Genomic DNA, 55,117 nt, shown 5'->3' on the forward strand with positions numbered 1-55,117 from the left:
CGTGCCGACCGGCATGGCCCTGCACCTCGCCGACCCCGGCCTCGCAGCGATGATCCTGCCGCGCTCGGGCCTCGGCCACAAACACGGCATCGTGCTCGGCAACCTCGTCGGCCTGATCGACTCGGACTACCAGGGCGAGATCATGGTTTCGGTGTGGAACCGCGGCAAGGACAGCTTCACCCTCAACCCGCTCGACCGCCTGGCGCAGCTCGTCGTCGTCCCGGTGGTGCAGGTGGCCTTCAACGTGGTCGACGAATTCGACGCCAGCCAGCGCGGCGCGGGCGGCTTCGGCAGCACCGGCAAGGGCTGAACGCCGATCGATGGCACATCAGGACGAATTCGTCGTCGAGACGCGCGGACGCGGCACGCAGGACATCACCCCGGAAGTGGCGCGCATCGTCCGCGCCACAGGCGTGCGCTGCGGCCTCGCTCACGTCTTCGTCCTGCACACCAGCGCCTCGCTGCTGCTCACCGAGAACGCCGACCCCGACGTGCGGCGCGACCTCGAAACGCTGGCCCGGCGCTGGGCGCCCGACGGCGACCCGGATTACCGGCACCGCGACGAAGGCGCCGACGACATGGCGGCGCATGCGCGCAGCGCCCTCACCGGCAGCGCGCTGAGCCTTCCGATCCGCGACGGCGCGTTGCGCCTCGGCACCTGGCAAGGCCTTTACCTCTGGGAACACCGCGGCACGCCGCACCGGCGGCGCCTCGTCGTCACCGTGCTCGGTGACTGAAACTCACTCGACCAGCGTCACCCGCATCAGGCCGCGCAGGGCATTGCCCAGATACACCGCCGGCGCGGTTCGCAACTCGGCCTCGGTGAGCACCGCTTCGACCGCCCGCCCACTCGCCAGCAACTCGGCGCGCAAGACCCCGGCCAGACAGCCACTCGCAAGCGGCGGCGTCAGCAGCACGCCCTCGCGCTCGACGAAAACCGTGCTGCGCGCGCCTTCGCACACTTCACCGCGCGCGTTGAGGAAAATCGCGTCGAAGACCTCCGCCGCGTCGGGCCTGGCGGCCAGCCCGGCGAGCGCCGCGTCGTAAAGACCGCGCACCGTGGTTTTGTGCCGGCGCAGGAAAGCTTCACCCGCACCGTCCGGAAGACGCTCGGGAGCGATCACCGCACGCCAGGCGCGCCCGCCCTCTTCGACCAGCGCGGCGTGCGTCACGGCAAGGCTGCCGTCGTGCGCCAAGGTCAGGCGCACGCGCCGCACGCCAGCGGAGTCCTGCCGCGCCACGCCAGCCAAGGCCGCACGCACCTGCGCCTCGGCATCAGCAAAGCCCAGGGCCCGCGCCGACGCGGCGAGGCGCGCGAGGTGCCCTTCAAGGCGCGGATAGACGCCGTTGTCCAGGCGCAGCGTTTCGATCAGCAGGAAACCGGGATCGAAGCCCGTCAGGAAACGCGCTTTCAACAGGCACTCGGCGTATTCGCGCGCCGGGTCGGCGTTGATCACGATGCCGCTGCCGACGCCCAGCTGCGCGCGCCCGTCGGCCTCGATCTCAAGCGTGCGGATGGCGACGTTAAAGCGGCAGTCGCCGCCCGGCGCGAGGTAGCCGATGGCGCCGGTATAGACGCCGCGCGGCCGCGCCTCCAGGCGGTCGATGAGCTGCATGGCACGGATTTTGGGCGCGCCGGTGATCGAGCCGCAGGGAAAGAGCGCGGCAAAAATCTCGGCCAGCGATACGCCCGGCAGCTCGGCCGCGACCGTCGACACCATCTGCCACAGCGTCGGGTAGGCCTCGCTCGCGCACAGCGCCTCGACGCGCACGCTGCCCGGCGCGGCGAGCCGCCCGAGGTCGTTGCGCAAGAGGTCGACGATCATCACGTTCTCGGCTCGCTCCTTGGGCGAAGCCTGCAAGGCCACGCGCCGCGCCTCGTCATCGACGGCATCGACGCCACGCGGCGCGGTCCCCTTCATCGGCCGGGTGACGACACGCGTGCCCTGGCGCTCGAAAAAGAGTTCGGGCGAGCGCGAAAGCAGCGTCGCCTGCCCCGCGCCCGCCGCGATGAAGGCGCCGTAGCGCACCGGCTGGCGAGTGCGCAAGGCGGCGTAGAGCGCCAGCGGATGGCCGTAAACCTTGAGGTCGAGCGGGAAGGTGAGGTTGATCTGGTAGCACTCGCCGTCGGCGATCCAGCGTTGCACCTGCTCGACGCGCGGCGTGTACTCAGGCTCAGAGAGCGCCGGCGTCAGCTCAGCGACGCCAGCGCAGCGCTCGGCTTCGGAGAGGGCCGCGAGGCGCGCGGCCAGCCAGGCGTCGAGCGCTTCGGCGGACAGCGCCTGCGCGTGGGCAAAACGCCAGGCACGCAAGCGGCGTGCGCCGTGCGCGACGTTCAACAAGGCCGGATCGCACGCCGCGCCAAGCGCGTAATCGGCGGCCAGCGCCACCCACTCGCCCTGCCTGGAGGCCGCTTCCAGACGGCCCAGCAGGCTGGCCAGAGCGCCCGCCGGATCGGCCTCGCCGGCGAGGTCCTCATCGAGCGCCGCCTGCAGGCCGCTCAGCAGCCAGGCGCCGCCGTCATCGCGCTCGAAGATGGCGAAGGGGGCGAAGGGGGCATCGGCGTAGGGATCGGGAAGCGGCATGGACTGCGGCAACGAAACGAAGTTAGGGCTGCCGACGCACTTCGGCGCGTCGGTAAACGAAAAACTCAGGAAACGGTTATTTACGACGGAAGACGAACTCGAAAACCGGGCCGTCTTCACGGCTCTCGACGAGCGCGTTGCCGGTCTGCTTGGCGAAGGCGTGAAAATCCTTCACCGCGCCCGGATCGGTAGCCAGCACGTGCAGCAGTTCGCCCGAGGCCATTTCGGCCAGCGCCTTCTTGGTGCGCAGGATGGGCAGCGGGCAGTTGAGACCCTGAACGTCGAGTTGGCGGTCTGCGTGCATGGTCGTTTTCATACTCCTCTCGAAAACGGAAATTCTACCGTCCCTGTCAAGCGCGCCCGCGCGAACGCGGGGCCGGAGGCTAGAGTCCGCCGCGCCGGAGCTTGGCCTCCTCGGCCTGCAGGCGGCGCAGTTCACGCAGGCGGGCATCGACCGCCGACTGCTCGTAAAAGTTGCCGTCGGTCGCCTGCTGCGCGTATTGCAACTGTTCGACGGCCTGCCCCAACTGCCCTTGCAGCATGTAGAACTCGGCCTGCGCGCGATGCTGCTGCAGGCGTTTGCCCTGCGCCGCGTAGTTGCGCGCCTGCAGGCCGTGCAGCTTGTAATCCGAGGGCCTCAGCTGCAGCTGATTGTCGAGAAAGAGCTGCGCCTTCTCGTACTGCTTGGCTGCGTACAGCGCCTCGGCATAGCCATACACCAGGGCCTTGGCCTGCGGATAGCGCTGCATGCCGTCCCGGTAGAGGCCTTGCGCGCCTTCGAAATCGCCCTGCGCGGCGCGCACTTCGGCGGCCAGCGCGTAAAGGATCGGCGAAGAGGACGCGGCCTTGAGCGTGCGCAGGGTGTCCACCTCGCGCTGCGCCGCCGCGACATCCTGGTTGCGCATGTGGGCCACCGCCAGCCCGTAATGCACCGCCGGCAGCGAGGCGTATTTCTTTTCCCGCAGCTGGTTGGAGAACTCGCGGATCGCTTCGCTCGGCGTCCCGCTCTGGGCCTTGAGCTTGGCGCGGATGAGATGGAAATCAAGGCTGCTGACCACCTGCCGGTAGGGCGCGTCCTGCGCCCGGCTTTGCATGTCCGACATCCGCTCCAGGGTCATCGGGTGCGAACGCAGGTAGACCGGCGCGTTGTAGTCGTAGAGCCGCCCGGCTTTCTGCAGACGGTCGAAGAAATCGCCCATGCCGCGCACGTCGAAGCCGGCCTTGTCGAGCGTCAGGTAGCCCATGCGGTCAGCCTCGCGCTCGAAGTCGCGGCTGTAGGCAAGGTAGGACTGGATGGCGCCGGCCTGGGTCGCGGCCACCGTCGCGGCGCCGACGTTGGCGTTGGAGCGCGCGGCGAGAATCCCCATCGCCATCGCCACCATCATCGGGATGGTGTTCTGCTTCTCGCGCGCGATCTGGCGGGCAAGATGGCTTTGGGTGATGTGCGCGATTTCATGCGCGATCACCCCGGCCAGTTCGGACTCCGACTGCGACGAGAGCAGGGTGCCGCTGTTGACGCCGATGTAGCCGCCGAACATGGCAAAGGCGTTGATCGAAGGGTCGCGCAGGGCGAAGAAATGAAAGTCGCCGGACGGGCTGGAGCTCGCTTCGACGAGTTTCCCGCCCAGACGGGCAAGGTAATCGTTGACGTCCGGATCGTCGATGTAGGTCGATTCGCGCAGGCGGATGTCGTTCATGATGCTCTCGCCGATCCGCCGTTCGAGCTGCTGCGGCATTTCGGCGCGCGCCGATTCACCCAGGTCGGGCAGGTCCTCGGCGCCGAAGGGCAGCGCCACGGACGGCAACAGCAAGGCCATCGCGGCACAGGCGCCGCAACGGCGAAGCCAGCGGGGAAGGTCGCGACAGCGACGGTTCGTCTTTTCGGTCACGGCACTCGGGAAGCGAAGATGGACACCGCCATGATACCGGAGCCGGAGCGCTCGCGTCCCGGGGCGAAGCGCCTAGGGCGCTGCGGGCGCTAGGTCGATCCAGTTGCGATATTCGGGCGAAATGGTCCCGGCCCGGGTCAGCGCCTCGACCAGCGCGTCGGGCCGGTGTGCCCGCCATTCGGCGAACGCCGCCTCGAACGCGCGCAGGAGATCCCGTCGATGCGTTCCAATATAGAAGGCGCGCTCGTCGGGCAGCCTCACCTTGAATCCGGGGATGCGCAACAGCTCGCCGCCAATGCGGGTCACCACCGGCTCGCTCAGGAAAGAGAAAGTGAAATCGCCGCGCCCGTTGGCAATGGCGGGGGCGATCATGTCGCGACGCGGCACAGTTACGATCCGATCGCCAACGATGCGTTGCATCAGGGCCAAATCTCCCGCCCAGCTGGCGACGGTCACCCCGCGCAAGGCTCGGAACGCCGCCGGATCTGTGATCGCCAAGACGGGCTGCCGTTCGGCAGTCGAGAAAACGCCCATCTCGAATTCGTTACGCCGGATCAGCGGCGGGCTGCGCAACATGCCGCTGATCCGTTGGTTTTTGTCGCGATTGAGCTCGACATCGCCGTCGGTCAAGGTCTGCCCGAGCAATTCGAGCCCTTGGGCCTGCAGCAGCACGATCCCGCGGCGAATGTTGGAAAGTGGCACGAGCACGATCCTGGCATCTGGATCCACCCGGCGCAGAACGGTGCCGATCACCAGCATTTCCAACAAGGTCCGCTGCCCGCCGACGACCAGCGGAGAGTCGAGCCCGGGCAGATCGTCCGCCGCGAATTCGCTGCGCAGCTCGGGGCTCGCAAAACCGATGCCGAGGCGCGGCTCGCGAAAGCCCTGGTCGACTCCGACCCGCCAATCCGCGGCCATGCACGGGCCGAGCAACAGCCCCTGCAACACCACGACCATCAGACACCATCCGCGCATCGCCCGCCCTCCTCCTTGCCACCGCCTTTTGCACACCAAGACTAGACAAGCACTTTCACCAGTGCAACGCGTGCCGCCCCCAAAAATACTGCCTCGCCCTCAGGGGGCATCCGATCAATATGCCTAATGGAATAGATTAAGACTTAACGATCAAACGCTTGACCGGACAAGCCTGCGCCTTAAAACCCTTTTGCATCAAGACGAAAATTTTGAGCTCGCGACCGGATCATTTTTCACTTCGCGGAACCGAATGATGACAATCGCCAAGTTTATTGCACGTTATTCCTCAGTTATGCAAAAATGCATCACCCAAAAACCTAAACAACACCATTAGACGACGACCGTCCGGAAACACACAAAAAACGACGCCGGATCATTCGCTTGCGTGCACCTTAATGCCCGCAGGACGAAGCCAGGACATCGTGGGACGAAACGCCGCCAACGCCTGCATACCACTTCTTGCCATGAAAACTGAAAAACCCATCGCCATCCAGATCGTCGACTACATCCGTACCGAGAAGCTCGACGCCGGCAGCCACCTGCCCGCCCAACGTCTCGCGGACTTCCTGCACGTCTCGCGTTCGCCGATCAACGAGGCGCTCAAGCTCCTGCACGAAAAGGGCATCCTGCGCCGCGAGCCGAACCGCGGCTACTTCGTCGCCCAGGCCCTGCAACACCCCACCTCGGTACTCACCGAGCAATTGGGCCTGTCGGAATCGAGCATCGTCACCCAGGCCTACCTCCGGATCGCCGACGACCTGCTCGACGGCAGCCTGCCGAACGAATTCTCGGAAACCCTGCTCAAGAACCGCTACGACCTGACCAACTCGCAGCTGCAAAGCGTCTTGAGCCGCATCCGCCAGGAAGGCTGGGCGATCAAGAAACCGGGCTACGGCTGGGTGTTCTCCAGCATGCTGACCACCCCCGACAGCCTGCTGCAATCGTATCGCCTGCGCCTCGTCGTCGAGCCGGCGGCACTGCTCGAGCCGGGTTACAAGCTCGACCCGATCACCCTCGAACGCTGCCGTGAAGCGGAAATGCGCCTCCTGCAAGGCGGCATCGAAACCGAAGCCACCGACCAGTTGCACGAGCGCGGCGTCGAATTCCACGAAGCCCTGGTCGAAGCCTCGGGCAACCCCTTCTTCATCGACACCATCCGCCGCGTCAACCGCGTCCGGCGCCTGCTTTCCTACCGCTCGATCAAGAACCGCGACCACTGCCGCGAACAGTGCCTGCAGCACCTGCACGTCCTCGAACTGCTGGAGAAAGGTCGCAACCGCGAGGCCGCGCGCGAGCTGCGCAAGCACCTCGTGACGACGCTCAACCGGATCAAGCGGATCAGTTCGACGCTCCGTTAAGACCGCCGCGGAAACGCCGTGGCGGCGAAAAAAACCGCCACGCGCACCCGCTTCGTAGTATCGTCGAAGGGTTGAATGACGGGTGCGTGCGCCTCGCCGCGACGCCCGCTTCGCGTACAGCCCCTCAGGAGCCGCCATGTCCGCCACTGCCGCCTGCGCCGACCTTGCCCCGCAAGGGATTCTGCGCGCCTCGATCAACCTCGGCAATCCGCTGCTCGCCCGACGCGACGGCAGCAGCGGCGAAGTTTTCGGCGTCTCGGTCGACCTGGCGCACGCCCTCGCCGAGCGCCTGGGCGTGCCGCTCGAACTGGTGGTCTTCGACACCGCCGGGCGCTCGGTCGAAGCCGTCAGCGAAGCGCGGGCCGACGTCGGCTTTTTCGCCATCGACCCGCAGCGCGGCCAGGACATCGCCTTTACTGCCCCGTACGTCCTGATCGAAGGCTGCTACCTCGTCCGCGAGGCTTCGCCGCTGACCTGCAACGAAGAAGTCGACCGCGCCGGCCACCGCATCGTGGTTGGCCAGGGCAGCGCCTACGACCTTTACCTCAGTCGCGCGATCACAGCGGCAGAACTCGTCCGTGCCCCCAACTCTCAGGTTGTCGTCGAACAGTTCCTCGAACGCGGGGCCGACGTCGCTGCCGGCGTCCGCCAACAGCTCGAAGGCGACACAGCCCGCCACCCGGGCCTGCGCCTGCTGCCCGGACGCTTCATGGTCATCCGCCAGGCGATGGGCCTGCCGCGCGCACGCGGCGAAGCCGCCGCCGCCCGGCTGCACGAATTCGTCGAAAGCATGAAAGCCAGCGGCTTCGTCGCCGAGGCTCTGGCCCGCCATCAGGTGGCCGGCGTGACCCTCGCGCCGCCGGCCGGCGAACGCCCCGTTTCCACGGAATGAAGCCACCGGACGCTCCGGCCGCTCACGCGGCGGACGACCACGTCCCGGACAAGGACGCATTTCGTCCCACGCCCATTTATTCAGCGCCGGCTTTACGGTATTCTGTCGCCCTTTTTTATACTCCGGGCCCGGATAATCCAGGTTCGGCTCGATGATCCAGCCGCGCATCATTAACCACTACTACGGGGAGCTGTCATGCGATTCATTGCCAAAGTGTTGAGTGCCGTCATTCCGTTGACCTTCATGCTGTCCGCTCCGGTTCAGGCGCGCGACTGGAACGCGATCAAGACCTCGGGCACCATCATTGCCGTCACCGAGGGCCAGTACGCGCCCTTCAACTATTACGAAGGCACCAAGCTCACCGGCTACGAAGTCGACGTCGCCGAAGCCGTCGCCAAGCAGCTCGGGCTCAAGCTCGAATGGCGCACTGCCCCGTTCGACGCGCAGGTCGCCGCCGTCGGCCAGGATCGTTTCGACTTCGCCATCGCCTCGCACGGCCACACCGAAGAGCGCGCCAAGGCCGTCGACTTCGCCGCGCCGCACTACTGCTCGGGCGCTCAGATCGCCGCCAAGCAGAACGGACCGCTGACCGCCGCCGCCCTCAAGGGCAAGACCGCCGGCGTGCAGATCGCCACCAGCTACTACGATGCCGCCAAGAAGATCGAGGGCATCAAGGACGTGAAGACCTACAAGGCCGACCCGGAAGCCTTCGCCGCACTGCGTGCCGGCAAGATCGACGCCTGGGTGTCGGACAAGTTCACGGTCATGGAAACCCTGAACAAGAACCCCAAGGCGGGCATCGTCACCGGCGAGCAACTGTTCGTCGAGCGCATCTCGATGATCCTGCGCAAGGGCAACAAGGAGCTGCTTGAGCAGGTCAACGGCGCCATGGCCGAACTGCAAAAGAACGGCACCCTGGCCAAGATCTCGCAGAAGTACTTCAAGACCGACATCACCTGCCGCTAAGCTACGTTAAACCTCTGCACCGATGAACTGGACGAAGCAACACCCGGGACTGACCATGGCCGGCGCCATGGTCGGCCTCCTGCTCTTTCTCTGGGGCATGGCCCTTCCGCTCTCCGCCCTGCCGGCGCCGATCGGCCCGGCGGCCCAGCTCTTTGCGGAAGGCTCCCGGGTGACCGTCCTGCTCACCCTGATTTCCGGCACCGCCGGCGTCGTGCTCGGCGTGGTCGCCGGCATGGGCAAGCTCTCCAAGCTCCCGCCGCTGCGCTGGCTGTGCGATTTCTACGTCTGGCTGATCCGCGGCACGCCGCTGCTCCTCCAGATTCTCTTCGTCTGGCTGGTCCTGCCGACGATGCTGCCCGAGAGCATTGTCCTCTCCGACTTCGCCTGCGCGGCGATCGCCCTGGCGCTCAACGTCGGCGCCTACAACACCGAATGCGTCCGCGCCGGCATCCTCGCCGTACCGCACGGCCAGATCGAAGCGGCCCGCGCCCTCGGCCTGACCCCGGGCCAGACCTTCATCGACATCATCCTGCCGCAAAGCCTGCGCGTCGCGCTACCCGCGCTGGCCAACAACCTGGCGTCGCTGGTCAAGGATTCGTCGCTGGCCTATGCGATCAGCGTCGTCGAACTGACCATGATCGGCTACCGGGTGCAGGCCGAAAGCTACCAGCCGATCCCTGTCTTCATGACGCTCGCCGCGATCTACCTGATCCTGACGACGGCCTTCACCACCCTGACCGCGGCGCTTGAGTCCAAGCTCGACGTCGGCCAGAAGCGCTAATCCGAGCATGAGCACCGCCTCCAAGCCCATCATCGTCGCGCGCAACGTCGCCAAGCGTTTCGGCGACTTCTACGCCCTGCGCGACGTCTCCGCCTCGTTCATCGAAGGCCAGGTCACCGCCATCATCGGCCCCTCGGGTTCAGGCAAGTCGACCTTCCTGCGCACCCTGAACCGGCTCGAGACGCACGATTCGGGCGAGATCGTCATCGACGGCATCACGCTCAACGACAACCTGAAGAACCTCGACGCCATCCGGCGCGAGGTCGGCATGGTCTTCCAGAGCTTCAACCTCTTCTCGCACCTCACGATCCTGCGCAATGTCTCGCTGGCGCCGATGCGCGTGCGCAACATGAAGAAGGAAGAAGCCGAAGCCCGGGCGCTGGCCCTGCTCGAACGCGTCGGGCTGAAGAACCAGGCGCACAAGTACCCCGTCCAGCTCTCCGGCGGGCAGCAGCAGCGCGTCGCCATCGCGCGTGCCCTGGCGATGGACCCCAAGGTGCTGCTCTTCGACGAGCCGACCTCGGCGCTCGACCCGGAGATGGTCAACGAAGTGCTCGCGGTCATGCGCGAACTGGCGCACACCGGCATCACCATGCTCGTCGTCACGCACGAGATGGGGTTTGCGCGCGAAGTCGCCGACCGCGTGATCTTCTTCGATGAGGGCTGCATCCTCGAAGACACCACGCCGCAAGCCTTCTTCACCAACCCCGATCACGAGCGCGCCCAAGCCTTCCTGTCGCAGGTCAGGCACGGGTTCTGAGGTTTTCCAAAGGGTTCTGAGTTGCGCCACGCAGTCGCCGGCACACGGCGAATCTGCGACAATTGCCCTTTCCACGCCGCCGGCCACCGACGCCCATGAACGGTGAACTCGTCTCCTTCGTTTTCCTGCTGCTGCTGATTCTCGACCCGCTCGGGAACATGCCGGTGGTCCTCTCGCTCCTGCGCAACGTCCCCGAGGAACGCCGTTCGCGCATCATCCTGCGTGAATGCAGCATCGCCATTCTGGTGATGATCGGCTTCCTGCTGATCGGCGACCACCTCCTCGCCCTGATGCGCCTGAGCGACCCGGCGCTGACCATCTCGGGCGGACTGATCCTCTTCCTGATCGCCCTGCGCATGGTCTTTCCGCAGCCTCACAAGAGCGCGACGGGCGAAGACGCGCCGGAAAGCGAGCCTTTCATCGTTCCCCTGGCCGTCCCGATGATCGCCGGACCGACGGCGCTGGCCACGGTGCTGCTCGCCTCGCGTCAAAGCGGCGACACGTTGCTGTGGATCGGCGCCATCGTCGTCGCCGGCACCATCAACACCGTCTGCCTGCTCACCTCGCGCTGGTTCGCCCGCATCTTCGGCAAAGCCGGGATGGAGGCCATGGAACGCCTGATGGGCCTGATCCTGATCACCATGGCCGTGCAGATGCTGATCAGCGGCATCCGCGTCGCCTTCGAGATCGGCAGCTGATCCTGCCCCTGCGCCCGATCTAACGCGCGCGGCGTAGCATAATGCGGCGCCCGCCGTCAGCCGCGTGCGCCGTCGGCCTGGACACGCGCCCCGACGAGCGGCGCCAGTTGCACGGCGATGATGCAGACGAAGATCAGCACGCAACCGGCCACGCCGGCGGCATTGAGCCGGTCGCCCATCATCAGGTATCCGAACAGCGCGGCGAAGAGCGTCTCGGACGAGAGAATGATCGCCGCGTCCGCTGCGCCGGCATAGCGCTGGGCGACGACCTGCCCGGTATAGGCGAAACCGACCGAGATGACCCCGGTGTACAGGATGGGCACCAGCGCTTCGCGTAACCCGTCGAGGGTAATCGTTTCATACCCGATCGCCCACGCCGTACACACCACGCCCACGACGAGGAACTGCCCCCAGGCGACCAGAAAGGCGCCGCCAACGCGCTCGGCGATGCGCCCGACGTAGAGGACGTGCAGCCCCCAGAACAGGCTGCTGAGAATGACCCACGCATCCCCCACGCCGACGTTCAAACCGTTCGCCCCCGACAACAACCAAGTCCCGAACAGGCAGCCGAGCGCGGTCGGCCAGGTCGACCAATGCGGGCGCAAACGCAGCAGCCCCCAGGAAAGCAAGGGCACCAGCGGCACGTAGAGCGCGGTCAGGAAACCGGCGTTGGTCACCGTCGTGTAGAGCATGCCGATCTGTTGAAAAACAGCCCCCAGCGCCAGCAAGGCCCCGAGCCCGACAACGCCGTAGAGCTCGGGCTTTCCAGGCCGGACTTCGCGCGCCTGCAGTTTTCGCCAGTCGCGCCAGGCGAACGGCGCAACAACGCAAACGCCCAGCAGGAAGCGCAGGCCGGTGAAGGTGAACGGGCCGACGCCGTCCATACCGCGGGCCTGGGCAACGAAGGCCGAGCCCCAGATCAAGGCCACCAGAACGAGAAGGATATTGGCTTGCGAACGATTCATGATGCTTTCAAAGCCCGGCCAAAGCAGCGGCCAGCGCAGCAGAACGCGAAATGCGGACTAGAGAAAAACGGCGGAGGGGACGCGCCGCACGGCAGTCGGCGCGAAAGAATGTGACAGAAGGGACCGTGTCGGAAATCTTACCCGATCCGCGCCCCTGCCGCCACGCCAGCCCCGGGAACGTTGCGCCCCCGGCCCGGGTTCAACACGCGCACAACCAGACGAAAAAGGCCGCGCCTTCATCCTCGGCGCTTTCCGCGAGATCGTGCAGGGCCAGGAGCAAGGACAGGATCTCCTCCTCCGCCCACGCCTCGTTCTCAAAGGCCTCGCTGCCCGCCAGCTCTTCCGCACAACGCGCCAGCATCTCCTCGTCGCACGCCACCAGGCGCTCACCAAGGGCATCGTCCAGACGCAGGACACTCGCCCCGCCCTCACCCCAGGCCAAGGGCTCGCACCGGTCGAGCGACTCGGACAGGGCGGCGCCGGTCAAGGTGCTCTCGATCTGTGCCAACATGGCCGGCGTCACCCCGGGAGCGTCGATGCCCCGCCACTCGTCGAGCGGACACTCCGAATCGGCCACGGCCTGCGCCTCATCCACCGGCGCGGCGACAATATTCACCACATACTCCATCAGCCTCACTCCTCATACGCCTGCGCGCACGACCGCGGCAGGACAGCGCGAACCTTGCCACAGGCCACTGCGCCCGTCCACCCGGCCGCAAGCCGCTTGTAGCCGCCCTCGCAGCCCCGTATCCTTATGCCTCCTGCTTGCGCATTCAATACGATGGACAACGAATCCTCTCCTGCCCCGTCGGGCAAGGTTTACCTCGTCGGCAGCGGCCCCGGTGCCCACGACCTGCTGACCCTGCGCGCCGCGCGCCTGATCGCCGACGCCGACGCAATCGTTTACGACCACCTGATCGCCGACGACGCCTTGGCACTCGCCCGCCCCGGATGCGAACGCATCTGCGCCGGAAAAAAAGCCTCGAACCACACCCTGCCGCAAGACGAACTCAATCTCCTGCTCGTCGAACTGGCGCGCGCCGGCAAACACGTCGTCCGCCTTAAAGGCGGCGACCCCTTCATCTTCGGCCGCGGCGGCGAGGAGATCGAAACCCTTGCCGCACACGGCATCCCCTTCGAAATCGTCCCCGGCGTCACCGCGGCCGCAGGCTGCGCCGCCTACGCCGGCATCCCGCTGACCCACCGCGACCACGCGCAGACCGTCGTCTTCGCCACCGGCCACCTCAAGGACGGTACGGTCAACCTCGACTGGCCGGCGCTGGCGCGCCCGGCACAGACGGTCGTCTTCTACATGGGCGTGGGCGGCTGCGCCGAAATCTGCCGCCAGATGATCGCCCACGGCCTGCCGCCCGAACACCCGGCCGCAGCCGTCGAAAACGGCACCCGCGCCGCGCAACGCGTCGTCGTCGGCGACCTCGCCACACTGGCGCAACGTGTCGCTGCCGAACACATCGCCTCCCCGGCGCTGATCATCGTCGGCAGCGTCGTCCAGTTGCAGCAGCAATTGGCGTGGTATCCCTGACGGATACGACTCCGGCCCTCCGCGTCACACGCGGCCAAGGTAAAAAACAAAAAAGCCGGCAACTTTCGTTGCCGGCTTTTTAAATCTTGCTCGACCAGGGCCAATGCCAAAAGCATTGAAAACACTATAATTCGAAGTGCGGCACTGGCTACCTACTGGGTCCCGGACGAATACATTCTAAAATCCAAGCATCCGCTCCTAATGGGGCGTAAAGTTCGCACGGCGATCATGACAGAATGGAGTCATCACGGGACCTCATGTTGATTTCCTTGCACCAGAACGCCACGACCACGCCTGCGATCCGCGCGGCGATCCAGAAAGCCACCGGCAGCGACTACGAACCAGCGCGGCAATTCAACGTTACGCGCGAGACGATCCGACGCTGGCGCAAGCGCGACACGGTCCAGGACGGCAGCCATACGGCGCATCGACTGCAGACCCCCCTGAACGCCGGACGGGAAGAACTGGTGATCTACCTTAACGTAAGGCCCAGCGCAAAGACACAGGAGCTTTTCGATGGAGGCGGCCCTTACCTCGAAATCTCGCCGAGTGGAGGTAAGTAGTGGCGCATGAAATATCGCTTTGGCGGCGAGGAGAAACGAATCCGCTTGGGTGTCTATCCGGACGGCCCACCAGAGCCTAGAAGGCCTCGGTCCGTGACCGGTGCCTTCGTCATTTCGGCCTTCGTCGGGCAACCACTGCATTTCGCCGCCGGCATAGTGGCGCGTCATTCCAGCCACTGCTACACTCTTCCGGCCTTTTGCCGCAAGACACGATCAGAACATGCCCGACATCGACGCCATGCCCGCTGCAGATGATTTACCCCACGGCTTCGAGCTGGAGCAGGCCGACGTCTACAGCAAATATCTGCTGCATTCGCGCGTCGAGATTCTGTCCATTCTGCGCCTGCTGATCCACAAAGGCGCGATGATCACCGTGCATTTCGACCAGGGACAGTCCTTCCTGCTCACCTCGATGCTCGCGCTCTCGCCCGATCTGCGCAGCTTCATCCTCGACATCGGCAGCAACGAGGAAATGAACGCGCGCGCGCTACGCGCCGATCGGCTGATCCTCACCACGGTCCTCGACAAGGTCAAGATTCAATTTAGCCTCAGCCGCCTGACCTCCGCGGTGCATGAAGGACGCGCGGCCTTTATCGGCGAATTGCCCGCCTCCCTGCTCCGCCTGCAGCGGCGCGAGTATTTCCGCTTGTCCACGCCGATTGCCCAGCCGATCCGCATGACCACTCACCTGCGCCTGCACGACGGTAGCCTCGCGGCCATCGAGTTGCCCTTGCTCGACATCAGTGGCGGTGGCGTCGGCCTGATGGTTCAGCCCGAACAGGCGCAGCTATTCCAACGCGGCGATCAACTCGACGACTGCCGGATGATGCTGCCTGAAGAGGGATTGCTGGTGGCGACCCTGTGCGTACGCAACATGTTCGATGTCGCAACGCGCAGCGGAGCACGCTTCGTCCGCGTCGGCTGTGAGTTCGTCGCCGTTCCGCCAGCGCGCCTGAGCATGGTGCAACGTTACATCTCACGCATTGAGCGCGAGCGTAAGGCGCGGCTTTCGGGTCTTGCCTAAGCGCGGCCAGGCCAACCTCAGGCGCTGCCCAAGGGATGGAACGCCGCGTCGACGACCGGCGTCAGGCCTCCGATTTCGGCAGGAATCTCCCGCGGAATGGCAAGCATGTTGAGCGAGCGCACGGCCCCGTAAACATTTTCGGCTACACCAGCGTAATTGTTCGGATTGAATAACGACGGGCGGTGCCACCACAGCGCGTAATCCAGCGCCCAAAGCGCTTCGATCAAGGCTCTGGACTTCTCGAGACGGTCGTTCTCAAGGTAAAGGAAGGGGCGACAGCGCCTGATCGTCTTCTCGGCGCCAGTGATCACTTTCTGTTCAAAGCCCTCGACGTCGATCTTGATCAGCCCGACGTCGAACTCGGCCGGAACAATGTCGTCCAGACGCACGCAGCGAACTACACGTCCGGCCTCGGCCGCTTCCAGCATCGCCACCCCGCCGAAATTCGCCGGCTGGCGGTAATCCGGTTCAACGAAGCGCAACTGGCCCGGTGCATCACTGCAGGCCACGTTCTCGGCGCTCACGTTGAGCAGCCCGTTCAGCGCCAGGTTGGCACACAGGCTCTGGAAGATGACCGGTTGCGGTTCGACGACCAAGAGACGCCGCCCGATCTCGCTCAGCTTCCTCGCCAGAGGAACCGAATGCGTGCCGATATTGGCCCCGACTTCGATGACATCCTTGTCGGAGAAAACCATACGTTCGAGCAGATGCCATTCAAGCTCGCTGTACTCGCCGTACATGAGCAGGGCGGCACCGATGTAAGCGTCGTGACGGTTGGCCAAAAACCATCCGTGCCGCCCTCGAACGACGCTGAGCAGGTCATCGCAACGTAAGGTTTGCAGTCCGGAAAAGCTGTGTTCCCCCACCCCAACCTCCTGAGTTCTGGCGCACACCGAGATCCGGTGCGATCGTTAGCGGCAAAACCAAACCTGCAAATGACGATGGCGCCTTCCGGCGCCATCGTTCTCCAACCCGTGATCGAGCGACACCGCGCTCAGACCTGCATGTTCATCATGTCGTTGTAAGCCGTGACCAGTTTGTTGCGCACCTGGACCATTTCCTGGAACGAGAGGTTGGCTTTCTGCAGCGAGATCATCACCTCGTGCAGGTTGGCATCGCTGTCACCGGCGGCAAATTTTGCCGCCATGTTTTCCGCTTGCCGCTGCGTCTGGCTAACCTGATCGATCGAATTCTGCAGCACTTGGGCAAAATCAACCCCACCCGCCGCTGTCGGCGCCTCGGCCGGACGGCCGCTGGCCTGTGCCGCGGTCGCGCGCAGGACGCTCAACATCTGATCAATTCCTTTGGTATCCATCTGCCTCTCCACATTCTCTTGCCTAACCTTCAGCAAGAATCAGGCCAAGTTACGCGACATCCACGCCCCAGGCAACGGGTTCAGCCTTCGAACAAACCGGCTTCGCGGTACTGTTTGAGTTTATGCCGCAAAGTTCGTTCCGACATCCCCAGTCGCTCACCGGCAAGTTTGCGCGAACCGCCTGCAGCGGCCAGCGTTTCGAGGATGTGCTCGCGTTCCAGATCTCGGATGTTGTCACTGCGTGCCTGAGCCGGCACCTCGACCGGAGTTGTCGGAACGCTGAGCGGTGCCGCCGGAACGCCGGCCGAAACCAGGTGCAGATCGCCGGTTTCAACGCTGTCGCTGGCGGCCAGGATCACCGCCCGCTGCATGACGTTCTCCAACTCGCGCACGTTGCCCGGCCAGACATGGCGGCACAGCGCCGTCTCCGCGTCACGGGAAAGGCGCAACCCTGCCCGACCGGAGCGCCCTCCGTGCTCGGCAAGAAAATGGCGCGCCAGAGGCACGATGTCGCCCACCCGCTGGCGCAGCGCCGGAATCAACAAGGGGAAAACATTGAGCCGGTAATACACGTCCTCGCGCAAAACACCGCGCGCCACGGCATCGGCCATGTCGCGGTTGGAGGTGGCGATGATGCGGATGTCGAGCGGCACCGGTTTCTTTCCTCCCACCCGCTCGACCTCGCGCTCCTGCAGGACGCGCAACAGCTTGGCCTGTAGCGCCAGTGGCATCTCGGTCACTTCGTCGAGCAGCAGGGTGCCGTTCTGCGCCTGTTCGAATTTTCCGGCCTGCGCCTGTTGCGCGCCGGTAAACGCGCCTTTTTCGTAGCCGAACAGGGTGGCCTCGAGCAGGCTGTCGGGAATCGCCGCACAGTTGATCGCCACGAAAGGCCCGGCGCGGCGCGCCGAATGATTGTGGATGTAGCGCGCGACGACTTCTTTACCAACGCCGCTTTCTCCTGTCAGCAGCACCGTCGTATCGGTCTGCGCCACGCGCATCGCCAGCGCAAAGAGCTGGCGGCTCGCCGCATCCTCGGCCACCACACCTTCGGCGTCGAGCGCTTCGGGCAAACGGTAGCGCGTCACGTGTTCGAGTAAGGCCTGCGGCTCGAAGGGTTTGAGCAAAAAGTCGCACGCCCCGGAACGCATCGCCTCGACCGCGCGATCGACGTCGGCGAAAGCCGTCATCAACACCACGGGCAGGTGCGGATAACGCTTGCGAATTTCCTTGAGCAGCGCGATTCCGTCCATCGGCAGCATGCGCACATCGCTCACCACCAGAGCCACGGCGTGCGCGGAGAGCACCTCGAGCGCCGCTACGCCGCCATCGGCGGAGAGCACCGCGTGCCCGGCAAGCTCAAGGGTGTCGCAAACGGCCTCGCGCAAGTTGGGGTCGTCTTCGACGACCAGGATCGGTAAGCTTTGCGTCATGTTGCGTCCAATGTGGTCCCCGGCGACGCCACGGGCAACGCCAGGATGAATTCCGAACCGGCCCCGGGCCGTGACTGGACGCTGATGCGCCCGCCATGCGCGCGCGCCACGCCAAGCGCAATCGCCAACCCCAGGCCAGTGCCCTGCCCGCGTGTGGTGAAGAAGGGCTCGAAGATCCGGGCCTGGGTTTCGGCACTCATGCCCACCCCTGAATCCCGGACGCTCACGCTCACCAGCCCCTGATCGACCTGCGCGGCGAGCGTTACTTGCCCGTCACCGGGAGGGCTAGCCTCACAGGCTTGCAAGGCGTTCTCGAGCAGGTTGATCAAAGCCCCGGCCAGCGCCTTGCGGCTGCCCGTCATTATAAAGTCGCCGACCTCCAGCGTCGGGACGAAACGCACGCCGCGTTCGGCACACAGGGGCGCAATGGTCTGCGCCGCCTCGTCAAGCAAGCTGCGCAGTTCGATCCGATCGCGCCCGAGGCTTTCTCCGCGGGTGAAGAGCAGAACGTCCTGGATCAAGCGTTCGAGCCGCCGGAGTTGCTCGGCGGCCTTGCCGGCAAAGCGCGTCCGCGCTGTTTCCGAAAGGTCCGGTTGCGCCAGGTTGGCACTGTAAAGCAAGGCGGTCGCCAAAGGCGTGCGGAGCTGATGCGCCAGCGAGGCTGCCATTTCGCCCATCGCAGCCAGGCGCTGATTGCGTTCTGCATTGGCTTTCAGGGCATGGGCGGCGGTGATGTCATGCACCAGCAGCAACCTGCCGCCGGCCGAATCAAGCGGACTCTCGGCGATCGACACGCGGCGCGCGCCCAGCAGCCATTCGTCCGGCGCCTCGGTGGCGATCAGTTCGGCCTGAACCCGCGACCACTCGCCGCCGAGCACGGTGTCGCCGAACATCTGTCGTGCTGCAGGATTGGCCTCGCCGACCCGGGCCGCGCTATCGAGAACCACGACCCCCGCCGGCAAAGCGTTGAGCAGCAGCGAGAGGCGCTCGGACAGCGCTTCTTTTTCCTGATATTGACGGCGCAACTCGCCGTTGGCAACGGCCAGTTCGGAGGTCAGGGATTCGACACGCGCCTGCAAAGCCATGTAGGCCTGCGTCAGTTCGTGCGAAACCTGATTGAAAACGGCAAAGGCGCGTTGCAACTCTTCCGCTTTGCTCTCGTTGGCCGATGTTTGCGGCGCCTCGCTCATTCGTTGGATAATCCCATGCAATTCACAGCTACAATAGTAGAATAATTCTTAGCACTTTTCGCTTCCTGCTTGATTCGACGCGATGTTCACCGCAGCAGGAAAGCGAGCGAAGACCAAGTTTCATTGACGTTGTACTTTTACTGGCGCAGGCATGGCGGCAACCGGAACCGAAAGCATGGCAACTGGCGCGGACAATCTCGGCGATCGTCTGCGCTACGCCCTCTCGCGCCTCACCAACCAGCAGAAGATCCTGCTCATGGTCGCCATCGCGGCGATCATCGCCATCGGCGTCGCCGCCAGCACCTGGCTCAAGCAGGCCGACTACCGCATCCTTTTTTCCAACATCGGCGAACGCGACGGCGGCGCCATCATCGCCGCGCTCGACCAGATGAACGTGCCGTACAAGTTCAATGACAGCGGCGGCGCCATCCTGATCCCCGGCAGCAAGGTGCATGAAGTCCGCCTGCGCCTGGCGTCGCAAGGCCTGCCCAAGAGCGGCGGCGTCGGCTTCGAACTGCTCGAAAACCAGAAATTCGGGATTAGCCAGTTCGCTGAACAAATCAATTACCAGCGCGGCCTTGAAGGCGAGTTGGCGCGCACCATCCAGTCGATCGGCGCGGTGCAGGCGGCGCGGGTTCACCTTGCGATTCCCAAGCCCACTGTCTTCGTGCGCGAGGAGCTCAAACCCTCGGCCTCGGTGCTGCTCAACCTCTACCCCGGGCGTTCGCTTGAGCCGTCGCAGATTGCCGGCATTCAGAACCTCGTTGCGGCCAGCGTCCCCAACCTCGCCACCGCGAGCGTGACGCTGATCGACCAGAGCGGTGCGATGCTCTCTCAACTGAAGAGCAAGCTCACCGAAGCCGGACTCGACCCGATCCAGCTGCGCTACGTGCAGGAGATCGAATCGAGCGCCATCAAGCGCATCGAAGCCATTCTCGAACCCATCGTCGGCAAGGGTAACGCCCGCGTCCAGGTTGCTGCCGACGTCGATTTCTCGCAAAGCGAACAGACCGCAGAAACGCACCGCCCGAACGCCACACCGCCTGAGGTCAGCATCCGTAGCCAGCAGACCAGCGAATCGGCGAGCACCACGCCCTCGGCCCAAGGCGTCCCGGGCGCGTTGACCAACCAGCCGCCGGTTCCCGCCACGGCCCCGCTGACCCAGCCGCCGGTGGCCGGCGCGGGAGCTCCGCCTGCAGCACCTGGACAGCCGGTCCCGGGCCAGCTCAACGCCGCCGGCGTGCAGGCCTCGATCAACAGCGTTGCGCAACCGATCAACACGCGCAAGGATTCGACGATCAACTACGAGGTCGACAAGACCATCCGCCACACCAAGCAGTCGGTCGGTGCAGTCAAGCGCCTCTCGGCAGCAGTGGTGATCAACCATCGCAAGGATGCCAAGGGCGCCGTCAAGCCGCTGCCCGATGCCGACATCAAGCAGATCAACGACCTCGTGCGCGAGGCGATGGGCTACAACAAGGAACGCGGCGACACCGTCTCGGTCGCCAACGCGCCTTTCACCGCGATCGAATCGAGCACCGTCGACATCCCGCTGTGGAAGGACCCCGAAATTCTGGCCCTGGCCAAGGAACTGTTCAAGTACGCGGCAATCGCCGGCATCCTCGCCTACCTGATGCTCAAGATCGTCCTGCCGCTCGTCAAGACCATGCTCGAGCCGCCGCCGCAAGCGCGACAGAAGCTCGGAAGCAACGTCGACATCGTCGACGAGGAAGGGGCGCCCGCAGAACAAAAGGCGGTAAACAGCTTCGAGCAAAGGATCACGCAGGCGCGCGACATGGCGCAGCAGGATCCCAAGGTCGTCGCCAACATCATCAAGGACTGGACGGGCGCCAATGCCAGCTGACGACGGCATCGAGAAGAGCGCCATCCTGCTCATCGCCCTGGGCGAGGACTACGCCTCCGAAGTCCTCAAACACCTCGGGCCGAAGGAAGTCCAGAAGCTCGGCCACGCCATGGCCAGCATGAAGACCGTTCCCCGGGCCAAGGTCGAGGAAGTGCTCGCCGATTTTCAACGCACGGCAACCGAATCGGCGGCCGTGCACATCGACAGCGACGCTTACGTGCGCTCGGTGCTGACCAAGGCGCTCGGCGACGACAAGGCGGCCAACCTGATCTCGCGCATCCTGCAGGGTGGCGACACCAACGGCATCGAAGGCTTGAAGTGGATGGACGCGCCGACGGTCGCCGACCTGATCCGCAACGAGCATCCGCAGATCATCGCCACCATCCTCGTGCATCTGGAACACGACCACGCCAGCGACATCCTCAACCATTTCTCCGAGCGCCTGCGCAACGACGTGGTGCTGCGCATCGCCACCCTTGAAGGTATCCAGCCCGAGGCACTCAAGGAACTCAACGACGTCATGCTGCGCCTGCTTTCGGGCTCGGCCAACATCAAGAAATCGGCCATGGGCGGCGTACGCGCGGTGGCCGAGATCCTCAACTTCATGGGCACCGCGAACGAGACGACGGTGGTCGACGCGATCCGCGAATACGATCCCGACCTCGCCCAGAAGATCCTCGACGAGATGTTCGTCTTCGAAAACCTGCTCGACCTCGAGGACCGCGCGATCCAGCTCCTGCTGCGCGAAATTCAGTCCGACTCGCTGATCCTGGCCATGAAGGGCGCCTCCGAGCCCTTGCGCGAAAAGATCTTCAAAAACATGTCGCAACGTGCCGCCGAAATGTTGCGCGAAGACCTCGAATCGCGTGGCCCGGTGCGTCTCTCGGAAGTCGAGGCCGAACAGAAGGAAATCCTCAAGATCGTCCGCCGTCTGGCCGACGAAGGTCAGATCGTCCTCGGCGGCGCCGGCGGCGAGCAGATGGTCTAAGCGACGCAGGCTTCCGCCATGACCGGTTTCCTGCCCAAGGAAAAGCTCACCGCCTACCAACGCTGGGAGGTCGCCGCCTTCGACGAGGCCGAGCAGGCCGCCGCACGCGCCGCCAAGGCCGCCGAGAGCACGCCGGAAACGCCGCCGGACGCGCCGGACGCCCCCGATGCGGAAAGCGTTTCCGCCCTCGCCTTACCCACCGCAGCCGACATCGAACGCATCCACCAGGAAGCCCACCAACAGGGCTTCGACGCCGGCTTTTCCGAAGGTCAGGCGGCCGCACGGGCCCTCGCTGACCAGATGTCGGCGCTTCTCACCCACCTGCCCGCAGCGCTCAAGGACGTCGACCAGCAGATCGCCGAGCAGCTGCTGGCCACCGCCACCGAAATCGCCCACCAAGTCGTCCGTCAGACCCTGCAGATCAAGCCCGAGATGATCCTGCCGGTGGTCCGCGAGGCAGTCGCCAGCCCCAACGTCCTCAACGGCCACCCGGCGCTCTTTCTACACCCGGATGATGCCCGCCTTGTGCGCCAGAAAATCGGCGAGCAACTGACCCACAACAACTGGCGCATCATCGAGGACGCTGGGCTGACGCGCGGCGGCTGCCGAGTCGAGATGGGCGCCAGCGAGGTCGACGCGACCGTCGAGACCCGCTGGCGGCGCGTGATCGAGGCCATGGGGATCAGCACCGAATGGCTGGCCGGGCAGGCCGAAAAGCCCTGAGGACGGGCATGAGCGACACGCCCGCGAACCCGCACCACGCCGCCTGGCGAGCCCTGCTCGAAGGCTGCCGTGAAGCTGCTGCCCAGGCCAATCCCTTGCTTCCCAGCGGGCACCTGACGCGCATCAACGGCCTCGTCATGGAGGCCGCCGGCCTCAAACTGCCGCTCGGCAGCTCCTGCCGCATCCTGCCGCACGGCGGCTCGCCGATCGAGGCCGAGGTTGTCGGCTTCAACGGCGAACGCCTGTTCCTGATGCCCTCGGAAGACGTCTACGGTCTTTCGCCCGGCGCCCGCGTGGTGGCCATCGATCCGCCCGCCCAACCGCCGCGCATCGGCCAGCCGCGCCAAGCCCGCCGGCGCGCGGTCGATCGTGCCAAGCTGCTCCCCGTCGGCCCTTCCCTGCTCGGACGCGTCGTCGACGGCGCCGGTCGGCCGCTCGACCGGCACGGCCCCTTACAGGCGGAAAGTTTGCGCCCCTTGCAGGGCCGCCCCTTCAATCCAATGGCGCGCGCACCGATCGATCATTCGCTCGACGTCGGCGTGCGCGCCATCAACGCCTTGCTCACCGTCGGTCGCGGCCAGCGCATGGGCCTCTTCGCCGGCTCGGGCGTTGGCAAGAGCGTTTTGCTGGGGATGATGGCCCGCTACACCTCGGCCGAAATCATCGTCGTCGGGCTGATCGGCGAACGCGGACGTGAGGTCAAGGAGTTCATCGAACAGATCCTCGGCGAGGAAGGACTCAAGCGCGCCGTCGTCGTCGCCGCACCGGCCGACGTCAGCCCTTTGATGCGGCTGCAGGGCGCCGCCTACGCCACGGCGATCGCCGAGCATTTCCGCGACCAGGGACGGCACGTCCTGCTGATCATGGACTCGCTCACCCGCTACGCCATGGCGCAGCGCGAAATCGCCCTGGCCATCGGCGAACCGCCGGTCACCCGTGGTTATCCGCCGTCGGTCTTCGCCCGCCTGCCGCAGTTGGTCGAACGCGCCGGCAACGGTCCCGAGGGCGGCGGCTCGATCACCGCGTTCTACACCGTGCTCGCGGAAGGGGACGACCAGCAAGACCCGATCGCCGACGCGGCACGCGCCATTCTCGACGGCCACATCGTGCTCACGCGGGCACTTGCCGACGCCGGCCACTACCCGGCGATCGACATCGAGCAGTCGATCTCGCGCGCCATGGTAAACCTCATCACCCCCGACCATTTCGAGCAGATCCGCCGCTTCAAGCAGCTCTACTCGCGTTACCAACGCTCGCGTGACCTGATCAACGTCGGCGCCTACGCCAGCGGTTCCGACCCAGCGCTCGACGAAGCGATCCGGCTTTACCCGGCGTTCGAACGCTTCCTGCAGCAGTCGCTGGGCATCCGCGCCGACTACGGTAGCAGCCTGGAAAACCTGTACACCCTTTTCGCCGGCTCACGCTAGACTGAAGAACGCCGTTCCGGGCCTTGCCGGCCGCTTTTCGCGCCATGACCAAGCCGTTTTCCCTGCAAACCGTCCTCGAACTGATGCAAGTGCGCAGCGACGAGGCAACCCTCCAATTGGCCCGTTTGATCGCCAGCGAGCGCGACGCGAAGACCAAGCTCGACCTGCTGCGCAACTACCGCGACGACTACGCCCATCGCTTCCGTAGTGCGGCCCAGAACGGCATCGGCCAGCGCGAGTGGCATAATTTCCAGGAATTCCTTAACCGTCTCGACGAAGCCATCGAACTGCAGGCGCAAGCCGTGGCTCAGCACGAGCGCCACACCGCGCTCGGCCAGAGGAACTGGCAGGAACAGCGCAAGAAGCTGCGGGCCTTCGACACCCTGGCCGAACGCCACGCCCGCAGTGAGGCGCTGCGCGAGCAAAAAAGCGAGCAGAAACAGCAAGACGAGATCGCCGCCCGACGACGCCGCGAGGACAGCTGAATCGGACCCGCGCGACAGCGGTCGCGCAGGAACTGGCACAGAGCTTGCTCAGAAGAGCCCGGACCGTTTTTTCGTACACCGCCATGGCCATAACCCTGCTCACGCCCGCCGCAAAACCCGCGCCCCAAACCGCCGGAACGAACGCCGATCCTGGCGGCGACGGCGCAAGCGCTGTGGGCGGCGATTTCGCCAGCCTCCTGCTCGGCCAATTGGCTGCGGGCACGACGCCACAAGCCTTGGTGGCCGGCACGGGAAACGAATCGACCGCGGATCAGGCGCCACCGGGAAGCGACGGTGTCACGCTCAGCGCAAGCGACTCCGCCGAAGCCAGCGCAGCCCAGCTCATGGCGGCGCTCGCGCTCGTCCCACCCGTCGAAACGCGCATCACGCCGCCCTCAGCGCCGGTACCGGCATCAGGCGACGCTTTGCCGGGCCTCGCCCAGGGACTCTCGACGCCCGCTACGACGACACACGATGCGGGCCAGCCTCCCCTGGAAACTGATGCTGCCGCCAGTAAGACTGACGGCGAAGCCATCCCGCTTGCCGCTGCAGGCAACGATAAGTCACCGGCAAAATTTGCCGAAACCCTGGCCCACGCCAGTGATCGCCTGCCGCAGTTCCAGGCTGCCTCAGAAACTTCGGCCAACACCCCCGCCCTGCCGCTGCACGCCCAGACCACGGCACAGACGTCCCCCCTTCGCCACGAAGCCACACTCGCGGTGCAGACCCCGGTCCGCGATGCCAACTGGAACCAGGACTTCGGCCAAAAAATCGTCTGGCTGGCGGGCAATGGCAAACAATCGGCTGAACTAACCCTCAACCCGCCGCAAATGGGGCCGATAGAAATCTCATTGAACATTGATAAGGGAAGCGCGACGGCAAGCTTCGTCTCGGCCAATGCGGATGTGCGCCAGAGCATCGAAAGCGCTCTGCCCAAACTGCGCGAGATGCTGGCCGGTGCGGGCATCGAACTCGGTCAGGCCAACGTCAGCGCCGAATCGTTCCGTCAGGCGAATTCGGGGGCGAACGGTGAAGGACAAGCACGTGGCGACGGGCAATGGCGGGGCGAGCCGGCTATACTAGGCGCCGACGCGGCATCGACCGTCGCGCCCCGGAGCACGCTCAGCGTCCGCGGCAGCAGCCTGGTCGACATTTTTGCCTGAGTCTTTGCACGGAAACACCAGAACAGACTGTCATAGAGAGGGTTGTCAATGGCCAAGGATGCCAAAGCGGCCGAGGGCGGCGAAGCCGCTCCGCCCAAAAAGAGCAAAAAACTGCTGATCATCATCGCCGCTGTGCTCGTGGTGCTGCTCATCGCTGGCGGCGCTGGCGCCTTCCTGCTGATGAAGAAGAACGCCGACGAAGAACACGAGGATGGCGAAGTCGCGACCCAGAAAGCCAAGGACACGAAAAAGAAGGACGCTAAGGAAACAGCACCGGTCTACGTCGCCCTCGACACTTTCACCGTCAACCTCGCCCCCGAGTCGCCCGACAGCGCAGGACAGTACCTGCAACTGATCCTTTCGGTCGAAGTCGCCGACGTGCATGTCGGCGACCGGATCAAGATGTACACGCCCAAGATTCGCAACAACGTGATGCTCCTACTTTCGGGCAAGAAAGCATCCGAGTTGCTGACGCGCGAAGGCAAGGAAGGCCTTGCCGCCGACATCCGCAACCTGATCAACAAGATCCTCGAACCGTCGGCGAAACCCGGCGAAGGCCCGGTCAAGGACATCCTGTTTACTTCCTTCATCATCCAGTAGAACGGCGATGAGTTCCGACTTCCTTTCCCAGGACGAGGTCGACGCCCTACTCAAGGGCGTCACCGGGGAATCGGACGAACCCGAGGGCGAAGACTCGAGTTCGGGAGGGATTCGCGCCTACAACATCGGCACGCAAGAGCGCATCGTGCGCGGCCGCATGCCGACGCTCGAACTGATCAACGAACGCTTCGCCCGCTACCTGCGCATCGGTCTGTTCAACTACATGCACCGCACGGCCGAGATTTCGGTCGGGCCGATCCGCGTCCAGAAATACAGCGAGTTCATCCGCAACCTGGTCGTCCCGACCAACCTCAACCTGGTCATGGCTAAGCCGCTGCGCGGCACCTCGCTGTTCGTCTTCGACCCCAACCTGGTTTTCCTGGTGGTCGACAACATGTTCGGCGGCGACGGCCGCTTCCACACCCGGGTTGAAGGGCGGGATTTCACGGCCACCGAACAACGCATCATCCAGGGCATGCTGAACGTCGTGTTCACCGAATACTCGCGTTCATGGAAGCCGGTTTACGACATTCACTTCGAGTACATCCGCTCGGAGATGAACTCGCAGTTCGCGAACATCGCAACGCCCTCCGAGATCGTCGTATCGACGAGTTTCTCGCTCGAGTTTGGCGGCACGGCCGCGGACATGCACATCTGCTTCCCCTACTCGATGCTCGAACCCATCCGCGACCTGCTCTACAGCTCGATGCAAAGCGACCAGCTGTCAACCGACCAGCGCTGGATCGTAATGCTGCGCAAGCAGCTCAAGGATGCCGAAGTCGAGATCAAAGCCCAACTGGCGACCACCACCGTCACGCTGGGCGACATCCAGAAAATGCGGGTCGGTGACATCATTCCCCTGCAGATTCCAGAAGTCATCACCGCCATGATCGACGAAGTGCCGCTGATGGAGTGCCGTTACGGTCAGCAAGGCGGGCAGTTCGCGATCAAGATCGAACGTTTCATCACCTCGGAGCAGCCCGATTTTGCTGCCGGAGAAAAACATGGCTGACGACAACCAGGACAACGCCACCTCAGCGGAAGACGATTGGGCCGCCGCAATGGCCGAACAGGCCCAGGCCGATGCCGCAATGGCCGAACAAGCACCCAACGCCTCGGCCCAGCCGGCCCAGATCTTCCCATCTTTCGGCGATGCGGGCGGCAAGGCGTCGATGATGAACGAACTGGACATGATCCTCGACATCCCGGTTCAGATCGCCGTCGAGCTCGGGCGCACCAAGATCACGATCAAAAACCTGCTGCAGCTCGCGCACGGCTCGGTCGTCGAGCTTGACGCCATGGCCGGCGAACCGATGGGCGTATTCGTCAACGGCACGCTGATCGCGCAAGGCGAAGTCGTGGTGGTCAACGACAAGTTCGGTATTCGCCTGACCGACATCATCACCCCCTCCGAGCGCATGCGAAAACTCGGCCGCTGAACTGCAGCCCGGCTCACGCAGGACCGCCCGGAAGGGAAGCACAGCCCCTGTCCGGGTTTTGGCCGGGGTTTTGGTTTAAGATAGCGGCCACCATGACTCCGCCGCGCTTCGATTCCCCCCGCATACGGCGCCACGCGCTTGTTGCCTCGCTCTTGGCGTGGCCGTTCGCCGCCATCGCCCAAGGCAGCAGTGAATCGCCCGGCGTTTCAAGTGGCGCCATCGCCCAGATGCTGCTGAGCCTGCTGCTCGTCATCGCCCTTTTGTTCCTCGGTGCCTGGCTTCTGCGCCGCCTCAACGGCGGAAGGAGCTTCGGCCACGGCGGCCCCCTGCGCGTCGTCGGCGGCCTGATGATCAGCCCGCGCGAACGCATCGTCGTGCTTGAAGTCGAGGACACCTGGCTCGTCGTCGGCATCGTCCCGGGACAGATCAAGACCCTGCATACCCTGCCCAAGGGCGAACTCCCTCTCCCCGCCGCCGGCGACGGCGCCTTTGGCCAATGGCTCAAGCAATTCGCCGAACGCAAGAATGAACACTAAACACCTTCGCCTCGCCACGCTGGCCCTGCTGCTTCTGCCGCTCGCGGCCTACGCACAGAGCGCGCTGCCGGCGCTGACCAGCACTCCGGGCCCGGGCGGCAGCCAGACCTACACGCTGTCGATCCAGACCCTGCTCACTCTCACCGCGCTGACCTTCATCCCGGCCGCGATGTTGATGATGACCAGCTTCACCCGCATCGTCATCGTCCTCTCCCTGCTGCGTCACGCGCTCGGCACTCAGACTTCGCCCCCCCAATCAGGTGATCGTCGGGATGTCGCTGTTCCTGACCTTCTTCGTCATGTCGCCGGTATTCGAAAAGGTTTATGACGACGCCTACCGGCCGCTCTCGGAAAACCGCATCACCTTCCAACAGGCCGTCGACCGCGGCGCAGAGCCCTTGCGCGCCTTCATGCTCAAGCAGACGCGGGAGTCCGACCTGGGTCTGTTCGCACGCCTGGCCAACGCCCCCAAGCTTGAATCGGCGAAAGACGTACCGATGCGCGTGCTGATCCCGGCCTTCGTGACCAGCGAGCTGAAAACCGCGTTCCAGATCGGGTTCATCATTTTCATCCCCTTCCTGATCATCGACATGGTCGTCGCCAGCGTGCTGATGTCGATGGGCATGATGATGATGTCGCCAATCATGGTCTCCCTGCCCTTCAAGCTGATGCTCTTCGTCCTCGTGGACGGCTGGCACCTGATGATGGGCTCCCTGGTGATGAGCTTCGCCACATGACCCCGGAAATCGTCATGAACATCGGCCGTCAGGCCATCGAGGTCACCCTGATGCTCTCCGGACCTTTGCTCTTGTCGACGCTGGTGATCGGGCTGATCGTGAGCATTTTCCAGGCCGCGACGCAGATCAACGAGGCCACGCTCTCCTTCATCCCGAAGCTGGTCGCCGCCTTCCTCATCCTGCTCCTCGCCGGCCCCTGGATGCTGCAACTGCTGGTCGACTACATCCGCCGCCTGTTCGAAAGCATCCCGCAGCTCATCGGCTGAACGGCGCGGGCGATGATCAGCTTCACTTCGGCCGAGTTCAACGCCCTGCTTGCGGCCTACCTCTATCCGCTGGCGCGCATCCTCGCCCTGCTCGCCAGCGCGCCGCCGTTCAGCAACGCCGCCCTGCCGCGGCGAATTCGGCTGGCCGTCGGACTGGCCGTCGCCCTCGCCCTCGCGCCGGCCCTGCCCAAGGCGCCCGCGATCGACCCGGCGTCCGGCCTGGGTCTGCTCGTCCTGGCCCAGCAAATGCTGATCGGTTATGCCATGGGAACGGTAATGCGCCTGGCCTCGAGCGCCGTGGATTTCATGGGAACGACGATCAGCACGCAGATGGGCCTCGGTTTCGCCACCGCCTACGATCCCCAGAATACTTCGCAGACGCCGGTCGTTTCCGAATTTCTCGGCATCCTTGCGCTGCTCGTCTTCCTGGTCAGCAACGGGCACCTGATGCTCATCGCCACGTTAATGAAAAGCTTCGCTCTCCTTCCGGTCGGGCATTGGCCGGTCGCCCCGAGCACCTGGCTCAACGTCGCGCGCGCGGGGGGAATCGTCTTTTCTTCCGGCTTGTTGCTGGCCCTGCCCATCGTCGTCGCGCTGCTCATCACCAACGTCGCGCTCGGCGTGCTCGGGCGCGTCGCTCCGCAGCTCAACCTGATTGCCATCGGCTTTCCGGTCACCATCCTGCTCGGGTTTTCCGGCCTGCTCTTCGGCCTCTCGCTGCTCGCCACGCCGCTTTTGCAGCTCTACGAGTACAGCCTGCAGTCGATGCTCGGAATTTTCGTCCTGCGCTGAGGCCGAACGGCGGCGCCGCTACTTGCGCCCGCTGGTGTCCGCCTGGACGAGTTCGATCGTTCCCGCCGAAACCCGGTAGGAAAACGGCGTCGCCGACTCAATGCCCTCGCTGTACTCAAGGATGCGATAAGCTGCGTAGCCCTGTTCGCGCTGCAGCTTCAAGGCCCGGCGCTTCAAGACCTGAATCGCTTCGCCGTCGCCGCCGGTGCGGAAATTCTTGGCCCGCAAAGCCAGCTGGAAGGTCGTCGCGTCCAAGCGGCGCTCCTCGATGCGCCAATTGGGCGCCAGCGGATCGTAGATCACATAGAACAGCGCCGCTTGCGGCGCCGTCAACGGCGCATGCCCGAAGAGCGACACCGGCGGCGAAAGCGCCAAAGCCCCGGCCACCACCGCCGTATCGACGCCGACGGCGACGCTGCCGACCTCGACCGGCGGTTCCGCCTGCACCTTGCCGACGGCGTCGTTGATCGCCGTCGTCGTCCCGCAGGCTGCGACAACGGTCAGCAGCGGCAAGAGCGAAAGCAGACGGCTGCGCATGATCAGAGGTAGTTGAACAGGGACATGCCGCTGACCTTGGAAAACGACTGCTGTGCTGCCTGCAGTTGCATCTGCTGGGTCATGAAGCGTGAAATCGCTTCGGCGTAGTCGATGTCCTGAAGCCCGGAAATCTGCTTGGCGTATTGCACTTCCTGATCCGCCGCGACCCCGGAGAGCGACTGCATTTCAGCCATGCGCGAGCCGATCGAGGCCTGCACGCGTGAGACGTTGGTCAGGGCCTGGTCGAGGTTGGCCATGTTGGCGTTGATCGTGTTGCGCACCGCCGCGCCGGCCACCGCATTGCCCTGGATCGGAGTGCTGAAGGCCGTAATCAGGTCCTGCAGGGTATTGAAGAGGCTGCGCTCGCTGCTCGGCTGGACGCTGAAAGTGTCGCCCGCCGCAGGCGCCCCCTGAATGGTGAACGCCACCCCGGGAACGCTGGTGATCGCGGTGTTGCTGGTGTAGCTCACGCCGGTTGCCACCGTCGTCGAGGTCGTCGTATCGGTCACGTCGAAGGTCGTCGCCGAGGTGAAGGTCAGGGTGTAGTTGTGTCCCGTCCAGTTCTGAGGCGTCACCACCGAGCCCGGATCGACGATTCCGGTGCCCGTGTTGGCAGCCGCCGCACCGGTCACGAAGCTGCCATTGCCGGCACTGTTGCGCAGGAAGATGTCACGCCCCGAATCATTGACCGCGATCTGCCGCGAGCCACTCACCTGCAACAGGCGCTGGCCGTCGTCGCCGACATAATTGACATTGATCGTTCCAGCCACGTTCTGCTGCTGGAACGGCTGCGTCTCGCCCTGATAGCCCGAGAAAAGATAGTGGCCGCTTGCATCGAGACTGTTCGCCACCCCGAAGAGCAGGTCGAACTGCCCCTGGAGCGACTTGGCGATGTACATCCGCTGAGCATCCGAATACGAGGCATTGCCGCCGGCCACAACTTCTTCCTGGATGAACTGAATGGAATCGACCACCGATTTGAGCCGATCCTCGGCCAGTGCCAACTGGCTCGAGGCGTTTTTCTGGTTGTCGGCGTACATCGCATTCACGTCGCGCGCTTGCGAGGTCAGCAAGACCTGCGCCGCGGCCACCGGATCGTCGTCCGGCGTCAGCACCCGGCGTCCAGTCGACAACTGGTTCTGCGTCTTGTACAAGGCGCTTTGCCCGTCGATCAGGTTACGCGTGCCGGCGTCGAAGATTTGGCTGGTACTGACTCGCATGGTGACGTCCTTGTTTCGGCTTAACGGATGGCGAGAATGGTATCGAGGAGCTTGGAGCCGATGTCGATCATCTTCGCCGCGGCCTGGTAGGCCTGTTGATATCGCAGCAGGTTTGCCGCCTCCTCGTCGAGATTGACCCCGGAGAGCGAATCGTTCGCGGTCTGAGCCTGCTTGAGCAGCGCTTTCTGCGCATCAAGCGTCACCTGGACTTCGCGCCCCTTGTTGCCGGCGTCGCTGACGAGCTGTGAATAGCTGCCCTGATAGGTTGCTTTGCCGCCGGCCATCGTGTTCTGCGTTTGCAGCTTGCCGAGCAGCAGGGCATTGCGGTTGTCGGACACGCCGTTGCTGTTGCGTGCAATGCTGAACGTGTCGCCGTTCTTCGGCGTGCCGCTGATCTGCACGCTGATTCCCGAAAAGGTGATCGTCGCGCCGTTGGTGTAGGGGATTGCGGCGTCCGGCACTGGATAGGTGTAGTTGGTGGTCGTACCGTTGCTGGTCACGCTCACCGGCCCGCTCGGAAAACCCGTAAGGTTGCCGCCGCTGTAGCTCAGACTGATCGGCGAGCCCGCCGCCGGAGCGGCATAGCCGGTCGACACCGCACCGGAGGAAATGATGGCGTTACCGGTGTTTGCCGTTCCCGCCTCGGCGCGGATCGGCGCGGCGGCAGCAATCTGGCGCAGATCGGCAGCGATCACCGGGTTGATGGCGATGTTCCGCGCCAGCTCGCGAGTCGGCTGGATAAGGTAGCTCGATCCGGCCGCCGGCGTCCCGCTGACGGCCACGGTGAATCCCTGCGAACCCTCGCTGCTGGCGTTTACCGCCGCGTTCAAGGCGCCGACGCTGGCTGCCGACCACGACACTTGGTCGCTCAAACGGGTCAGCGTGTAGTTGGTGCCGTCGTAAGCCAGCTGGTAGTCGCTGTTGGTCAGGTCGGTGTAGAAGTTGCCGTTGTTCGGCGGCGGCGAAATGAAGCTGGCGGTCACGTTCGCCGCACTGGCCGGGTTGAGCGCGTTGGCGAGAACCTTGGGCCCGGAAATGGTGAAGAAATTGCCGGCGAAAGTCGGATCGCCGGCAATATTGCCGTTCAGGTCCTGCCCCAGCGCGTGCTGGGCGTTGAAGGTCAGCGCCATCGAGGCCGCGACACGCCCCATCTCGTTGGCCGCACGGTCCAGGAACTGGCTGCGGAAAGCCAGCAGACCGCTGATGCTGCCGCCCGAGAGCAGCGATTCGGGCATTTCCTGGCTGCCCGTGGCGTTGCGCAGGCCGACGGTCAGACGCGAAGGATCCGAGGACGAGGCCACAGCCACCAACTGCGATACCTGCGTCCGGGTCACCAGTTGCTGGCCATTGCCGATATAGACGTTGTACGAACCGTCGGTATTCATCGTCGTGTTGACGCCGATCAGCTTGTTCAGGTCGGCGACCAGTTGGTCGCGCTGATCGTAGAGGTCGTTCGGCGGCTGACTCGTCGCCGCCTGAGCATTGATGATCTGTTCGTTGAGGTGGGCGATCTGCTCGGCATACGAGTTGATCGAGCCGACGTAACCCTGAATCTGCCCATTGACGCCAGAATACAGCTCGGAGAGGCGGTCCTCGATCCCCTGGTAGCGAGCGACCATGGCCTGCGCCGCCGAAAGCATCGACTGACGGGCAGCGAGCGAACTCGGGTCGGCCGCGACCTGTTGCACCCCTTTGAAGAAATCGCTCAAGGCCGGCGACAGCCCGGAATTGGGGTCGGCGAGCATGTTGTTGATCTGGGCCAACTGGGCCGAATACGCCTCAAGGCTGCTGGCCGTCGTCTGCGCCTGATTGACCTGCGCACCGAGGAAATTGCTGTACATGCGCTCGATCGTCGCCACGTGCGCGCCCTGGCCGACGTAACCGGATCCGGTCAGCACCGCGATGTTCGAGGCCATGATCACCCGCTGACGGTTGTAACCGTCGGTGTTCACGTTGCTGATGTTGTGACCGGTCGTCATCAGGCCGAACTGAGCGTTTTGCAGTGCGCCGACGCCGATACCGAAAATCGAAGACATGCTTTTCTCCTCTACTTGACCCTTAACGGCGGATCAGCCGAAAAATTGAGTCCGCCCCCTGCCGCCCTACTCGGCCAGCGCCTGGCGCAAGGTCATACCGTTGATGATCCTGCCGAGCTTGTCGGCGTACTGCGGATCGGTGGCATAACCGCCCTGTTGCAGGGAACGTGCAAACTGCGTGCCATCCTGTTGCCCGAGCACCGCGGCATAGCGCGGGTTGCCGCGCAGCAGGCCGGCGTAATCGCGGAAGGCGTCGCCGTAGGAGCCATAGACCCGAAAACGCTCGCGCACCGACTGCGCCTCGCCGTTCACATACTCGGTCGTCTGCGCCTCCACCGCCGCACCGCCCCAACCTTTTCCAGCCTTGATCCCGAACAGGTTGTGGCTCGGCGCGCCATTCCCGGCGCGAATCTCGCTCTTGCCCCAGCCCGTTTCCAGCGCCGCGTGCGCGACCAGGAAATGCGGCGGCACCCCCAGCGAGCGCGCCGCATCGACGGCATGCGGCCAAACGCGATTGACGAATTCGCTGGCGCCGGCGGGCACCGGCACCCCCGTGGCCTGAGTTTCACCCACTGCAGCAGGCGTCGCCGCGCTGCTGCGCCAGCGCCCGGCGCCGCCGCTCAAGGCTTGCATCTGCGCAGCGTGCAACTGGCGTTCGAGCGAAGAGGCGACCACGGATTCGACCCCACTCGCAGCCCCCACCGTCCCTGATTTTCCACCGAGCTGCTGTTCGATCAGCTTGGCAAAACCCAGACGTCCTGCCAGGTTCTGCGCCAACTGCTGATCGTGCAGCGAGCTAAAGAAGCGCGTCTGGTCGCTGTTCAACAGGCCGTCCTGCGGCGTTGCGTCGCGCATGCTCTTGAGCACCATGTTCAGCAGCATGCCTTCGAACTGACGCGCCGCCTCCTTCAGGCCCGCCTGCGGGTCCTGCTTGAGTCGGTACTTGAGTTCGCCTGCGGCCTGACCGTCCAGAACGAAGCGCGGCTTGATGTCGTCGGCTTTCATGGCCCGACATCAAGCAATAATCGAGCCTACTAGATGATCTCCAGATCGGCACGCAGGGCACCGGCGGCTTTCATCGCCTGCAGGATGGACAACAGATCCTGCGGATTGGCGCCCAAGGCATTGATCGCCTTGACCACGTCGGCCAGATTGGCACCTGCCTTGAGCTGCATCAGCGCCCCGCCCGACTGGTTAATGGCGATGTCGGTCTGCGCCGTGGTCACCGTCTGTCCGCCCGAGAGCGCGTTCGGCTGGCTGACTTGCTGGTCGCTGGTCACCACCACCGACAACGCGCCGTGCGCCACTGCACAGGCGTCGATCGTCACTTTCTGGTTCATCACCACCGAGCCCGTGCGCGGATTGACGATCACCTTCGCTATGCCGGCCATCGGCCGCACTTCGAGGTTCTCGACCCGCCCCAAGAAGGCGACTCGGGCGTTGGCTTCCTCGGGCGCGAAGACCCGGATCAGCCGCCCGTCAACCGCCTGCGCGACGCCGCCGCCCATTTCCCGGTTGATCACCTCGACAACGCGCTGCGCCGTCCCGAAATCGGTATTGCCCAATTCGTAATGCACGAAGGGCCCCTGCCCGAGACTGGTCGGCACCTCGCGCTCGACCGTCGCGCCGGCAGCGATGCGCCCGGCAAGCAGGTGATTGATGACCGCCTTGTTGTTGCCGACCGAGGCGCCGATGCCGCCGATCAGCAGGTTGCCCTGTGCCTGGGCGTAAATCTGCCCGTCGGCGCCTTTGAGCGGCGTCATGATCAGCGTACCGCCGCGCAGGCTCTTGGCGTTACCCATCGAGGAGACGGTGACGTCGATCTGCTGCCCGATGCGCGCGAAAGGCGGCAGGTTGGCGGTCACCATCACCGCGGCGACGTTCTTGAGCTGCAACGACTGCGTCGTCGGCAACGTGGTGCCGAGCTGGGCCAGCATGTTGATGATGCTTTGCGTAGTGAACGGCGTTTGCGTCGTCTGGTCGCCGGTACCGTCGAGACCGACGACCAGGCCGTAGCCGACCAACTGGTTGGTACGCACGCCCTGGACACTGGCCAGGTCCTTGATCCGGTCGGCCCATGCCGGAGCGCTCGCAAGCGGCAAGGCGGCACAGGCAAAAATTGCCACGCGAATGGCCGAGTGGCGCAGGATTTTGCCGAGGATCGAATGCATGCGGACTCTCCCTGAACCTTAGAACGGCAGCACGTTGAGGAAGAAGCGGGCCAGCCAGGCCATGGCCTGCGCCTCGCCGATCGCGCCGCTTTCCTTGTATTCGATGCGGGCATCGGCCAACTGCGAGGAGCTGATCGAGTTGGCCGCGTTGATGAAGTACGGATTGACGATACCCGAAACCCGGATGTACTCGGTGCCGTGGCCGATCGCCACCTGTTTTTCGCCGGAAACGAGCAGATTGCCGTTGCCGAGCACTTCGATCACGGTCACCGTGATCGTGCCGCTGAAGACGTTGTTGGCCGCCGCTTCGCCCTTGCCGTCGAGGTTGTTGCCGCTGCTCCCGGCCAGTTCCATGCCCTGGAAGGATTTGCCGGGCAGCCCGGTGATCGGGCCGGCCGAGGCACTGATGCTGCTCGAGCGATTGATCTTGGTGTTCGACTTGGTCGACGCCGAGTTGGTCTCGGTGATGTTGATGGTCAGCGTGTCGCCGATATAGCGCGCACGCCGGTCTTCGAACAGGGTGCGCGAAACGCCAGGTTGATAGATGCTTCCGGTCGTCGCCTGGTTGTCGACACGGGGCGCCGGCCGGGCAGTCATCGGCTGATGCACATTGGTCGGCGGCACCGTGTTGCACCCGGCCAGGGCCAACACCGTCGCCGAAACCAGCAGCGTCATTCTCATGAGCGACTCCTTACAGTTGCGTCAGGCGTGCCAACATTTGATCGGACGTCGACACCACCTTGGAATTGAGCTCGTAGGCACGCTGCGTCTGGATCATGCTGACCAACTCCTCGGCCACGTTGACGTTCGAGGTTTCGACGTAGCGCTGGTTGAGTACCCCGGCACCGTTACTCCCGGGCGTGTTGGGTGTCGGCGCGCCGCTCGAGGCGGTCTCGAGGAAGAGGTTTTCGCCGATCGCCTGCAGGCCGCCGACGTTAACGAAAGTCGCCAGCTGCAGGGTACCGACCTGAGTCGTCGCGCTCGTTCCCGGCTGCGTCACGCTGACCACACCGTCCTTGGAGATGGTCACCGTCAGGGCGTTGGAAGGGATCGTCACGCTCGGCTGAACCGGGTAACCGCTCGAAGTCACGAGCTGGCCCTGATTGTCCTTCTGGAAGGATCCGTCGCGGGTGTAAGCCGTCGTTCCGTCGGGCAGCAGCACTTGGAAGAAACCGGCGCCGTCGACACCGATGTCGAGGTCGTTGCCGGTCTGCTGCAAGCTCCCCTGAGTGTGGATACGCACCACCGCCACCGGCCGCACCCCACTGCCGAGCTGCAAGCCGCTCGGAATCTGCGTCTGCTGCGAGGACTGGGCGCCGGGCTGGCGCAGGGTCTGGTAGAGCAGGTCTTCGAACACCGGGCGCGCACGCTTGAAGCCGTTGGTGCTGACGTTGGCCAGATTGTTCGAAATCACGTCGAGGCTCGTCTGCTGCGCATCGAGCCCGGTACGGGCCACCCAAAGGGAACGGATCATTTTATTGAAATCCTATCGTTGATCGTTATCGGCTCATCGAAAGCAATTGCGTCGCCCGCCCAGCGTTGGCGTCGGCCATCTGCAGCATCTTGATCTGCATCTCGAACTGGCGCGCCAGACTGATCATGTTGACCATCGCGTCGACCGGATTGACGTTGCTGCCTTCGAGCGCTTCGGAGGCCAGTTTCACGTTCTCATCGAGCGGCGCCGGCTCGCGGTTGCGGGTCCGAAACAGGCCGTCGTCGCCGCGGACCAGCTCGTTCTCCGCCGGATTGACGAGCTTGATCCGGCCGACCACATTCACGTTGTTCGGCGTGCCGTAACGCGGCACCGCCGACACCGTGCCGTCGGGCGCAATACTGATGGTGTTGTCGGGCGGAATGGCGATCGGCCCGCCGTCGCCGAGCACGTTGCGCCCGGCCGCCGTTTGCAACTGACCGTTGGCGTTGACCTGCAAGTTGCCCGCACGGGTGTAGGCCTCGCCGCCATCGGGCGTCTCGACGGCAATCCAGCCAGCACCAAGCACCGCCACGTCAAGCGGGCGCCCGGTCGACTGCAACGGCCCTTGGTCGAACACGTCGGCGACCGAGGCGTCGGCGACGAAGGCACGCGTCGGCGCCCCTTCGCCCTGCACCGGGACGGCACGGAACTTGTGCTCCATCGCCCGATAGCCGGTGGTCGCTGCGTTGGCTAGGTTGTGCGCCACGCCGGCTTGCTGGATGAAGGTCTGCTTGGCCCCCGTCATCGCCGTGTAGATCAGACGATCCATTTTTTTCGCTACCCCCGCCTGTTTCCTGGTTGCCTACGCTTTAACGCAGGTTGACCAGCGTCTGCAGGATCTGGTCCTGTGTCTTGATCGACTGCGCGTTCGACTGGTAGTTGCGCTGCAGGGTGATCATGTTGACCAGCTCGGCAGTCAGGTCGACGTTCGACTCCTCGATCGCGGTGGCCTGCAACATCCCGCGCGACCCCGCGCCCGGCGCGCCATCAAGCCCATCGCCCGACGCCGAGGTGCCCTGCCACTGGTTATTGCCCATGCTGACCAACCCGTTCGGGTTGGGGAAGTCGGTGAGTGTGACCTGCCCAAGGCTCTTGGTCTGGCCGTTACTGTAGTTGCCCTTGATGATCCCGTCCGCCGAAACGCTGATCCCCGACAAGGCGCCCTGCGCGTAGCCGCCCTGGGTCGTCGAATTCACCGTGCTCACCCCGCCGTAGCTGGTCGTTCCGGTGAAATCAATCATCCAGTTGGGCAGACCGCTGCCCATCGGGGTTGTTGCGCCGTTGGTCAGCGCCCAGGTCGTCGGCAGCGTCGTCGGCACGGGTGATGTCAGCTGACCGTTGCTGTTGAACGTCAAGTTAGCCATCGCCACTGGATTGGCGCCGTCGAGCGTCGCATGGACGTTCCAGGTCGCGGGCGACACCGTCGCGGTCTTGACGAAGTAAAGCGTCATCGCGTGGTCGTTGCCCAGAGTGTCGTAGACGGTCATCGCCGTCGAGTAGTTGTAGCTCAGCGGATTTTGGAAATTGAAGGGCGTGATCGTCGGCGGCGTGGCGCGCGAATCAAGGTTGAGCACCGCCGTGGCGTTACCGCCAAGCGCCGCGCCGGTGGGCTGCGGCGCGAGGTTGGACTTATCGATGTGGATCGGCACCGGCGTCGAGGCAACGATGGTCCCCGTCGGCGTCGCCGAATAGCCCATCAGCTGGAAACCTTGATCGTTCACGATGTAGCCGCTCTTGTCGGTGTGGAACTGGCCGTTGCGCGTGTAGGTAACGATGTTGTCGCGGTTCATCTTGAAGAAGCCGCCACCGTTGATCGCGATGTCGAGCGGATTGCTCGTCGAGGTGATGTTGCCTTGCGTGAATTGCTGCTGGATGCCGCCGATCGACACGCCGATCCCGACCTGGGAGGCGCCACCGCCGCTCAGCGAGGCGGCGTAGACGTCGGCGAAGTGGGCGTTGGCCGATTTGAAGCCGACCGTGCTGCTGTTGGCGACGTTATTGCTCACCACGTCGAGTGCCTTCGATGCCGAGTTGAGTCCGCTCAAGCCTTGCTGGAATGCCATGATCTGTCTCCTGATCCCGTGGGATCGTTAAAGAATTTCCTGCACTTTCGAGAAATCCACACTGCCGAGCGGTCCAAGGTCAAGCTGGAAACCGCTGCTCGTACGCACCACAGCAGAAACCGTGCCAATGTTGAGCGCCTCGACCTTCACCCCGGCGCCGTTACGCACCGCGTCGACCTTGAAGGTGTAGTTGCCATCGGGTGCAGTGGCCCCGCTTTCGGTCTTGCCGTCCCAGCCGAAATCGAGCACCCCGGCCGCCTGCGGACCGAGCTTCTGGCTCTGTACGACCTTGCCATTGACGTCGAGCACGCTCACCGTCACCTCGTCGGCCGGGGAAGCGAGACTGATCCCGCCGATCGCCATACCGCCGGCCAGCAGCATCTTGTTGCCGGGCACCAGGACTTTTTTGCCGATCATCGCCGAGGCCTGCATGGTCTGCGAATTACCCAGGCTGTCGACCAGTCCGCTCAGCGTCGAGTTGAGCTTCTCGATTCCCGAGACCGTGCTCATCTGCGCCAACTGGCTGGTCATCTGCGCGTTGTCGAGCGGATTAAGCGGGTCCTGATTCTTCAACTGCGTCACCAGAAGCTTCAGGAAGCGGTTCTGCGCATCCTCGGCGGTGTTGACCTCGTTGCTGCCGGTGTTACGGCTGGTCGAACCGTATTTGTACAGGGGATCGGTCGCCCCGGTCGATTGCACATTCGTGGCCATCGTTATCTCCTCGTAACTTTACTGGCCAAGCGTCAGCGTCCGTAGCAGGAGCTGCTTGGCGGTGTTCATCACTTCGACGTTGGTCTGGTAGGAGCGCGACGCCGAGATCATGTTGACCATTTCGTCCACCGGACTCACGTTGGGCATGGTCACGTAGCCTTGTTCATTGGCGGCAGGATTGCGCGGATCATAGAGCAGGCGCCCCGGGCTCGAATCCTCGACCACCTGCTTGACGCGCACGCCTTGCGCTGCGGTTCCAGCCAGGGGCGCCGCTTCGAAAACCACCTGCTTGACGCGGTAAGGCTTGCCGTCCGGGCCGGCAATGCTCTCGGCGTTGGCAAGGTTGCTGGCGACGGCGTTCAGGCGTAAGGACTGCGCGCTCAAGGCGCTGCCGGCGACGTGATAAACATTGAACATGCTCATGCGGATTGCCCCTGGATGGCGGTCAGCAAGGTCTTGATCCGACCGCTGATGAAGGTGAGGCCAGCCTCGTAGCGCACCGCGTTCTCAGCGAACTGGGCTCGCTCGAGGTCCATTTCAACGGTGTTGCCGTCGGCGCTGCTCTGCACCGGTTGGCGGTATTTGAGTTCGGCTGGCGCCATCCCGCCACTGCCCGAGAAGTGCCCGGACGCCGTCTTCGCCAGCGTCAGCCCGCCTGCACTCCGTCCGGCCATGGCCGCGTCGAGCGCAGTCTTGAACTCGAAGTCACGCGCTTTGTAATTCGGCGTGTCGGCATTGGCAATGTTCTCGGCCAGCACTTGTTGCCGGTAGGCTCGCAAGCCCAGGGCTTTGGCCTGAAAAGCGATGGCATCGTCGAATTTGCTGAGCACGGTCACTCCTGTGACTTGGAAGCGGATGCCATTCCACTGCAATTAGCATGCCAGCCGTCTGTTCTCAGGACCGCTCCCCAACCAAGAGGCCCGATGGCCAGCCCATCGCACGGGAAACGCACACCCAAGCACGCGCCGACGGCAAGATTTGCCGCCCTCCGGCCTTGCCGCACAGGCGCAAACGCCCCACCTCTCCCTGCCTTGAGGCACAATAGACGGATGATCAGAACCGCACCGCCTGTCGGCCGACGCTCCGGTCGGCGCTTCCTGTTCCTGCTCGGCAGCCTGATGACGGCCGGCGCCTTGGCGCAGACCCCGACCCTGCAAAGCGCTCTCGACGACTACCTGCGCACCCAAACGCAAGGCCTGCCGGGCAAGGTTAGCTACCAAATCTCACCGCTCGACGCCAACGCCCAACTCGCCCCATGCAGTGTCTTCGAGCCCTTTCTACCCTCCGGAACACGCCTCTGGGGCCGCGCCACGGTCGGCGTCCGCTGCCTTGGCCCCGCCACCTGGACGATCTACGTTCCCGTTCAGATCAGTGTTCAAGGGCATTACCTCGTCACCGCACGCACACTCAGCGCCGGCCAGCGCATCGGCCCACAGGACTACGTCGTCCGCAACGGCGACCTGGGCCGGCTACCGGCCAGCGTGGTTAGCGAACCTGCACAGGCGCTCGGCAAAACCCTGAAAAACGGTCTGGCCGCCGGCCAGCCGTTGCGCAACGACCAACTCACCGCGCCCTGGGTCGTGCAACAGGGCCAAAGTGTTCGCACCGTTTCACAAGGCCCCGGCTTCAGCGTCAGTAGCGAAGGGCGGGCGCTCAACAATGCATCGGAAGGCCAGGTGGTCCAGGTGCGCACCCCGAACGGCCAAACCTTAAGCGGCATTGCCCGCGCGGGCGGAATCGTCGAAATCGCGCACTGATCCGGAACGCGCAGGCAGAAACGGAAAAAATGCACGCAGCATCGCCAAAAGCGCTGCATTCGGATGTAAAGCCCGGGCAAAGAATGCTAAAGTTGCCGCCGAGACTGCCGTAAGAGCCCCTAGGAAGGATAAACCGAGGTTCCGCCATGAAAATCGAAAGCTCGACCAAGCCGCTCAACGCGCAGCCTGTCAAGGAGTCGCGTACTGCTGGCGCACGCCAGGCCCGCGCCCCACAAGGCGAGGACGACGTCAGGCTGAGCGGGCTTGCCGCCCAACTGCGCACCTCGGACGATTCCACCGCCTTTGACGCCGCACGCGTCGCCGAGATCAAACAGGCCATTGTTGATGGACGCTTCTCGATCAACGCCGGGGCCATTGCTGATCGGCTGATCGCTTCGGCCCGCGAACTCGTGGATGCCAAACGGCGCGCTTAAGCACAGAGGAAGATGCACGCAGAAACGACTCTCGCCCAACTTATCGGCGAAGAAAACCAAACCGTCGAAGCTTTCGCCGCGCTTTTGCGCGAGGAACAGACTTTGTTGAGTGACGGCGAGGCCGTCGACCTCGATCGCTTACCCGCACTGATTGCGCGCAAAGACGCCGTCGCTGAAACGCTCAACCGTATTGCTGAGCGCCGCAATGCCGCCCTCGCCGGGCTGGGCTTGAGTCCTGACCGCAACGGCATCGAAAACTGGATCACAAGCCGTCCGAAAGACTCGGGCTTGCTCCAAGTTTGGCAAAAAACCCTGAACCTCGCTGCTGAAGCGCGCGAACTCAACCGCCTGAACGGCGAACTGATCGCCCTGCGCCTGCAGCACAACGGCCGGGCGCTCGAAATCCTGCAGAGCGGAGGCCGCGCGCCCGACCTCTACGGTCCGGACGGGCAGTATTCTGCCGCCGGAATGCGGCGCATCAACGACGCCGTCTGAGCCACACGTGCAGCACGTTCTTACGGCGTCGCGGCACCGCTGCCCAAGCCGACCTCTTTACCCTTCTCCGGTTGCATCGAATCGATCAGGATGCTGACCCGCCGGTTGCGTGCGCGCCCATCCGCCAGCAAGTTTGATTCGACGGGACGAGTATCGGCGTAACCGATCGCCGTCAGTCTGTCACCGCCCACGCCAGCATCGGCGAACAGCCGCAACACCGTCGTCGCGCGAACCGCAGACAACTCCCAGTTGGACGGAAACTGCGGGGTACGGATCGGCACGTTGTCGGTGTGCCCTTCGATGGTGACCGGAAACTCAGTTGGCGCCAAAACTTCACCGATCGCCTTCAGCGCCCGGCTCACCGTTGGCTGCAGTTGCGCCTGGCCGGGCGAAAAAAGCACGCTGTCGTTGATTTCAATGGTTACGCCACGGCTGGTCTCGATGACCCGGACTTTCCCCGCCTCGATGAGCGGCGCCATCACTTCAAGGATGTCCTTGGCAACCGAACGCATGGTGTCGCGCTGTTTCTGGCGCACGGCGTCCTGCTTGCCCGCCTCGGCGGGCCGCGGCGGCAACTGCACCGCCGGACGTTGCAGCGCGGGGAGTGGCGGCGGCAGGACCACGGCGACCGGAGTCGGGGTATTGACCTGGATGTTGCGGAACGCCGCGACCATCGAATCGCTGAGAATGCGGTACTTGCCTTCGTTAACCGTCGACAACGCATACATCACCACGAAGAAGGCAAAGAGCAAGGTGATGAAATCCGCATAGGAGACGAGCCAGCGCTCGTGGTTGTCGTGCTCCTCCTCGCGTTTGCGCCGGGCCATGATCAGACGATGTAGCCCTGCAGGCGACTTTCGATGATGCGCGGATTATCGCCGTTGGCGATCCCGACCAAGCCATCGACCAGCATTTCGCGGTGCACGATGAGGCGCTGGATGTGCGCCTTGAGTTTGTTCGACATGGGCAGAAAAACGAGGTTGGCCAGGCCGACGCCGTAGATGGTGGCGACAAAGGCCACGGCGATGCCGGCACCGAGCTTGGACGGCTCGCTCAGGTTTTCCATGACGTGGATCAGCCCAAGGACGGCGCCGAGAATGCCGATCGTCGGTGAATAGCCGCCGGCGGCCTCCCAGATGCGCGCCGCGGCGCGCTGCTGTTGTTCGAAAGCATCGATCTCGACTTCGAGCACCTCGCGCAGGCGCTCCGGTTCTGCGCCATCGACCAGGAGCTGCAATCCCTTGCGAGCAAAGGGATCCTTCAGTTGGTTGAGCGAATTCTCCAAGGCCAGCAGGCCTTCGCGGCGTGACAACTGACTCCAGACGGTGATCTGGCGGATCAGCGCCTGCGGATCAATCACCGGCGGATACCAGACCCAGCGCACCATCCGCATGCCGCGCACGAAAGTCGCGTAGGGGCTCTGCAACATGACGGCGCCCATCGTCCCGCCAAGCACGATGACCAGTGCAGTGGGCTGACTCAAGGAACCGACGCTGCCGCCTTCGAGAATCTGGCCGCCGACGATCGCGGCGATGCCGATGAGCAGGCCGAGGACGCTGATCTTATCCATTGCGCCGCGCCCGTTTCTTGATCCCGCCTTCGCCAAAGAGACGCGTCCGCAGACGGGCCACGGCCTGGCTGTGCAACTGACAGACACGTGATTCGGTGACGCCCATCACTTCGCCGATCTCGCGCAGATTGAGGTCCTGCTCGTAATAGAGTGCCATCATCATTTTTTCCCGCTCCGGGAGGGCCTCGATCGCCTGGACGAGCAACTGACGCAGGCTGGCATCCTCGAAAATTCGCGCCGGGTCGCCGGCATCGTCGACCAGATGACGTTCGAGATAATCCTCGTCGCCTTCCTCGATCATATCCTCGAACGAGATCAGCTGGTGACCGCGCGCATCCTGAAGCATCTTCTGGTAGTCGCCCAGGCTCATCCCCAGGGCATTAGCCAGTTCCTTCTCAGAGGGCACCCGCCCATGCGCTTGTTCGAGTTGAGCGATGGCTTCTTCGATACGCCGGAAATCGCGGCGCAGACTGCGCGGGAGCCAGTCGTTCTCACGCAGACCGTCGAGCATCGCCCCGCGGATACGTTGCGCGGCGTAGGTCTCGAACTGCGCCCCCATTCCGGCTTCGAATTTTCCCAGTGCGTCGAGCAGGCCCAGCATACCGTTCTGCACCAGATCGTCGATCTGGACGCTGGACGGCAGCTTGACCATCAGGTGGTAGGCGATGCGTTTGACCAAAGGCGCAAAGCGCTGCACCAGCTGATCCTTGTCGATCTGACCAGCAGCGTTGTACATGGCGGGGAGAATCACGCGTAAATGGCGACGGGATCGTAGCGTTGGCTCAAGTGTAGCAGCTGTTGCAGGAATTGTTCGAGGCCGCCGACCTCTGCATCAGCGCCAGGCCAATCAATCAGATTCCCAGCCAGGGTGCGCAACACGCGAGCCGCCGGGGCGTCCGGATACAAGCCGACCGCCGGTTGACACAGCCGCGCCGCCTGGGCCATGCGCTCATCGACGGGGATACAACCGACATATTCGAGCCGGGCCAACCGACGCGCGTGCGTTACACGCGCGATGTTACCGAAGATGGTCCGTCCTTCCTCGAGGCTACGCGCCTTGTTGACCAACACGCGGTAGGCGCGACTGGCGTAGGCGAGACTCACTTTCTTGATCAGGGCATAGGCTTCGGTAATCGCGCCCGGGGTCGGCGGCACGACAATCACCGTCTCGTGCGCCGCAAGCCCGAAGGGCGAAAAACCAAGCGGATGATCGTGCGATGCATCGACCAGAATGAAATCGGGAGCCGGTGACAGGCCAGCCAGCGTAGCGATCAAGCGCTCCTGTTGCAGCGGCGAGAGCCGGGCCAGCGCACCGACGGTCCGCGCCACGGGCAGCACCCGCACCCCAGCCGGCACCTTGAGCATGACCTCGTCGAGCGTCTTCTCACCTTCGACGACATGCTGCAAGTCGTTTCGCACCAGCGCACCGAAGCAGGCTGCAGAGCCGTCGCGCGCGCTTTCGTCGAGCACCAGAACGTCCTTGCCGAGCCGAACCAGCGCTGCCGCCAGATTGGCAACGATGGCGCTGCGCCCAACCCCGGCGCTACCGCCGACGAAGGTGATGACGCGTGTTGCCGCCTTTTGGCCAAACAGGCGGCGCAAACCATCCGCCTGGTCGCCTCGATAATCAGCCACGACGCCCCCCGGCCGCCACCAAGCCAGCACTGGCCATCATCAGTCCAGGTTCGTTCCCGGACAGGCGATGCGGCGAGACTTCGGGCACATCTTTGAATGCACGGTGCAGCAGATAGGCGCGATTCGGAAGGTGCAGGTCTTCCGGCACGCGCTGGCCGTTGGACACGTAATGCAGGCGCAGTTGGTGGCGCATGATGACGTCGAGCGAAGACGCAAGGCCCGCAGCTTCGTCGACCTTGCTCAGGATGCAGCCAACCACGTCGGGCCCGGCATAAGCACGCACCACGTCATCGAGGGTGTCGCCGCGGCCGGTCGCGGCCAGCAGCAGCAGACGTTTGACCGGGCTGCCGTCAAACATTGCCACCTGCTCGGCGACCATCTTGTCGCGCTGGCTCATGCCCATGGTGTCGATCAGGATCATGTGCTTGTGCTGCAGATCAAGCAAGGTCTGGCGCAATTCACCGGCATCCTTCACGAGATGCACCGAAACACCGAGGATGCGCCCGTAAATACGCAGCTGTTCGTAAGCGCCGATCCGGTAGCCGTCGGTGGTGATCAGCGCCACCTTGCTGGCGCCGTGGCGCAACACGCAACGCGCCGCGAGCTTGGCCGTGGTGGTGGTCTTGCCGACACCAGTCGGGCCGACCAGAGCGTAAACACCACCGCGGTCGACGATGTCGCTCTGTGCATCGAGTGTCTGCAAGCAGCGCTCGGTCGTCGCTTTAACCCAGCCCAGAGCGCCTTTCTGGTCGAGATCAAGCGGTAACTCGGCCAACAGTTCATGCGCCAGGCGCGGCGAGAAGCCGGCGTCGAGCATCTGACGCAAGATCTCGGTCTTCACCGGTTCACGGCGCGCAGTTTCGCCCCACGCGGCGCCAGCCAGATGCTGCTCGACGATGCGGCGCAAGGCCCGGATCTCGGCCATTACTTCGGCCGGAACAACTTCGGCGGCACGGGGCACGGCGATGTTCGCCGGCTCAAACTGCGGCGCAGGCCTGGAGGTTAGCGGCGGTATTGGATTCGCAACGCGGTTGGACGGTACGGCTTCACTCGACAGACGGACGGTATAGTCTTCCTGCATTGGCGGAACAGAAGCAGGAGCAGCCGCGGCGCGTGGCGAAGTGACGATGGCATCCATCTCGCCAGCCGCCACGGCCATGATCTCGACGCCTCCCGGAATCGCGCGGTTGGACAGGATGATCGCGTCGGGGCCAAGCATTTCCTTGACCTTGTGCAAGGCGTCGCGCGCCGTTGCGGCAATGAATTTCCTGACGTTCATGACCTGCCTCCGATGATCGATGTGACCCTGATGGTTTTATGTTCAGGCACTTCGCCGTGGGCGAGCACCTTGAGTTGGGGGATGCTGCGCCGCAGGAAACGCGACAGCAGCACACGCAGATTGCCGGGCACGAGCAAGACTGCGGGCAACCCCAGTTCTTCCTGACGCTGCGCCGCACCGGCGGTCTCGCGCATCAGCGTGTCGGCGAGCCCCGGTTCGATGCTGGCACCGTCGCCGCCGCCGGAAATGGCCTGCTGCAGAATGCGCTCGAGCTGCGGATCGAGCGACATCACCTGCATTTCATTGCCCGATGGGTAGAGCTGCTGCACGATCGAGCGTCCGAGCGCAACGCGCACCTGCGCGGTAAGCACTTCGCTGTCCTGGCTGCGCCCGGCCGATTCGGCCAGCGTCTCGACGATGGTGCGCATGTCGCGGATATGCACGCCTTCGTCGAGCAGGTTCTGCAGCACCTTCTGCACCACGCCGAGCGGCAAGGTCTTGGGCACCAGGTCTTCGATGAGTTTGGGCATTTCCTTGCCCAGGTGGTCGAGCAGCGCCTGCGCCTCCTGGCGTCCGAGCAGCTCGGCAGCGTGGGTGAGGATGAGATGGTTGAGGTGCGTGGCGACCACCGTGCTCGCATCGACCACCGTGTAGCCGAAGGCCTGGGCCTGTTCGCGCAAGGCCATATCAACCCACACCGCAGGCAGGCCGAAGGCCGGATCCTTGGTCGCCGTTCCCGGCAGGTTGCCGGCAACGCGACCGGGGTTGATCGCCAGCAGATTCCCGGGGAAAGCCTCGCCCTGCCCGATTTCGACGCCCTTAAGCAGAATGCGGTACCCGTTCGGCTTAAGTTCGAGGTTGTCGCGGATATGCACCGGCGAAACCAGGAAGCCGACTTCCTGTGCGAACTTCTTGCGAATGCCGCGGATGCGGCGCAGCAGTTCGCCGTCCTGCGCTTTGTCGACCAGCGGAATCAGGCGGTAGCCGACTTCGAGACCGAGGACGTCGAGTGGCGACACGTCGGCCCAGCTCGCCTCAAGCGACTCGCCCGGCGTTGCAGGCGTCGCCGCCACCGGTACCGGTTTTGCAGTTTGCTGTTCGCGTCCGATGTACCAGGCCAGACTTCCGAGCAACGCAGCGAGGAGCAGGAAAACGAGGTTGGGCATCCCGGGAATCAGGCCGAGCAGGCCGATGATGCCGCCGGTCAACCCGATCACTTTGCTGCTGGTGAACAGCTGAGCCAGGAATTGTTCGGACAGATCTTGCGATTCGCCGACACGGGTGACCACCATGCCCGCAGCGATGGAGATGATCAGCGCCGGAATCTGCGCCACAAGGCCGTCGCCGATGGTCAGCAAGGTGTAGGTCTTGGCCGCCGTGCCGACGTCGAGGTTGTGCTGCAACACACCGACGAAGAGGCCGCCGATGACGTTGATGAACATGATCAGGATGCCGGCCACAGCATCGCCGCGCACGAACTTCGAAGCACCGTCCATGGAGCCGAAGAAATCCGCTTCTTCGGCGATCGCACCGCGCCGCCGCCGCGCTTCGTCCTCGCCGATCAAGCCGGCGTTGAGGTCAGCGTCGATGGCCATCTGCTTGCCGGGCATCGCATCGAGGGTGAAACGCGCGGCGACTTCGGCGACGCGTCCGGCACCCTTGGTGATGACCACGAAGTTGATGATCACCAGGATCGTAAACACGACGATCCCGACCGCATAGTTGCCGCCGACGAGGAAGTGCCCGAAAGCATCGATCACCTGTCCGGCAGCTCCCGGCCCGGTGTGCCCCTCGAGCAATACCACGCGCGTCGAAGCGACGTTGAGCGAGAGGCGCAGCAGCGTGGTGATCAGCAGCACCGTCGGGAAGACCGAAAAGTCGAGCGGCTTCTTCACGTTGATCGCAACCAGCATGACGATCACCGAGATCGCGATGTTGAAGGTGAAGAAGAGGTCGAGCAGGAAGGGCGGCAGCGGCAGCACCATCATCGACAGGATGATGAGGATGAGCAGCGGCCCGGCCAGCTGCTGCATACCGCCACGCCCGATCAGGCTGCGCAGGGAGAGCGCGGCGTTAGCCATTGAGCGCCTCCGCGACGGTCATTTCCACCGGGACGGCGATCTCGCGCGGCGGCAGCGGATACTGGCCGCCGGTCTTGCGCCAGTTGGCCAGCTGATAGACGTAGGCCAGAACCTCGGCCACCGCGGCATACAACGGCGCCGGGATTTCCTGATCGAGTTCGGCGTGCTTGTACAGCGAACGTGCCAAAGGCGGTGCCTCAAGCATCGGTACGCCGGCTTCGGCGCCGATCTGACGGATTTTGGCGGCGATCTCGCCGACACCCTTGGCGATCACTTTGGGCGCGCCCATGCCGCTCTTGTACGCCAGCGCAACCGCGAAATGCGTCGGATTGGTGACGATCACGTCGGCCGTCGGCACCGCGCCCATCATGCGCCGGCGCGCGGCTTCGCGCTGCAGCTGGCGGATGCGCCCCTTGACCTCGGGATTGCCCTCCATTTCCTTGCCTTCCTGACGCACTTCCTCCTTGGTCATCTTCAGGCGGTCGTGGAATTGCCAGAGCTGGAAAGGCACGTCGATGGCCACGATCAGCAGCATCGACAGGACGATGAGCAGAAAGCTGTATACGATCAAGTTGCCGGCCGAAGCCAGACCGGCTTCGAGCGGTTGTCCAAGGAGCGCAAAGAGGTCAGCGCGTTCGCTCCACAGCACCCACACCGCAACGCCGCCGACCAGCAAGGCCTTGGCGATGGCTTTGACGAGCTCGGCAATGCCCGTCCAGGAGACGATCCGTGAGAGCCCCTGAATCGGGTCCAGGCGCGCGAGGTCGGGGGTCAAGGCCTTGAGGGTGAAGTTCCAGCTGCCGAGGAAGAAGGGCGCGGCAATCGCGGCGACGACCAGCGCGCCGATCAGCGGCGAGAAGGCCAGCAGGGCATCGAACGCCAGTTCCGAGAAACGCGCGGTCATCTTGGCCGTGTCGCGCACGACACTTTCGTCGAGGGTCAGCCCCCGGCGGACGATGCTCGCGGCGCGCTGCATCATCCACGGCCCGACGAACCAGAACGAGGCTGCGGCAACCATGAGAACGAGAAAAGCGCCGATTTCGCGCGAACGGGGAACCTGGCCCTCTTCCCGGGCCTGTTCGAGTCGCCGTGCTGACGCCGGTTCTGTTCTTTCGAGGTCGCTGTCTTCGGCCATCTGCGGCTTCCGTTCAAGTACGGGCTATTATATGAAAAATCTTTAAAAAATAAAGAGGTATGGGACTTTATTTAGGCCGATTCTCGAATAGTCGCAGGAACGCAACAGCACGCACAAAGCACAAAAAAAGACAGGGGGCGCAAGCCCCCTGTCCAGGCCATTGATTATTAATCGTTTAAACCGGAAGCTCGAGCGAGCGCTGACGCACACCAAGTTCCTTGTCGATGTGCTGGTTGAGATCCGCGAGCAATTCCTTCATGTCGAGGATCAACACGATCTGACCATTGGAAAGGGTCGTCACTCCGGCCACGCCGCGCGGGCGGAAATCGTCGAGCGACTTGATCACCGCATCATCGCGCCCGGCGAAGCTGTCGACCGCGAGGATGAAGCTGCGCTCCGAGGTCTGCATCAACACCCCGTACTCGGGCGTATGCAGCTGCGGCCAGCCGAGCAGGCGCGAGAGCGCCACCACAGGCAGCACCTCGCCGCGCACGACCAGGGTTTCCTTGCCGCCGACTTCCTGCATCTTGTCCTTCTCGATCGGCAGAATCTCGCGCACCATCGACAGCGGCAACGCGAACGGTTGATCGCCGAGCAACACCAGCAACACCGGCAGAATCGCCAGGGTAAGCGGCAACGAGATCAGGAACACCGAGCCTTTGCCCGGCTCGGAACGGATTTCGATCGAACCGTTGAGCTTCTGGATGTTGGTCTTCACCACGTCCATGCCGACGCCGCGCCCGGACACCGCCGAGGCCTGGGTCATGGTCGAGAAGCCGGGCAGGAAAATCAGGTTCAGGCTCTGCCGGTCATCGAGCGTATTGGCGTCTTCCTCGCGGATGATGCCTTTCTCGATGGCCTTGGCGCGAATGCGCTCGGGACTCATGCCGCGCCCGTCGTCGGCAACGATCAGGACGATGTGATCGCCTTCCTGACGCGCTTCGAGGCGCACGACACTCTTCGGCGGCTTGCCGGCCGCGAGGCGTTCTTCGGGCGACTCGACGCCATGGTCGACGGCGTTACGCACGAGGTGGACGAGCGGATCGGCCAAGTCCTCGATCATCGTCTTGTCGACTTCGGTTTCCTCGCCGACGAGCAGCAATTCAACGTCTTTGCCGAGCTGGCGCGCAAGGTCGCGGGCGATACGCGGATACTTCTGGAACAGGCGGCCGATCGGCTGCATGCGCGTTTTCATCACCGAGTTCTGCAGGTCGGAGACGAGCAGATCGAGCTGGCTGACCGCCTGATCGAGGGCATGCAGCGTATCGGTGTCATTACGGCCGGCCAGGATGTCGGCGCGCAGGCTGGTGAGGCGGTTCTTGGTCAGGCCGATTTCGCCCGACAGGTTGAGCACCTGATCGAGGCGCGCGGTATCGACGCGGATCGTCGATTCGCGTGCCGCGGCCCGCTCCTCGCTGCGCCGCCCTCCTGTCGAGCCACTGACCGCGCCCACACGGTCGCTGGCCCGACGGCCTTCCGGCGGAAAATGCGGCGTCGCATTGGCCAGTTCAGCCGGAACACCGGGCTCGGCGTGGACCGGCACCTGCGCCGAGCTTGGGGCCGGCATCGTCGGCGCGCTTTGGCCGGTAATCACGTCATGCAACGCCTGCCAATCCGGTTCAGCGGCGGTCCCAGCATTCGCGGGCGGCGGCACAGGAGCGGCCATTGGCGTCACGACCGGCGCGGGCTCATGCGCGATGACCCGTCCGCCCTCTTCGAGGGCATGGCGCAAGGCCTCAAGCAGGCTGGCTTGCGCCGGACGCGGCTGTGTCGCCTGCGCCAGTTCGCCGAACATCACCCGCACGCCTTGTGTGGCGGCCATGATCACGTCCATCAACTCGGGAGAGAGCGGCATCTCGCCGTTGCGCAGCTTGTCGAACAGGTTCTCGGTCAGGTGGCAAAGCGTCACCAGCTCGGTGGCGTTGAGAAAGCCAGCGCCGCCCTTGATCGTATGAAAGCCGCGGAAGATGTCGTTGAGCAGCTGCCGATCCTCGGGGTTGCGCTCAAGGTCGACCAACTTGTTGTCGACATCGGAGAGCATGTCGCTGGCTTCCTGCAGAAAATCCTGCAGCAGGTCTTCCATCCCGGAAAAATCACTCATTGCTGACCTCCTAGAATCCGAGGCTATCGAGCAGGTCGTCGACCTGCTTCTGGCTGGCGACCACGTCGGTCCGTCCTTCGGGATTGACCACCGGACCATTGAGCAGCGACTTCACCGACTCCGTCTTCTTCTCGCCGGGCATGGTCTCGATCAGCACGTTCATCAAACCTGACTCGAGATCCTGCGCCAATCCCACGATCTTCTTGATCACCTGGCCGGTCAGATCCTGGAAATCCTGCGCCATCATGATTTCCATGAGTTGTTCGCGCGTCGCGCCAGTGCGTTGCGGCACGGCGTTCTTGAGATAGGCCCGCGTCTCGTCGGCCAGCAACTTGAATTCCTGGGTACTCAGCCGGTTCGCATACACCGCGTCCCACTTGTCGGCAAGCAGTTTGGCGCCATTCTCCAACTCTTCCTGCAACGGGTTAGCAATGTCAGTGGCATTGAGTACCTTGCAGGCGGCCTGTTCGGTCAGGTTGGCGATGTAGGTCAAGCGGTCCTTGGCATCAGGAAGCGCGTGCACGGTCTTCTCAAGCAGCTTGTCGTAACCGAGCGCGCCGAGCGTGTCGTGCAACAGACGGGCCATCTGTCCGACCTGATTGAAAACCTTCTCCTGACCAGCCCAATCGGTGTCCTGAACCGCAGCAGCAGCGCCGGCCTGCGGCTTGCTAGCCACCGAATCGAACAGCGCCTGCAGATCGTCGTTATCCTCGCTCAAGCTGTCGCCTTCGCGCACCTGGCGCATCAGCGAAGCCGCAGGAGCTGGAGCGGCGACGGGCGCGGGCTGGGGCGTTGCGAAGGCGACCGGACGGGGTGCGGAAACACCGCTGGCGATGCTATCGAATAGAGCCTCGAGTTCGTTCGAGTCGCCGGATGCAGTCTCGTTGCTCATTTCAGGCACCCATTTTGTCGAAGATCTTCTGCAGCTTCTCAGCCAGCGTCGCCGCCGTAAACGGCTTCACGATGTAGCCGCTGGCACCGGCCTGGGCCGCGGCAATGATGTTTTCCTTCTTGGCTTCCGCGGTGATCATGAGCACCGGGAGATGCTGCAGCGAAGGCGTCGAGCGGATGGTTTGCAGCAGCTGCAGACCGTCCATGTTCGGCATATTCCAGTCGGTGACGACAAATTCAAACCGCCGGCCTGCAGTTTCTGCAGCGCGATCGCGCCGTCTTCGGCTTCATCCACATTGGTGAAGCCCAGCTCCTTGAGCAGGTTTCTGACGATGCGGCGCATCGTCGAAAAATCGTCGACCACCAGAATTCGCAACTTCGGATCAGCCATTCTCTTTTAACTCCCCAGAATCTTTATTGGCGCTCGAGCAAGGGGCGCAGCGTATCCGCCAGCACCTCGGCATCGAACTTGGCAACATAGGCATCGACGCCGACCGCCTGCCCCATGGCGCGATTCGCCTCGGATGACAAGGACGAGTGCATGACGACGGGAATGCCGTCGAAGCGCGCGTCGCTCTTGATGTGTCGGGTCAGCACGTAGCCGTCCATTTCCGGCATTTCGGCATCGACGAGAATCAGTTTGACATCGTCGCGCAACACCGAATTGGTCTGCTGCGCATGCGCCGCAAGCCCTTGCAGACGGCTCCAGGCCTCGGCGCCGTTGGTCGCATGCTTGTGCTTGACACCGAGCTTGTCGAAAACCTCGGCGATCTTGCGCCGCGCCACAATCGAATCGTCGACGAAGAAGACGCCGGTATCCTCGGGCACCTGGGCTGGCGGCACATCGACGATGATGGCCTCGCCGAAGGCATTGGCGAGGATTTGCTCGACGTCGAGCAGCGACACCAGCGTCCCGTTCTCCAGTTCAGTGATCGCGGTGATCAACCCTTGATTCGACGACAGAACGCTTTCAGGCGCGCGCACTTTCTCCCAGTCGACACGGATGATGCGGTCGACCTCATGCACCAGGAAACCCAGCGTGCGTTTCGAGTATTCGGCGACCATCATGGTCTGCCCGCGCTCGACCGGCTTGTCCTTGAGGTCGAGGAAATTCACCAGCGACAACACCGGGATGACGTTGCCGCGCAGTGAAACGAGGCCTTCGACCCCACGCGGCATGTTCGGCGTTTTGGTGATGTGCGGCGTACGCCCGACTTCACGCACCTTGAAGACGTTGATCCCGAAGGTCTCGCGGGTCCCCAGCGAGAAGAGCAGGATCTCCATTTTGTTCGACCCGGCGAGCCGCGTCCGGGCGTCTACGGTGTCCAGCAGATTTTTCTTTTCGACGATGTCCATGCTCATGATTCGCTCCCGTCAGCCCGCCGTCTCAAGACTCGACCCTGGCCACTGGCTCGGCACCCAGCAGGCGGCGGGCCAGCGTCTCGGACAGTTTCTGCGGCTCGAACTTGGCGACGTACTCATCGACGCCAACGGATTGACCGAGCTGCTGATTGGACATCCCGGAAAGCGACGAATGCATGATCACCGGAACGCCGGCAAAGCGCGGATCGCT

General features: G+C 64.0%; 59 protein-coding genes and 2 pseudogenes (2 of these 61 running past the window's edge). 27 read left to right on the top strand and 34 right to left on the bottom strand.

Features of this window, described 5'->3' with window-relative positions; genetic code table 11:
* Window positions 1-310: the 3' portion of a dUTP diphosphatase gene (dut, locus tag QMB55_RS00985; RefSeq protein WP_497586791.1), read on the top strand. 140 nt of this gene lie to the left of the window's left edge; only the last 310 of its 450 coding nucleotides appear in the window; its start codon lies off the left edge, out of view; the stop codon is at window positions 308-310.
* A 10-nt stretch (window positions 311-320) separates the two neighbouring features.
* Window positions 321-737, top strand: a complete 417-nt coding sequence (locus QMB55_RS00990; RefSeq protein ID WP_497586792.1) for a secondary thiamine-phosphate synthase enzyme YjbQ — start codon at window positions 321-323, stop codon at window positions 735-737.
* A gap of 3 nt (window positions 738-740) precedes the next feature.
* Here the strand turns inward: QMB55_RS00990 and pabB are convergent, their stop codons facing one another.
* The 4 genes from pabB to QMB55_RS01010 all read right to left on the bottom strand — a co-directional run bounded on the left by pabB (window position 741) and on the right by QMB55_RS01010 (window position 5,431).
* A complete protein-coding gene (gene pabB / locus QMB55_RS00995) occupies window positions 741-2,585 on the bottom strand; it encodes an aminodeoxychorismate synthase component I (RefSeq protein ID WP_497586793.1) in 1,845 nt (614 codons plus the stop codon).
* A 76-nt stretch (window positions 2,586-2,661) separates the two neighbouring features.
* Window positions 2,662-2,889 carry a sulfurtransferase TusA family protein gene (locus tag QMB55_RS01000; protein WP_497586794.1) on the bottom strand — a complete coding sequence of 76 codons (228 nt, stop codon included), beginning with the start codon at window positions 2,887-2,889 and terminating at the stop codon, window positions 2,662-2,664.
* 79 nt (window positions 2,890-2,968) lie between these two features.
* Window positions 2,969-4,474 (bottom strand): M48 family metalloprotease, encoded by a 1,506-nt coding sequence (locus QMB55_RS01005; RefSeq protein ID WP_497586795.1) that lies wholly within the window; start codon window positions 4,472-4,474, stop codon window positions 2,969-2,971.
* A gap of 72 nt (window positions 4,475-4,546) precedes the next feature.
* Window positions 4,547-5,431: a hypothetical protein gene (locus tag QMB55_RS01010; protein WP_497586796.1), complete on the bottom strand. Its 885-nt coding sequence runs from the start codon at window positions 5,429-5,431 to the stop codon at window positions 4,547-4,549.
* A 482-nt stretch (window positions 5,432-5,913) separates the two neighbouring features.
* Between QMB55_RS01010 and QMB55_RS01015 the strand changes: the two genes are divergently transcribed.
* The 6 genes from QMB55_RS01015 (at window position 5,914) to QMB55_RS01040 (ending at window position 10,904) form a co-directional block, all read left to right on the top strand.
* Complete coding sequence (locus QMB55_RS01015) at window positions 5,914-6,807, top strand: GntR family transcriptional regulator (RefSeq protein WP_497586797.1); 894 nt, start codon at window positions 5,914-5,916, stop codon at window positions 6,805-6,807.
* A gap of 136 nt (window positions 6,808-6,943) precedes the next feature.
* Window positions 6,944-7,699 (top strand): ABC transporter substrate-binding protein, encoded by a 756-nt coding sequence (locus QMB55_RS01020; protein ID WP_497586798.1) that lies wholly within the window; start codon window positions 6,944-6,946, stop codon window positions 7,697-7,699.
* 195 nt (window positions 7,700-7,894) lie between these two features.
* Window positions 7,895-8,665: an ABC transporter substrate-binding protein gene (locus tag QMB55_RS01025; protein ID WP_497586799.1), complete on the top strand. Its 771-nt coding sequence runs from the start codon at window positions 7,895-7,897 to the stop codon at window positions 8,663-8,665.
* Window positions 8,666-8,687: 22 nt separating this feature from the next.
* The gene (locus tag QMB55_RS01030) at window positions 8,688-9,446 is read left to right on the top strand and encodes an amino acid ABC transporter permease (protein ID WP_497586800.1); all 759 of its coding nucleotides are present in this window, start codon (window positions 8,688-8,690) and stop codon (window positions 9,444-9,446) included.
* A 28-nt stretch (window positions 9,447-9,474) separates the two neighbouring features.
* Window positions 9,475-10,206, top strand: a complete 732-nt coding sequence (locus tag QMB55_RS01035; RefSeq protein WP_497586944.1) for an amino acid ABC transporter ATP-binding protein — start codon at window positions 9,475-9,477, stop codon at window positions 10,204-10,206.
* Between the two features lie 95 nt (window positions 10,207-10,301).
* Window positions 10,302-10,904: a MarC family protein gene (locus QMB55_RS01040; RefSeq protein WP_497586801.1), complete on the top strand. Its 603-nt coding sequence runs from the start codon at window positions 10,302-10,304 to the stop codon at window positions 10,902-10,904.
* Between the two features lie 56 nt (window positions 10,905-10,960).
* Here the strand turns inward: QMB55_RS01040 and QMB55_RS01045 are convergent, their stop codons facing one another.
* Both QMB55_RS01045 and QMB55_RS01050 read right to left on the bottom strand, forming a co-directional pair.
* On the bottom strand, window positions 10,961-11,869 hold the full coding sequence (locus tag QMB55_RS01045) for a DMT family transporter (protein ID WP_497586802.1): 909 nt from the start codon (window positions 11,867-11,869) through the stop codon (window positions 10,961-10,963).
* Between the two features lie 199 nt (window positions 11,870-12,068).
* Entirely contained in the window at window positions 12,069-12,497 is a 429-nt protein-coding gene (locus QMB55_RS01050) for a hypothetical protein (protein ID WP_497586803.1), read from the bottom strand.
* A 153-nt stretch (window positions 12,498-12,650) separates the two neighbouring features.
* On the opposite strand from QMB55_RS01050, the gene cobA reads away from it, so the two are divergent.
* From cobA to QMB55_RS01065, 3 genes are all read left to right on the top strand, one after another.
* On the top strand, window positions 12,651-13,412 hold the full coding sequence (gene cobA / locus QMB55_RS01055) for a uroporphyrinogen-III C-methyltransferase (protein WP_497586804.1): 762 nt from the start codon (window positions 12,651-12,653) through the stop codon (window positions 13,410-13,412).
* 257 nt (window positions 13,413-13,669) lie between these two features.
* Window positions 13,670-13,975 (top strand): hypothetical protein, encoded by a 306-nt coding sequence (locus QMB55_RS01060; RefSeq protein ID WP_497586805.1) that lies wholly within the window; start codon window positions 13,670-13,672, stop codon window positions 13,973-13,975.
* A 220-nt stretch (window positions 13,976-14,195) separates the two neighbouring features.
* Window positions 14,196-14,999 (top strand): flagellar brake protein, encoded by an 804-nt coding sequence (locus QMB55_RS01065; protein WP_497586806.1) that lies wholly within the window; start codon window positions 14,196-14,198, stop codon window positions 14,997-14,999.
* Window positions 15,000-15,016: 17 nt separating this feature from the next.
* Here QMB55_RS01065 and QMB55_RS01070 read toward each other — a convergent pair whose 3' ends face one another.
* From QMB55_RS01070 to QMB55_RS01085, 4 genes are all read right to left on the bottom strand, one after another.
* Entirely contained in the window at window positions 15,017-15,781 is a 765-nt protein-coding gene (locus QMB55_RS01070) for an FkbM family methyltransferase (RefSeq protein ID WP_497586807.1), read from the bottom strand.
* Window positions 15,782-15,993: 212 nt separating this feature from the next.
* Entirely contained in the window at window positions 15,994-16,314 is a 321-nt protein-coding gene (gene fliE / locus QMB55_RS01075; protein ID WP_497586808.1) for a flagellar hook-basal body complex protein FliE, read from the bottom strand.
* 80 nt (window positions 16,315-16,394) lie between these two features.
* Window positions 16,395-17,744 (bottom strand): sigma-54-dependent transcriptional regulator, encoded by a 1,350-nt coding sequence (locus QMB55_RS01080; RefSeq protein WP_497586809.1) that lies wholly within the window; start codon window positions 17,742-17,744, stop codon window positions 16,395-16,397.
* Window positions 17,741-18,934 (bottom strand): sensor histidine kinase, encoded by a 1,194-nt coding sequence (locus tag QMB55_RS01085; protein WP_497586810.1) that lies wholly within the window; start codon window positions 18,932-18,934, stop codon window positions 17,741-17,743. Before QMB55_RS01085 ends, QMB55_RS01080 begins: the two co-directional genes overlap by 4 nt.
* Window positions 18,935-19,109: 175 nt before the next feature.
* On the opposite strand from QMB55_RS01085, the gene fliF reads away from it, so the two are divergent.
* The 13 genes and pseudogenes from fliF (at window position 19,110) to fliR (ending at window position 29,954) form a co-directional block, all read left to right on the top strand.
* On the top strand, window positions 19,110-20,798 hold the full coding sequence (gene fliF / locus QMB55_RS01090) for a flagellar basal-body MS-ring/collar protein FliF (RefSeq protein ID WP_497586811.1): 1,689 nt from the start codon (window positions 19,110-19,112) through the stop codon (window positions 20,796-20,798).
* Window positions 20,788-21,786 carry a flagellar motor switch protein FliG gene (fliG, locus tag QMB55_RS01095; RefSeq protein ID WP_497586812.1) on the top strand — a complete coding sequence of 333 codons (999 nt, stop codon included), beginning with the start codon at window positions 20,788-20,790 and terminating at the stop codon, window positions 21,784-21,786. The genes fliF and fliG overlap by 11 nt, the downstream gene beginning before the upstream one ends.
* A gap of 18 nt (window positions 21,787-21,804) precedes the next feature.
* The gene (locus QMB55_RS01100; protein WP_497586813.1) at window positions 21,805-22,509 is read left to right on the top strand and encodes a flagellar assembly protein FliH; all 705 of its coding nucleotides are present in this window, start codon (window positions 21,805-21,807) and stop codon (window positions 22,507-22,509) included.
* Between the two features lie 8 nt (window positions 22,510-22,517).
* The gene (gene fliI, locus QMB55_RS01105) at window positions 22,518-23,936 is read left to right on the top strand and encodes a flagellar protein export ATPase FliI (protein ID WP_497586814.1); all 1,419 of its coding nucleotides are present in this window, start codon (window positions 22,518-22,520) and stop codon (window positions 23,934-23,936) included.
* 44 nt (window positions 23,937-23,980) lie between these two features.
* Window positions 23,981-24,421, top strand: a complete 441-nt coding sequence (gene fliJ, locus QMB55_RS01110; protein ID WP_497586815.1) for a flagellar export protein FliJ — start codon at window positions 23,981-23,983, stop codon at window positions 24,419-24,421.
* 239 nt (window positions 24,422-24,660) lie between these two features.
* Window positions 24,661-25,584 carry a flagellar hook-length control protein FliK gene (locus QMB55_RS01115; protein WP_497586945.1) on the top strand — a complete coding sequence of 308 codons (924 nt, stop codon included), beginning with the start codon at window positions 24,661-24,663 and terminating at the stop codon, window positions 25,582-25,584.
* Between the two features lie 48 nt (window positions 25,585-25,632).
* Entirely contained in the window at window positions 25,633-26,184 is a 552-nt protein-coding gene (fliL, locus tag QMB55_RS01120; protein WP_497586816.1) for a flagellar basal body-associated protein FliL, read from the top strand.
* A gap of 7 nt (window positions 26,185-26,191) precedes the next feature.
* Complete coding sequence (gene fliM, locus QMB55_RS01125) at window positions 26,192-27,196, top strand: flagellar motor switch protein FliM (protein ID WP_497586817.1); 1,005 nt, start codon at window positions 26,192-26,194, stop codon at window positions 27,194-27,196.
* Window positions 27,189-27,623, top strand: coding sequence for a flagellar motor switch protein FliN (gene fliN / locus QMB55_RS01130; RefSeq protein WP_497586818.1), 435 nt, complete (start codon window positions 27,189-27,191; stop codon window positions 27,621-27,623). Before fliM ends, fliN begins: the two co-directional genes overlap by 8 nt.
* Window positions 27,624-27,775: 152 nt before the next feature.
* Complete coding sequence (gene fliO, locus QMB55_RS01135; protein WP_497586819.1) at window positions 27,776-28,159, top strand: flagellar biosynthetic protein FliO; 384 nt, start codon at window positions 27,776-27,778, stop codon at window positions 28,157-28,159.
* Window positions 28,149-28,896, top strand: a pseudogene (gene fliP / locus QMB55_RS01140) (flagellar type III secretion system pore protein FliP). The gene fliO and the pseudogene fliP overlap by 11 nt, the downstream one beginning before the upstream one ends.
* Window positions 28,893-29,162, top strand: a complete 270-nt coding sequence (gene fliQ / locus QMB55_RS01145; protein WP_497586820.1) for a flagellar biosynthesis protein FliQ — start codon at window positions 28,893-28,895, stop codon at window positions 29,160-29,162. Before fliP ends, fliQ begins: the two are co-directional and overlap by 4 nt.
* A gap of 12 nt (window positions 29,163-29,174) precedes the next feature.
* Window positions 29,175-29,954, top strand: coding sequence for a flagellar biosynthetic protein FliR (fliR, locus tag QMB55_RS01150; protein ID WP_497586821.1), 780 nt, complete (start codon window positions 29,175-29,177; stop codon window positions 29,952-29,954).
* Between the two features lie 18 nt (window positions 29,955-29,972).
* Here the strand turns inward: fliR and QMB55_RS01155 are convergent, their stop codons facing one another.
* The 12 genes from QMB55_RS01155 to flgB form a co-directional block, all read right to left on the bottom strand.
* Window positions 29,973-30,491: a hypothetical protein gene (locus QMB55_RS01155; RefSeq protein WP_497586822.1), complete on the bottom strand. Its 519-nt coding sequence runs from the start codon at window positions 30,489-30,491 to the stop codon at window positions 29,973-29,975.
* Between the two features lie 2 nt (window positions 30,492-30,493).
* Entirely contained in the window at window positions 30,494-31,711 is a 1,218-nt protein-coding gene (gene flgL, locus QMB55_RS01160) for a flagellar hook-associated protein FlgL (RefSeq protein ID WP_497586823.1), read from the bottom strand.
* A gap of 20 nt (window positions 31,712-31,731) precedes the next feature.
* Window positions 31,732-33,747 carry a flagellar hook-associated protein FlgK gene (gene flgK / locus QMB55_RS01165; protein ID WP_497586824.1) on the bottom strand — a complete coding sequence of 672 codons (2,016 nt, stop codon included), beginning with the start codon at window positions 33,745-33,747 and terminating at the stop codon, window positions 31,732-31,734.
* A gap of 66 nt (window positions 33,748-33,813) precedes the next feature.
* Complete coding sequence (flgJ, locus tag QMB55_RS01170; protein ID WP_497586825.1) at window positions 33,814-34,752, bottom strand: flagellar assembly peptidoglycan hydrolase FlgJ; 939 nt, start codon at window positions 34,750-34,752, stop codon at window positions 33,814-33,816.
* A 29-nt stretch (window positions 34,753-34,781) separates the two neighbouring features.
* Complete coding sequence (locus QMB55_RS01175) at window positions 34,782-35,918, bottom strand: flagellar basal body P-ring protein FlgI (protein ID WP_497586826.1); 1,137 nt, start codon at window positions 35,916-35,918, stop codon at window positions 34,782-34,784.
* Window positions 35,919-35,936: 18 nt separating this feature from the next.
* Window positions 35,937-36,593, bottom strand: coding sequence for a flagellar basal body L-ring protein FlgH (locus QMB55_RS01180; RefSeq protein WP_497586946.1), 657 nt, complete (start codon window positions 36,591-36,593; stop codon window positions 35,937-35,939).
* A gap of 16 nt (window positions 36,594-36,609) precedes the next feature.
* Window positions 36,610-37,392, bottom strand: a complete 783-nt coding sequence (flgG, locus tag QMB55_RS01185) for a flagellar basal-body rod protein FlgG (RefSeq protein ID WP_497586827.1) — start codon at window positions 37,390-37,392, stop codon at window positions 36,610-36,612.
* Between the two features lie 25 nt (window positions 37,393-37,417).
* On the bottom strand, window positions 37,418-38,161 hold the full coding sequence (gene flgF / locus QMB55_RS01190; RefSeq protein WP_497586828.1) for a flagellar basal-body rod protein FlgF: 744 nt from the start codon (window positions 38,159-38,161) through the stop codon (window positions 37,418-37,420).
* Between the two features lie 40 nt (window positions 38,162-38,201).
* Entirely contained in the window at window positions 38,202-39,455 is a 1,254-nt protein-coding gene (gene flgE / locus QMB55_RS01195; protein ID WP_497586829.1) for a flagellar hook protein FlgE, read from the bottom strand.
* A gap of 27 nt (window positions 39,456-39,482) precedes the next feature.
* Entirely contained in the window at window positions 39,483-40,166 is a 684-nt protein-coding gene (locus QMB55_RS01200) for a flagellar hook assembly protein FlgD (protein ID WP_497586830.1), read from the bottom strand.
* An 18-nt stretch (window positions 40,167-40,184) separates the two neighbouring features.
* Window positions 40,185-40,589: a flagellar basal body rod protein FlgC gene (gene flgC / locus QMB55_RS01205; protein WP_497586831.1), complete on the bottom strand. Its 405-nt coding sequence runs from the start codon at window positions 40,587-40,589 to the stop codon at window positions 40,185-40,187.
* Window positions 40,586-40,996, bottom strand: coding sequence for a flagellar basal body rod protein FlgB (gene flgB, locus QMB55_RS01210; protein ID WP_497586832.1), 411 nt, complete (start codon window positions 40,994-40,996; stop codon window positions 40,586-40,588). The genes flgC and flgB overlap by 4 nt, the downstream gene beginning before the upstream one ends.
* Window positions 40,997-41,215: 219 nt before the next feature.
* Here flgB and flgA point away from each other — a divergent pair, with 219 nt between their 5' ends.
* The 3 genes from flgA (at window position 41,216) to QMB55_RS01225 (ending at window position 42,852) form a co-directional block, all read left to right on the top strand.
* The gene (flgA, locus tag QMB55_RS01215; RefSeq protein WP_497586833.1) at window positions 41,216-41,923 is read left to right on the top strand and encodes a flagellar basal body P-ring formation chaperone FlgA; all 708 of its coding nucleotides are present in this window, start codon (window positions 41,216-41,218) and stop codon (window positions 41,921-41,923) included.
* A 128-nt stretch (window positions 41,924-42,051) separates the two neighbouring features.
* Complete coding sequence (gene flgM / locus QMB55_RS01220; RefSeq protein ID WP_497586947.1) at window positions 42,052-42,357, top strand: flagellar biosynthesis anti-sigma factor FlgM; 306 nt, start codon at window positions 42,052-42,054, stop codon at window positions 42,355-42,357.
* Window positions 42,358-42,369: 12 nt separating this feature from the next.
* Complete coding sequence (locus QMB55_RS01225; RefSeq protein WP_497586834.1) at window positions 42,370-42,852, top strand: flagella synthesis protein FlgN; 483 nt, start codon at window positions 42,370-42,372, stop codon at window positions 42,850-42,852.
* 20 nt (window positions 42,853-42,872) lie between these two features.
* On the opposite strand, the gene motD is transcribed toward QMB55_RS01225, so the two are convergent.
* The 12 genes and pseudogenes from motD to QMB55_RS01285 all read right to left on the bottom strand — a co-directional run.
* Complete coding sequence (gene motD / locus QMB55_RS01230; protein WP_497586835.1) at window positions 42,873-43,679, bottom strand: flagellar motor protein MotD; 807 nt, start codon at window positions 43,677-43,679, stop codon at window positions 42,873-42,875.
* A gap of 2 nt (window positions 43,680-43,681) precedes the next feature.
* Window positions 43,682-44,422, bottom strand: a complete 741-nt coding sequence (locus tag QMB55_RS01235; protein ID WP_497586836.1) for a flagellar motor protein — start codon at window positions 44,420-44,422, stop codon at window positions 43,682-43,684.
* A complete protein-coding gene (locus QMB55_RS01240) occupies window positions 44,415-45,158 on the bottom strand; it encodes an RNA polymerase sigma factor FliA (RefSeq protein WP_497586948.1) in 744 nt (247 codons plus the stop codon). Before QMB55_RS01240 ends, QMB55_RS01235 begins: the two co-directional genes overlap by 8 nt.
* A gap of 11 nt (window positions 45,159-45,169) precedes the next feature.
* Window positions 45,170-46,057: a nucleotide-binding protein gene (locus QMB55_RS01245; RefSeq protein ID WP_497586837.1), complete on the bottom strand. Its 888-nt coding sequence runs from the start codon at window positions 46,055-46,057 to the stop codon at window positions 45,170-45,172.
* Window positions 46,050-47,336: a flagellar biosynthesis GTPase FlhF gene (flhF, locus tag QMB55_RS01250; protein ID WP_497586838.1), complete on the bottom strand. Its 1,287-nt coding sequence runs from the start codon at window positions 47,334-47,336 to the stop codon at window positions 46,050-46,052. The genes QMB55_RS01245 and flhF overlap by 8 nt, the downstream gene beginning before the upstream one ends.
* Window positions 47,333-49,417: a flagellar biosynthesis protein FlhA gene (gene flhA, locus QMB55_RS01255; protein WP_497586839.1), complete on the bottom strand. Its 2,085-nt coding sequence runs from the start codon at window positions 49,415-49,417 to the stop codon at window positions 47,333-47,335. Before flhA ends, flhF begins: the two co-directional genes overlap by 4 nt.
* Window positions 49,410-50,552 carry a flagellar biosynthesis protein FlhB gene (gene flhB / locus QMB55_RS01260; protein ID WP_497586840.1) on the bottom strand — a complete coding sequence of 381 codons (1,143 nt, stop codon included), beginning with the start codon at window positions 50,550-50,552 and terminating at the stop codon, window positions 49,410-49,412. The genes flhA and flhB overlap by 8 nt, the downstream gene beginning before the upstream one ends.
* Window positions 50,553-50,727: 175 nt before the next feature.
* A complete protein-coding gene (locus tag QMB55_RS01265; protein WP_497586841.1) occupies window positions 50,728-52,653 on the bottom strand; it encodes a chemotaxis protein CheA in 1,926 nt (641 codons plus the stop codon).
* 10 nt (window positions 52,654-52,663) lie between these two features.
* Entirely contained in the window at window positions 52,664-53,545 is an 882-nt protein-coding gene (gene cheZ, locus QMB55_RS01270; protein WP_497586842.1) for a protein phosphatase CheZ, read from the bottom strand.
* Window position 53,546: 1 nt separating this feature from the next.
* Window positions 53,547-53,935 (bottom strand): annotated as a pseudogene (cheY, locus tag QMB55_RS01275) (chemotaxis response regulator CheY).
* Window positions 53,936-53,958: 23 nt separating this feature from the next.
* The gene (locus tag QMB55_RS01280) at window positions 53,959-54,900 is read right to left on the bottom strand and encodes a chemotaxis protein (RefSeq protein WP_497586949.1); all 942 of its coding nucleotides are present in this window, start codon (window positions 54,898-54,900) and stop codon (window positions 53,959-53,961) included.
* 31 nt (window positions 54,901-54,931) lie between these two features.
* Window positions 54,932-55,117, bottom strand: partial view of a chemotaxis protein gene (locus QMB55_RS01285; RefSeq protein WP_497586843.1) — the 3' end only. Its footprint extends 786 nt past the window's final position; 186 of the gene's 972 nt are visible here — the last part of the coding sequence; its start codon lies beyond the right edge, outside the window; the stop codon is at window positions 54,932-54,934.

This window comes from Propionivibrio sp., assembly GCF_041441355.1.
In the GTDB taxonomy this organism is placed as follows: domain Bacteria; phylum Pseudomonadota; class Gammaproteobacteria; order Burkholderiales; family Rhodocyclaceae; genus Propionivibrio.

What these genes read in the sequence shown, in the direction of transcription:
- fliM (WP_497586817.1), top strand. Translation starts at nt 26,192, where the DNA reads ATGAGTTCCGACTTCCTTTCCCAGGACGAGGTCGACGCCCTACTCAAG.
- fliG (WP_497586812.1), top strand. Translation starts at nt 20,788, where the DNA reads ATGCCAGCTGACGACGGCATCGAGAAGAGCGCCATCCTGCTCATCGCC.
- QMB55_RS01085 (WP_497586810.1), bottom strand. Translation starts at nt 18,934, where the DNA reads ATGAGCGAGGCGCCGCAAACATCGGCCAACGAGAGCAAAGCGGAAGAG.
- fliE (WP_497586808.1), bottom strand. Translation starts at nt 16,314, where the DNA reads ATGGATACCAAAGGAATTGATCAGATGTTGAGCGTCCTGCGCGCGACC.
- QMB55_RS01280 (WP_497586949.1), bottom strand. Translation starts at nt 54,900, where the DNA reads ATGGACATCGTCGAAAAGAAAAATCTGCTGGACACCGTAGACGCCCGG.
- QMB55_RS00990 (WP_497586792.1), top strand. Translation starts at nt 321, where the DNA reads ATGGCACATCAGGACGAATTCGTCGTCGAGACGCGCGGACGCGGCACG.
- QMB55_RS01010 (WP_497586796.1), bottom strand. Translation starts at nt 5,431, where the DNA reads ATGGTCGTGGTGTTGCAGGGGCTGTTGCTCGGCCCGTGCATGGCCGCG.
- flgK (WP_497586824.1), bottom strand. Translation starts at nt 33,747, where the DNA reads ATGTCTTCGATTTTCGGTATCGGCGTCGGCGCACTGCAAAACGCTCAG.
- QMB55_RS01240 (WP_497586948.1), bottom strand. Translation starts at nt 45,158, where the DNA reads ATGTACAACGCTGCTGGTCAGATCGACAAGGATCAGCTGGTGCAGCGC.
- QMB55_RS01045 (WP_497586802.1), bottom strand. Translation starts at nt 11,869, where the DNA reads ATGAATCGTTCGCAAGCCAATATCCTTCTCGTTCTGGTGGCCTTGATC.
- cheZ (WP_497586842.1), bottom strand. Translation starts at nt 53,545, where the DNA reads ATGAGCAACGAGACTGCATCCGGCGACTCGAACGAACTCGAGGCTCTA.
- QMB55_RS01175 (WP_497586826.1), bottom strand. Translation starts at nt 35,918, where the DNA reads ATGCATTCGATCCTCGGCAAAATCCTGCGCCACTCGGCCATTCGCGTG.
- fliL (WP_497586816.1), top strand. Translation starts at nt 25,633, where the DNA reads ATGGCCAAGGATGCCAAAGCGGCCGAGGGCGGCGAAGCCGCTCCGCCC.
- flgF (WP_497586828.1), bottom strand. Translation starts at nt 38,161, where the DNA reads ATGGATCGTCTGATCTACACGGCGATGACGGGGGCCAAGCAGACCTTC.
- QMB55_RS01225 (WP_497586834.1), top strand. Translation starts at nt 42,370, where the DNA reads ATGCACGCAGAAACGACTCTCGCCCAACTTATCGGCGAAGAAAACCAA.
- cobA (WP_497586804.1), top strand. Translation starts at nt 12,651, where the DNA reads ATGGACAACGAATCCTCTCCTGCCCCGTCGGGCAAGGTTTACCTCGTC.
- QMB55_RS01065 (WP_497586806.1), top strand. Translation starts at nt 14,196, where the DNA reads ATGCCCGACATCGACGCCATGCCCGCTGCAGATGATTTACCCCACGGC.
- QMB55_RS01050 (WP_497586803.1), bottom strand. Translation starts at nt 12,497, where the DNA reads ATGGAGTATGTGGTGAATATTGTCGCCGCGCCGGTGGATGAGGCGCAG.
- QMB55_RS01025 (WP_497586799.1), top strand. Translation starts at nt 7,895, where the DNA reads ATGCGATTCATTGCCAAAGTGTTGAGTGCCGTCATTCCGTTGACCTTC.
- QMB55_RS01080 (WP_497586809.1), bottom strand. Translation starts at nt 17,744, where the DNA reads ATGACGCAAAGCTTACCGATCCTGGTCGTCGAAGACGACCCCAACTTG.
- flgE (WP_497586829.1), bottom strand. Translation starts at nt 39,455, where the DNA reads ATGGCATTCCAGCAAGGCTTGAGCGGACTCAACTCGGCATCGAAGGCA.
- flgL (WP_497586823.1), bottom strand. Translation starts at nt 31,711, where the DNA reads ATGCGAGTCAGTACCAGCCAAATCTTCGACGCCGGCACGCGTAACCTG.
- QMB55_RS01235 (WP_497586836.1), bottom strand. Translation starts at nt 44,422, where the DNA reads ATGGATAAGATCAGCGTCCTCGGCCTGCTCATCGGCATCGCCGCGATC.
- QMB55_RS01200 (WP_497586830.1), bottom strand. Translation starts at nt 40,166, where the DNA reads ATGGCCACGAATGTGCAATCGACCGGGGCGACCGATCCCCTGTACAAA.
- QMB55_RS01060 (WP_497586805.1), top strand. Translation starts at nt 13,670, where the DNA reads ATGTTGATTTCCTTGCACCAGAACGCCACGACCACGCCTGCGATCCGC.
- QMB55_RS01020 (WP_497586798.1), top strand. Translation starts at nt 6,944, where the DNA reads ATGTCCGCCACTGCCGCCTGCGCCGACCTTGCCCCGCAAGGGATTCTG.
- QMB55_RS01040 (WP_497586801.1), top strand. Translation starts at nt 10,302, where the DNA reads ATGAACGGTGAACTCGTCTCCTTCGTTTTCCTGCTGCTGCTGATTCTC.
- flhB (WP_497586840.1), bottom strand. Translation starts at nt 50,552, where the DNA reads ATGGCCGAAGACAGCGACCTCGAAAGAACAGAACCGGCGTCAGCACGG.
- QMB55_RS01265 (WP_497586841.1), bottom strand. Translation starts at nt 52,653, where the DNA reads ATGAGTGATTTTTCCGGGATGGAAGACCTGCTGCAGGATTTTCTGCAG.
- flgA (WP_497586833.1), top strand. Translation starts at nt 41,216, where the DNA reads ATGATCAGAACCGCACCGCCTGTCGGCCGACGCTCCGGTCGGCGCTTC.
- motD (WP_497586835.1), bottom strand. Translation starts at nt 43,679, where the DNA reads ATGGCCCGGCGCAAACGCGAGGAGGAGCACGACAACCACGAGCGCTGG.
- flgG (WP_497586827.1), bottom strand. Translation starts at nt 37,392, where the DNA reads ATGATCCGTTCCCTTTGGGTGGCCCGTACCGGGCTCGATGCGCAGCAG.
- QMB55_RS01015 (WP_497586797.1), top strand. Translation starts at nt 5,914, where the DNA reads ATGAAAACTGAAAAACCCATCGCCATCCAGATCGTCGACTACATCCGT.
- fliR (WP_497586821.1), top strand. Translation starts at nt 29,175, where the DNA reads ATGATCAGCTTCACTTCGGCCGAGTTCAACGCCCTGCTTGCGGCCTAC.
- QMB55_RS01100 (WP_497586813.1), top strand. Translation starts at nt 21,805, where the DNA reads ATGACCGGTTTCCTGCCCAAGGAAAAGCTCACCGCCTACCAACGCTGG.
- fliQ (WP_497586820.1), top strand. Translation starts at nt 28,893, where the DNA reads ATGACCCCGGAAATCGTCATGAACATCGGCCGTCAGGCCATCGAGGTC.
- QMB55_RS01155 (WP_497586822.1), bottom strand. Translation starts at nt 30,491, where the DNA reads ATGCGCAGCCGTCTGCTTTCGCTCTTGCCGCTGCTGACCGTTGTCGCA.
- fliJ (WP_497586815.1), top strand. Translation starts at nt 23,981, where the DNA reads ATGACCAAGCCGTTTTCCCTGCAAACCGTCCTCGAACTGATGCAAGTG.
- fliN (WP_497586818.1), top strand. Translation starts at nt 27,189, where the DNA reads ATGGCTGACGACAACCAGGACAACGCCACCTCAGCGGAAGACGATTGG.
- fliF (WP_497586811.1), top strand. Translation starts at nt 19,110, where the DNA reads ATGGCAACTGGCGCGGACAATCTCGGCGATCGTCTGCGCTACGCCCTC.
- QMB55_RS01180 (WP_497586946.1), bottom strand. Translation starts at nt 36,593, where the DNA reads ATGACGCTGCTGGTTTCGGCGACGGTGTTGGCCCTGGCCGGGTGCAAC.
- fliI (WP_497586814.1), top strand. Translation starts at nt 22,518, where the DNA reads ATGAGCGACACGCCCGCGAACCCGCACCACGCCGCCTGGCGAGCCCTG.
- flgC (WP_497586831.1), bottom strand. Translation starts at nt 40,589, where the DNA reads ATGAGCATGTTCAATGTTTATCACGTCGCCGGCAGCGCCTTGAGCGCG.
- QMB55_RS01000 (WP_497586794.1), bottom strand. Translation starts at nt 2,889, where the DNA reads ATGCACGCAGACCGCCAACTCGACGTTCAGGGTCTCAACTGCCCGCTG.
- pabB (WP_497586793.1), bottom strand. Translation starts at nt 2,585, where the DNA reads ATGCCGCTTCCCGATCCCTACGCCGATGCCCCCTTCGCCCCCTTCGCC.
- QMB55_RS01030 (WP_497586800.1), top strand. Translation starts at nt 8,688, where the DNA reads ATGAACTGGACGAAGCAACACCCGGGACTGACCATGGCCGGCGCCATG.
- flhF (WP_497586838.1), bottom strand. Translation starts at nt 47,336, where the DNA reads ATGAACGTCAGGAAATTCATTGCCGCAACGGCGCGCGACGCCTTGCAC.
- flhA (WP_497586839.1), bottom strand. Translation starts at nt 49,417, where the DNA reads ATGGCTAACGCCGCGCTCTCCCTGCGCAGCCTGATCGGGCGTGGCGGT.
- flgJ (WP_497586825.1), bottom strand. Translation starts at nt 34,752, where the DNA reads ATGAAAGCCGACGACATCAAGCCGCGCTTCGTTCTGGACGGTCAGGCC.